Genomic DNA, 54,652 nt, shown 5'->3' on the forward strand with positions numbered 1-54,652 from the left:
GCGCTGATCGAGGCGGGCCACGACGTCAGGGTGCTCACCCGCGACGCCGACGGGTACGACGGGCCGGCCGGCGAGGTCTGCGAGGGCGACATCCTCGACGCCGGCACGTTCGAACACGCTCTGGAGGGGATCGACGCCGCGTACTACCTCATCCACTCGATGGAGTCCGGCACGGACTTCGCGGCGCGGGACCGCCGGGCGGCCCACAACTTCCAGCGCGCGGCGAGCGAGGCGGGGATCGACCGCGTGCTCTATCTCGGCGGACTGGGCGAGACCCGCCAGGGCCTCTCCGAGCACCTGATGTCCCGGCGCGAGGTCGAGACAATCCTCGCCGAGGGAGCGTACGATCTCACCACGCTCCGGGCTGCGATCATCGTGGGCGAGGGCTCGTCGAGCTTTGCGATGGTCGAACAGCTCGTTCACCGACTCCCCGTCATGATCACCCCGAAGTGGGTCCGCACCGAGTGCCAGCCCATCGCGATCGCGGACGTGATCGCGTACCTCGTTGGCTGTCTCGACGTGCCCGAAACCGCGGGCGACACCTTCGAGATCGGTGGTCCCGAGGTGCTGACCTACCGGGAACTCCTCGAACACACCGCCGCGATCGCGGATCGCTCGCTGTTCGTCCTCCCCGTGCCGGTGCTCTCGCCGAAGCTCTCGGCGTACTGGGTCGATCTCGTCACCGACATCCCGAAGGCGGTCGCGCATCCGCTGATCCTCGGGCTCAAAAACACCGTCGTGGTCGACGACACGCGGATCGAGGAGCTGGTGCCGATCGAGCGCACCGACTTCACGACCGCTGTCGAGCGGGCGCTCGGCCGGCAGGCAGAACCCGCGGCGACCGAACGCGCCGAGCGGGCACGGGTCGAACCCGAGCGATGAGCCGGCCCCCCGACTTCGGCGAGACGTGGACCTACGAGAGCATCATCGGCGCGCTGCCCGGCATCACGATATCGACCACGTTCGCGCTCGCGATCCAGCTCGGCGTGTTCGAGGCGGGCGTGATCGTGCTCGCGTGGTACTACGACCTCTGGAACGTCGCACTCGCGGGCAGCGCCGCGGTGTTCGTCGCCGGCATCGGCTCCATCGAGATGGTGCGGGTCGCGCGGCGCATTCGTACTGTGGAACTCCCCGACGCCTACCGCCGCCTGGTGTTCGGCTCGAACATGGACGTCCTGCTCGCGGTGCTCGCGTTCTGTGCGATGTTGACCTACCTGTTCGTGCCGAACCCCGCGACCGGCCGCGCCCCGTTTCTCGACCGACTTCTGGGTCCCGATCCGCCCGTGCTCGTGGTCTACTTCCTCCTCCTCGTGCTCTGGGACGTCTGTTATCGGATCGGGACGGGCTGGTGGGCGACCGTCACGGCGCTCTGGCGCTCGTATCGCTATCGGTTCGACGCCGACACCGCGCGCACGTTCTTCTGGGCCGACGTCGAGACGATCGCGTTCGGCGTCATCCAGCTCCTCCTCGTCCCGTTCGTCACTGAGTATCCCGTGCTCCTCGCGGTGCTCCTCGCACACGTCTCGGCGGTGCTCGTGGTCACGAGCGCGTCGCTCTGGTTGCTGTACGCGAAACGGGGATCGGTGAAGGACGCTACCGCGACTTGATCTCGCGGAACTGCGCGAGCAGCTCGTCCGCATCCGCGTCGCCGACGTCGTACTCGACGTCGCCTTCGTACTGGGTCCGCTCGTCGTCGTCGGCGGCGTTCGCGCCCACTTCGCTCGTCTTCTCCTCGCGGCGTTGATGCTCTGCCGCGTCATAGGCACCCATTGACATGGTAAGTACACTCGTCGTTGTGGCTACCCAGTTATCAATGTATTGGTTATATTTCCGAGGGTATCGCGCCCCGAGGGAGACCGACACCGCTAACGGTTCGGCGCGCAAATCCGATTCATGGCTGGTCCCCTCCGATTCCGGCGGTCGCACGAGGAGTGGGACGCTTCCCGCGTGCGGCGCGACCTCCACACGCCGCTCGACCGAACCTTCGGCGCGACGCTCTCCTCGGCGTGGTACAAGCCCCCTCGCGGCCACCGTGCTCGCCGCCTCGAAATGGACAACGGCGACCGCGCACTGTTCGTCTGGGGCGAGGACGCCTACTGGCTCGGCAACACCCGAACACCAGAGTCGCTCTGGCGCACGGAGAAGTACACCTTCGAGGAGGTGCCCTACTCCATCGCACGGTGGGCCCAGCGCGAACTCCTCGCCGAGCTCGAAATGACGGATCCGTGGCTCGCGGCGTACGAACACGTCGCGTGGTTCTTCCTGCCGATCCTCTTCTCGAAAGACGGCCGGGCGAGTTCGCGAGCCTTCTTCGCCGACCACGCCGCGGGGTTTCCGGATGCCAACGCCGACGACGCGCTCGGATTCTACGAGCGACTCCTCTCGACTGGCGTGTTCGACGATCACCGCTACACCATGGCGGCGAAGCTCGGCACCAGCGAGCACGTCGATCGGACGAGAATGAGCGCGACGATGGGCGAGTTCAACGCCGCAAAGCTCCTCACCGACGCCGGCTACGCTCCTACTCCGGAGATCGAACTCGACTCGGGCTACGCGCTGGACTTCCGTGTGACGACCGATCGCGGCCCCGTTCTGGTCGAGGTCACGCGCCCCGGACGGCCCGCCGGGCGATCCGCGGGCACGCCGGCGGCCGCGATCCGCCAGACCGGCGCGGCGAAGACGGACGACCAGCTCGCCGCCCATCCCGACGCCGTGCTGTTCGTCGACTGCTCGTCGTTTCACGGCGACGAGTGGGTCGCGCTCATGGGCGAACGCCCCGGTGTGGCTCACCGGCCGGCGGTCGTCTTCCGCGCGCGGCCCGACGGCTCGGTCGCGGGCTACGAGAAGGGATCGGTGCCGCTCGAACTCGACGCCGCTCTCGGCGAGTAGCGCGAAATTCGTCCTCAATCGTTAGAGCGACACTTGGTCGTGGCCGGTCTCGCCGGGCGCGGTCGGATCGCGGTCGGAGTACCCCTTCCGCCCGATCGCCGCGTCGCCGACCGCGCTGTAGGCCATAAGCCGCGCGGCTTCCGACGATTCGACGGTGTCGGAACCGATCCGCCCCAGCGCGTCGCCGAACGTCTCGGTCCCGTTCGGGAGTGCGAGTTCGATACCGCCGTAGGCGTCGATCAGTTCGTCGGTCGTCGCGGGATAGCTGTGGGCGTCGAGCCGGTCTTCCACTTCGATCATGCACTGCATGCTCGTTGCTGGCCGCGTGAACATCATAAACGTTCTCTACAATCTCTTGGGTCGGATATTCATTCATTAAGGATGTTGCACTCGCCCGGAAGAGGCTTGTCGCCGGCGGTGCAGATCCCCGGCATGCCGCCCGTCGCCGACCTCCACGTCCACACGACGAACTCCGACGGGACGATGAGTCTCCACGAGGTCCCCCACGCGGCCCGCGCGGCCGGCGTCGAGATCGTCGCCATCACCGATCACGAGCGCCTCCACGACGATCTCGACACCCCGTCCGACGACCTCGATGGCGTGCCCGTGATCCACGGGATCGAGCTCCGGGTCGAGACCGACGCGGGCCAGGTCGATCTACTGGGATACGGCGTCGAGCCGACGCCCGAACTCGCCCGGGAGATCGACCGACTCCAGACCGACCGGGTCGAACGCGGCCACGCGATCGTCGACTGCGCCGAGGACCGTCTCGATACTGAGCTCCCGCTCGAACCCGCCGCGGGGATCGGCCGGCCCGACATCGCGCGCGCGATCGCCGACGCTACCGAATACGACTATCAGGGAGCCTTCGAGGAGGTGATCGGCCGGGGCTGTCCGTGTTTCGTCGCCCGGAACCTCCCCGACTTCGAGCGCGGGGCCAGCCTCCTTGCCGAGACCTGTGGCCTCGTCTCGCTCGCCCATCCGCTCCGCTACGGCGACCCCACAGCCGCGCTCGAACTCACGGGCTCGGCGTACGTCGACGGCGTCGAACGCCACTACGAGTACGGCCGGTCGGTCGACGTCTCACCTGTTGAGCGTGCGATCGACCGCCACGATCTCGTTCCGACTGGCGGGAGCGACGCCCACGACGACGTGCTCGGGCGTGCGGGGCTCGACCGTGAGGGGTTCGATCGCGTCGCGGAACGTCTCCCCTAACGGAGGATTGAACCTTCGTCGGCTCCGAGGGACGGGTGATGCAGTGTCACTACTGCGAGACCGAAGCCGCCGTCGCCGTCGAGAAGAACGCTCTGAAGGTCGGTCTCTGCCGAACACACCTCCGCGAGCGCCTCCAGGAGCTCGCCGACGACGACGCGCTCGCCGGGATCGAGGACGAACTCGACATCGATCGATCCTGACGTCGCCCGCTGCCGCTATCTGCACCCCGCGATCGACAACACGGGGCGCACCATCGGTCTTCGTCCGCCCGAGCATCTATCCCCCCGTGGCCACTCGTGTCGAGCGATGCCCGTCGACGAATCCGACCTCGACTGGAGCCCGATCGGCCCCGACGACACCGGCTTCCGGCGCAAACAGCTCGGCGACGCCGACGGTGGCGACCAGTTGGGCTGTAGTCTCTACGAACTCCCCGCCGGCGAGCGCTCGTGGCCGTACCACTACCACACGAAAAACGAGGAAGCGATGTACGTTCTCGCCGGCTCCGGCCTCCTGCACCTCGACGACGAGGAGCACTCCCTTTCCGCCGGCACGTACGTCGCGCTCCCGACCGGCGAGGAACACGCCCACCGCATCGTCAACGACGGCGACGAGACGCTCCGCTACCTCGTGATCTCGACGATGGACGAGCCCGACGTGGTGGGGTATCCCGACGCGGGCGCGGTCGGGGTGTACGCCGGCTCGCCGCCCGGCGGCGACGAGGACGACCGCGAACTCTCTGGATTTTTCGACCCCGAGGACCGACTCGACTTCTGGACCGACGTGGCCGATGCGGGAGCGGACGGCTCGGGCGAGCCGGACGGGTCGGATGGGTCATCGGCGTCGGAAGGATCGACGGAGTGACTCGCGTGGCTTGCACCTGACGGCAGTAGCTATAGCCCGTCGCCGCTCTTCGAGATGGATGTCATGCTGGGGGACACTTCGGAGATCGACTCGGGGATGGACGTACTGGACAGCAACGGCGACGAGGTCGGAACGGTCGCCACCGTCGACGACGACACGGCCTACGTCGACCTCGATCCGGGCCTGACCGACGAGGTGAAATCGAGCCTCGGGTTCGGCGACACCGACGACGACACCTACGCGCTCCGTGACGAGATGGTCGACACCGTCGACGACGACGGCATCCACCTCCACGGCGACCACTGACCGACGACCACCGCGAATCCACGCTCTCGTTGCCGAAAGCCGCCCGCGGACCGCCGCAACGACCGATGTCGTTTTTCGTGGCCCGCCCGTGCTCGTGATATGAGCAGCGCCGACCGATCCGCGCGGCCGCGGCTGGTTTACGACGACGACTGTGGGTTCTGCACGTGGTGGGCCGAGTGGGCCGTGCTGAACGGCGAGTTCGAGCCGCGGGGCTTCTCGGAACTCACCGACGCCGAGCGCGACCGCCTCCCCGACGACTGGGAGGAGTGTGTCCACCTCCTCGCCGACGGCACCGTGTACTCCTGCGGAGCGGCCACCGAGGAGGTCCTGGCGCGCATCGGTACGGTCCCCCCCGCAATCCTCGGCTTCTTGAACGGGTTTTCCGACTACGAGGGGCTCCGCGAGAGGCTCTACCGAGCGGCGGCCGACCGGCGGGACCTGTTGGGGAAGGTCGTCAGCGCCGAACCGCCGGTCGAACGCAGACGCGAGTAGTTCCAGTCCGTTGTCGGCTCGTGTCGGTGCTATTCGAACGCCGGGATCCCGGTCAGGTCGTGGCCGAGGATCAGCGAGTGGATGTCGTGGGTCCCCTCGTAGGTGTAGACCGTCTCCATGTTGGCGAGGTGGCGCATCGGCGAGTAGTCGAGCGTGATCCCGTTGCCGCCGAGCATCTCGCGGGCCACTCGCGCCTGGTCGCGCGCCATGCTGACGTTGTTGTACTTCGCCATCGAGACCTGCTGGGGCCGGAGATCGCCGCGCTCTTTCAGCTCCGCGAGGCGGTGTGAGAGGAGCTGAGCGGTCGTGATCTGGGTGGCCATCTCGGCGAGTTTTCCCTGCTGGAGCTGGAACCCGCCGATGGGCTTGCCGAACTGCTCGCGGTCGGTGGCGTAGTCGCGCGCGGTCTCGAAGCAGTCCCGGGCCGCGCCGATCGCGCCCCATGTGATGCCGTAGCGGGCCTGGGTCAGACACGACAGCGGTCCCTTCATCCCCGAAACACCGGGCAGCACCGCCGACTCGGGCACCCGGACGTTCGAGAGTCCGATCTCGCCGGTGACGGAGGCGCGCATCGAGAGTTTCTCGTCGATCTTGTTGGTGCTCACGCCGTCCCGATCGGTCTCGACGAGGAACCCTCGAACGGGAGAGTCCTCGGCCGACGTATCGCGCGCCCAGACCACTGCGACGTCGGCGATCGGCGAGTTCGTGATCCAGGTCTTCGAGCCCGAGAGCACGTACTCGTCGCCGTCCTTCTCCGCGCGGGTCTCCATCGCCGACGGGTTCGAGCCGTGTTCGGGTTCGGTGAGCCCGAAACAGCCGACTTTCTCACCGGTCCCGAGATCCGCGAGCCACCGCTCCTTCTGCTCGTCGGAGCCGTAGGCGTGGATCGGGTACATCACGAGCGCGCCCTGAACGCTTGCCATCGAGCGGACTCCCGAATCGCCCGCCTCCAACTCCTGCATCAACAGTCCATACGCCGTCTCGGAGACGTCGGGCAGGCCGTACCCCTCCAGGTTCGGGGCGTAAAATCCCAGATCGCCCATCTCGGTGATGAGCTCCTCGGGGAAGGTTCCGTTCTCGAAGTGCTCGCCGATGTCGGGGTTGACCTGCTCCTCGACGAACTCCCGCGCGGTGTCGCGGATCAGTCGCTCCTCCTCGTCGAGGTCCGCCTCCAGCCCCACGTAGTCGAGCATACCGACGACTCGCGGCGCGCGGCAAAAAACCCTCGTCCCTCAGTCGTCGGCCGCTTCGCCAGGCCGCGCCGCCGTCCCCCCGCCGTCGCGCACCTCGCGGACCGACTCGGTGAAGTTCGCGAACAGCGTCTTGGCCTCGCACGCCGCCGCGTAGTTCGTCTCGGTGATCCCATCGAGCACCCGATCGATGCGCTCGTCGGGAAGGTCCTTCCCGCTGGCGACCTCCCGCGCGGTCGCCGGGTCGTACTCGGGATGGAACTGCACGCCGACCGCGTTCCCGACCCGGAACCCGTGGACGCCGTAGTCGTTTTCGGCGATCTGTTCGGCCTCGGACGGGAGTTCGGTTACGGTGTCGGAGTGGGTGGTGAACACGGTGGCGGGGCTCTCGACCCCCGCGAACAGCGGATCGTCGTCCACCTCGACGTCGCGATAGCCGATCTCGTAGCTCCCCATGTCCTCGACGGTGCCGCCGAGCGCGGCCGCGAGCACTTGGTGACCGAAACACACCCCAAGGACGGGTATATCGCGCTCGACGGCCGTCCCGACCCACTCGACGAGGGGATCGATCCACGGCTCGTCCCAGTACACCGACGCGCGCGATCCGGGGACGACCGCGCCGTCGAACGCGAACGTGTCGGGCACGCCGTCGCGGGCCGCGAACTCCGCGAGGTCGGCGTCGAGCTCCCGGCGGAAGTTGCGCCTGGTGTCCGAGTTCGTCGAGGGGTCGAGCAGGGCGATGCGTGGCCGCGTCATCAGTTCGGAATGACTGCTCGTGCCTGTTGTAGGTTGTGTTCCTGTACGTGGCCGACACGACGCCCGACGATGACTCTCGCACCGCTCGCCACCCGACCCCCGGTTTTAGGAGTGCCTAAAGACCGGAAGGCTTAGTACGCTTTAGGCAGGCCGAAAGCGTATGCACCGACGACGATTCCTGACGGGTGCGGCGACGGCGAGCGCACTACTTGCGGGCTGTACCTCCAGCGGAAGCGGTGGCGACGGGAACGCATCCGTCGCGGGCGAGAACGAGTCGACGAGCGTGGCGAGCGAGACGAGCACCGCACCGGTCACGACGACTGGATCGGCCGCGTCCGGTACTGCGACCGACGCCGGGGCCGAGAACGGGACCGAAACGGGCACCCAGAGCGGAACCGAGGCCGGGAGTTCCTACAGCGTCTCGATCGCGCCGATGGGTGAGGTCACGTTCGACGGCGTCCCGGAGACGTGGGTCGCGAACAACGGGAGCTGGGCGGACATGGGGGTCGCACTCGGCATCGAACCCCCCAAGGCGGTATGGCTGCCCGAGCGCTATCACACCCAGCACTACGACGAGGTTCCGGGGATTTCGGTCGACAAGAGCGGGATGCAGGCGCTCTACAGCGACGGCGTGAGCAAGGAGGTGTTCTACGAGCTCGACGGCGACGTCCACGTCATCGACCCCAACTTCCTGCTCAACCGATACAAGGGGTGGGAGCAGGCGGATGTCGACGAGCTCCGCACGAACGTCGGTCCCTTCTTCGGCAACAGCATCTTCTCACGGGGCTACCCGTGGCACGAGGACTACCAGTACTACACGCTCTACGAGGCGTTCGGCAAGCTCGCGAAACTGTTCCAGCGCGAGGACCGCTACGAACAGTTCGTGACGCTCCACGACGAGATGCAGTCGAACCTCTCGGACGTCGTCCCGTCGAAGGAACGCGAGCGTCCGAGCGTGGCGATCCTGTGGGCGTCGGGCAACGAGCCCGAGACGTTCAGCCCGTATCTCATCGGCGAGGGGACCAGCTTCAAGCAGTGGCGCGATCTCGGGGTTCGCGACGCGCTCGCCGAGACCGACGTCGAGAACTTTCATGCGACCCGCTCGGAAGTCGACTTCGAGACTCTCCTCGAAATCGATCCCGAAGTGTTGCTGTTCCGGGGCCACGAGAGTCAGACCGCCGAGGAGTTCCGGAGCACCGTCGTCCAGTTCATGAACGAGCACTCGACGGCGAGCGCGCTGACCGCCGTCGAGAACGACGACGTCTACCGCGGTGGCCCGCTGTACCAGGGACCGATCACGAACTTCGTCATGACCCAGCGCGCCGCAGAGCAGGTCTACCCCGACCGCGTCTCCGGTCAGCTGTACGATCCCGAGCGCATCGCGCCCATCGTCAACGGAAACGGTGAATCGTGACCGGCCGCGACACCACGCGGCCGACACGACGCGCGTATCTCAGAGCCAGTGCGATCGTCGGCGGTGGGCTGCTCGCCGGCTGTGTCGGCAGTTCCGGAAACGCCAACTCGGATGCGGAAAACGGCAGTCAGGACGGCGGCAACAGCAGTGTGAACGCCGACAACACCAGCGGCGGTTCCGCGAGTGACGGAGCGGGGACGAACGCCGATACGAACGCCACCGCCGGCGGTAGCGGGAGCTACACCGCGACGATGGCTCCGATGGGAGACGTCGAGTTCGATTCCGTGCCCCAGAGCGCCTTCGTGATCTTCCCGCAGTACGCCGACATGGCGGTCGCGCTCGGTCACGGCGACGCCGTGAATTCGGTCTACGTGCCCGAGATGTCCGGCACGACGATGAACCACTACTACGACCGGCTCGACGGCGTCTCCTTCGACTGGCAGGGGCTCCCGGACCCGCTGAGCGACGGCCTCGCCAAGGAGCAGCTCTACAGCCTCGGCAGCGACGTCCATCTCGCCGACCCCGCACACGCCGCCACCAACGACGACTGGAGCCAGGCCGACGTCGAGGAGGTCGGGGCGAACGTCGCGCCGTGGTTCGGGAACTTCTACAGCGGAACGCACGCCGAACCGCCGGCGTCGTACCGTGATTCGTACCAGTACTACGGACTCTGGGAGCTGTTCGGCAAGGTCGCCCAGGTGTTTCAGGAACACCAGCGCTACGAGGCGCTCGCGTCCGTCCACCGGAACCTCCGATCGACGATCGAGGACCGACTCCCGCCGAAGAACGAGCGCCCGACCGCCGTCCGCGTCACCCTCAGCGAGGGGTCGTTCTACACCTACCATCTCAACAAGCCCGGCTACTGGCTGGCGGACACTCGGCCGCTGGGCGCGAACGACGCGTTCGCGGACGAGGACTGGTCGGACCTGTGGGGGACGGTCGGCTACGAGACCATGCTCGAGGCCGATCCCGACGTGATCCTCCATCTCTGGGGACTCACGCCGAACTACGACATGGCGGCGGTCCGCAGCCAGCTCGCGGACCACGCCGTCGGCAGCCAGCTCTCTGCCGTGCAGAACGATCGGGTGTACCCCGCCGGAATGCGCTATCAGGGCCCCATCATGAACCTCTTCCAGCTCGAAATGGGGGCGAAGCAGCTCTACCCCGAACAGTTCGGCGAGTGGCCGGAGTACACCGACGGGAACCCCTACCCCGAGATCCCCGGCGACGAGCAGCTGTTCGACCGCGATCGCGTGGCGCGCATCGTCACCGGCGATCGGTGATGACTGTGCGCTGCGGCGGCCGAGTCGCGAAGCGGGCGTCACCGGGGAATCGCCCGCCGACGCGGTCGGCGTCGAGGGGACCGATCACGGTCCGCGCCCGTCCCCATCCGGCCGTTCGACGGCTGAAACGTCGGATCCGAGCTCCGTCGCTCGGAACTCAGGACGCCTGATCGATCCACTCGCTGGCGCGGCTCTCGGATACCTCGGCAGCGTCGGCGACGGTCGCGACGTCGGCGGCCGCGAGATCGGCGACCGTCTCGATCCCCGCCCCACGGAGCCGGTCGGCGTAGGTGTCGCCGATCCCCGAGACGGTTTCGACGGTGGACCCGTCGCTACCGCTGGCGGCCGCATCCCCGCCGGTCGTCTCGTCGGTGCTGGTCGGTTCCTGATTGCTGACTGCTTCGTTGGCCGCCTCGCTCGCGTCCTCGATTTCGATTTCGGCGGCGTCGGCGTCGAGCTGTGATCGCTCCTCGAACCACTCGCAGACCTGGGGCCAGACGTTCTCGTGGGAGCTGCCCGAGACCGAGAGGCCGATGTGGCCCGTCGGATACTCGATGATCGCGGTGTCGTCGCTGGTGATGACGTCGTTGAACGGTTTGCTCGTCTCCGAGGGGATGAGGTGGTCGTACTCGCCGGTGATCTGGAGCACGGGCATGTCGATGTTGCCGAGATCGACGTGCTCGTTCCCCAGATAGAGCTCGTTGGCGTAGAGTTTGTTGTCCTGATAGATATTCTCGACGAACTGGGCGAACGTCGCGCCCGCGACGTCGATCCCCTCCGAGAGCCACCGCTCCATCCGGCCGAAGTTCTCCACGAAGTCGTCGTTGTCGAGGTTGTCGTACAGGCGGACGTACTTCGAGACGTAGTTCGAGACGGGATCCATCAGCGCGAACCCGACGTCCAACATCTCGGCGGGCGCGTTGCCGTAGGTCGCCCGGAGTTCGTCGGGCGAGAAGAACTCCTCGCCGCCCCAGAGTTCGAGTACGCCGCCAGTATCGTCGAAACAGAGTCCGGCGGCCATCAGCCCCAGATTCCGGACCTTCTCGGGGTGGAGCGCGGCGTACATCGCCGACATCGTGCCGCCCATGCAGTAGCCCAGCACGTTGATCGCATCCTGGCCCGAGCGCTCGCGGACCTCGTCGACGCAGTTGTCGATATACCGATTCACGTAATCGTCGAGCGTGAGGTGCTGATCGAGCCTGGATGGCTCGTTCCAGTCGATCATGTAGACGTCGAAGCCCGCCTCCAGCAGCCGGCGGATCACCGACCGATCGGGCTGGAGGTCGAGGATGAACGGCTTGTTGATCAGCGCGTAGATCACGAGGATCGGCACGTCGTGCTGCTCGTCGGTCCGGGGCTCGTAGTGGAGGAGTTCGAGCTTGTTCTCGGTGTAGACCACCTCGCTCGGCGTCTCTCCCACCTCGACCGAGAGCATCTGGTTCAGCTGTTCGGGCGCGACCGTGGTCTTCTCGACCGCCTCGGCGGCCGCTTCGAAGCTCCGGCGCTGGGCATCGAGCGCCGTCGTGAACGGGTTGAACGCCGCGCCGCGATCGCTCATTCGTCCTCCAGCAGCCGGTCGAGCTTCTTCGAGACCTCGTGCTGGCGGCGTTCGAGTTCCACGAGGCGCTCGCCCACCTCGTCGATGTCGTCACGGGTGGCGAAGCCGAGCGCTTCGAGCGTATCCTGGTTCAGGTCGTCGACGTCCTCCTGGAGCTCCATCAGGTTTCCAACCATCTCCCCCGTTCCCGCGGCGAACGCGCTGGTGCCCATCACCTCGGAGAACGCCTCGTTCGCGCTCTGGAGCCAGATGTCACGGAGCTCTCGCACGTCGACGTCCTCACCCTCGGCCGCAGCGGTCAGTCGTGTGGTCATCTGCTCTGCGGCCTCCATCCAGACGTCGACGGCGCGCTCGTACCCCTCGATCCCCTCGCTCGTCGTCTCCTCGTCGGGCATCGATCCCTCGAACGCGCCCATCCACGACTCCATGAACGCGGCCTGAGCCTCCATGTTCTGCTCGAACGAGTTCGCGACCGCGTCGTTCATCTCGGTCATCATCGCCGCCCAGTTCTCCCGCACGTCCTCCGGGTTCATCTCGCTCATGGTGGGTTGTGGTCGTGTGGTGGCTAAAAGGTGTGTCGCCGCTCAGGCTGCCTCGTCCTCGACCGCGATCTCGAACGTCGCGGCCTGGGACTGGAGCTGCTCTTCGAACGCCGCGGCCTGTTCACGGAGGCGCTCCTGGAACGCCGCTGCGTCGTCGAGCTGCTCGTCCATCCGCGCCTCGAACTGCTCTTGAAGCTCTGCCGTGCGTTCGAGCTGCTCGTCGAGCTGCGTCTCGAACGCGTCCTGGAACTCCTCGGTGCGCTCCTCGGTTTCGTCGATCGTCGCGAGGGTCTCCTCGTGGAGTTCCGCGTGTGCGTCGAGCAGTTCGTCGATACCCTCGTCGACCGCCTCGACGGACGAGGCCGCGAACTCGTCGTGGCTCTCGACGGCCGCCTCGGTCGCGCGCTCGAACGCGTCGAAGGTCTCGGCGTGGGCCGTGGTCAGACGGGCGAACCCCTCGTCGGTCGCCTCGCGGACCTGCTCGATGCCGTCTCGATCGGCGGGGGTGGCCGCCGCGACACTATCGAGATAGCTCTCGGTCGCCGTGCGGAACAGTTCGACACCCTGGCGCTGGGCCGTCTCCTGGCTTTCGAGGCCCGAGAGCGCCAGACGTCCGGCGGCTCGCTGGAGATCGAGTCCCTGCTGCATCGCCTGGCGGCTGCTGGTGATCGCGGATCGTTGCATTGCGAACGCTGCGTCGATGGGGGTGGTGTACTGGCTCATGAGTCGTCCTCGCGATTGCGTTTGACCGGCACGACGACGGTCTGGACGATGTCGCCCTCCTCGATGTCGAGCGCCTCGCGCTCGGCGTCGGGGATCGAGATCCGTCCGCCGCTCTGGACGCGGGTCTTGAACGTCGCCGTCCCGAGGCTCGACGCCGCGAACTCCGGGAGCCCGTTCGGGCCCTGCGTGCCGGCGGTCATCATCTGGCGGGCGAACTCCGTCTGTCGCTCGACGGCCTGCTCGCTCGCCTCCTGGAACTGCTCCGCCCACAGCGCCGGCGGCCACGTCGTCTCGTCGTTGTCGGTCATCGCTCATCCCTGTCTACTCGTCCAGACGACATAAACCTTCCCTCCAATACCATTTGTCGCCATCGAGAACCACGAACCACCGCAAACCACCGAAATCGCTCCACCGTTCCCTCCGTCGCTGCCGAACCCGCTCGTGTTCGACGCCTCCCGCAGTCGAAACGCGGCGCTGTCGACCGATCGCCGGTGTCGTCGCTTAGCATCGTTTAAGTGTGCTCGGGCATGAGAATTACTATCAATGAGTTCCGGCTCCCAACACGACACGTTCGCGGGCGCGTGGCTCCGCGGCTCGACTCAGTTCTTCGAAGGTGTCCTCGCGGCGAACCGGGCCGCGCTCGCGGCGTTCGGGGATCGCGAGTCGGACGATACGCCGGCCGAGGGCGCGCTGGCCGGCGAGGAGCGCTCGGAGTGGGAGGTCGATCTCACCGAGCACCGGCGCGACGCGCTCTCGGTCGGCGACCGCGTCCGGTTCACGAAAACCCTCTCCGACGCCGACGTCCGGGCGTTCGCGCGATCGAGCGGCGACACCAACCCCCTTCACCTCGATGACGCATACGCCGAACGCACCCGCTTCGGCGGCCGGATCGTCCACGGCACGCTCGCGTCGGGGCTCATCAGCGCCGCACTCGCCCGCCTCCCCGGATTGGTGGTCTACCTCTCTCAGGACGTCGAGTTCCAAAACCCAGTCGAAATCGGCGACCGCGCGACGGCCGAGTGCGAGATCGTCGAGGATCTCGGCGACCACCGCTATCGGATCGCGACGCAAGTCACGACCGACGACGCGATCGCCATCGACGGCGAGGCGGTCGTCCTCCTCGACGAGGTCGACGACTAGAGGAACTCGCCGACGACACGATTGAACCCCTCCGACTGCTCTCGCGGCGGCCAGTGTCCACACCGTTCGACGATTTCACAGCTCGCCTCCGGGATCCGCTCCGCGGCCCGCTCGGACCACGCGACGGGGAAGATCGGGTCCTCGCGACCATGGACCAACAGCGTCGGCACGTCCAGTTCACCGAGGCGGTCACGATAGCACGTCTTGAGTCCGCTCGCCCGGAACTCGTCGCGCTGCCACCGCGCGAGCGCCCTGGCCGCGTCCGTCGTGATCGACTTCTGGACATCAGCGACGAATTCCGGTGATGTGGCGACGGTGAGGCTCGCGAGGCTGCCCGCGACGGCAGCCGGATTCGATTTGAAGCCCGCGCTCAGGAACTGGTCGAATCCGGGGGTCCGGAGCAGCCCGTACCCGCCTGGCCGCCACGGTGCGTCCCGTCCCAGTCCATAACTGTCCACGAGGACGAGCCGTTCGACCTGCCCGCCGTCGAGTGCGTGGCCGAGCGCGAGCGCTCCGCCCATCGAGATACCGACGAGACGAACGTTCTCGACGTCGAGCGACGCGAGGAACGCCTGGAGCGTGTCACGATAGTAGTCGGTCGTGTACGCGATGTCCGGCGCGTCGCTCTCGCCGTGGCCAGGCAAGTCGGGCGCGAGCACGCGGTTCTCGCGCCCGAGCTGCGGAAGGAGGTGTTTCCACGAGACTCCTGCGGCGTCGAGCCCGATCCCGTGGAGCAGGACGATCGGCGACTCGTCGGCCTCGGCCTGGCCGGCAGCGAGGTATCGCAGTTCGACCGAATCTCCGTCGACGGCGACCCCGACCCGCTTCGATTCGACGTGTGCCGTCGACTGGGTTTGCATACGTGGGCTCCGCTCGCTGTGGGCATGACCCTTCGGAAACTCCGCTCACTTCTCGACGTCGAGCAGCGCGACCCGCTCGCCGACTAGGGCGTCGAGTCCCGCGCGCGTGGCCGCGAGTTCGGCATCGCCGATTCCGAAGAACTCACACACTCGCGCTTCGTCGAACCCGTCGAGCGTGTCGGTCTCGTCGAGGATGCGAGCGGTGTCGAGTCGCTCCGCAACCGCCGCCGCGGCCGCCCGTTCGTCGCTCGTCTCGTCGTCGTCGGCCGCGACGAGTACGACGACTGGCCCCTCGCCCGCGTCGACCCCCAGTTCGAGCGCGCGTTCGATCTGGCGGCGGCCGGCGGCGTACAGCAGTATCTCGACCCCGCGGTCGCGCGCGACCGCCTCGTCGCGCGCCCGCGCCCGATCGGCCAGTTCGAGCGCGCGTTCGAGGTGGCCGCGCGAGACGATGTAGCGCGCGTCGAACGCCTGGATTGCACAGCCATGCTCGTCGCCTATCGTGCCGAGCCTCGCGACGAATCCGTCGACGTCCTCGACCGTTGCCCGCCCCTCGACGAGTTCCACTCAGCGTTCACCCCGCTTGATCATCGCCATCAGAACTCACCAAGGCTCGACTGATCCTCACGATCGCTCGACCCACCACTTTCGACGGTCACCGATCCCGAGGGCTCGACACCCTCCATCGAAGAATCGGCCCGGCCGACGTTGTCGAGGACGTTCTCGGCAGTCTTCCGTCGACCGCGGAGTGCGCCCAGCACGACGGGCTTGTCAGCGTTGCGGAGGTCGGCGCGGGTCTCGATCCCCGTCTCGAAGAGCCGGCGAGCGCGCTTGCGGCCGACGCCGCGCACGCCCGCGAGATCGATCAGTTCGGACTGGATGCCGTGCTGGACACGGGTTCTGGCCTCCCTGACCGCGGGTGCCCACTCCAGACCGAGTTCGCCGGCGAGTCGCTCCGCAGCGGAGAGCAGCCACTCCGCGGTGTCGACCTTCCCGCGGAGATCGCCCGGTCCGATCCCGTAGCGGTCGGTGATCTCGCCCTCGTCGAGCTCGCTCGCCCAGTCTTCGAGCATGCGCGCGGTTTTGAGCGCCGAGAGCCAGTCCTCCCAGCGGTCCTCGAACTCGCTCGGCACGCTCCCCAGAAGCTCCGTCTCGCGCTCGTGGGCGAGCATGGTGTACTCCTCGCTGTCGCCCGAGCGGAGGTAGAGCTCGTACATGTCCGGCGTCCGGCTTGCGAGGTGGTACAGCCCGAGCGCGCTCGGACGGTCGTCGGCCGCGCGGAGCCCGTCGACGATCTCGGCGGCGCTCATCGGATCGAGGTAGAGCCGCGAGACGGTGTGGCCGAGCGACGTGGCCTGAAGGTCCTCCCCATCACGCTCCAGAAAGTCGTTCACCACGAGGTAATCGAGCATATCGTCCGCAACGCGCTCCAGCCGGCCGCTCTCGTCGGTCTGGGTCGCGTAGAGTGTCCGGTCGAGGAACTCCAGCAACCCGGATCGCGAACTCGCAAAGCCCGACGCCACGGTGGCGAGGAGATGAGTACGAAGGGCAGGCTCGGCGGCGAGCTTCGAGCGGACGGGTTCGGGTTCGGTCCAGATATACCGGTCGAAGAGTTCGTCGAGTTCGTCGTGGCTGTTCGCGAGCAGGAGTGCCTCGCCGTAGGGATCGAGGCCTGGCCGACCCGCCCGGCCACACATCTGGTGGACTTCGAGCGTCGAGAGGGGTTTCATCCCACCCGCCTCGCCGTCGTAGCGCCGCCAGTCCCGGACCACGACCCGCCGGCTCGGTGTGTTGACCCCGGCGGCGAGGGTCGGCGTCGCGGAGACGACTTTGAGCGCGCGCTCGCGGAAGGCGTCCTCGACAAGGGTTCTGTGGTCGCTCGCGAGCCCCGCGTGGTGGAAGGCCGCGCCGCGTTCGACCGCGCTCGCGAGGTCCTCGCTGGTCTCGGTGTCGCTCACGTCCCTGATCTCGGCGGCCACCGTGGCGAGTCGCTCGCGTTCCTCGTCGGTGAGTTCCCCTTCGACCGTGTCGGCGAGCCGCCGCGCCGCCGCCTCGGCGTTGCGCCGCGAATTGACGAACACGAGCGTCGATCCCCCATCAGCGAGCGTGTCGCGCACGATCGCGGCGGTCGGCTTCTCGCCGTCTCTGACTCCGAGCTCGTGCTGTTCGCCGTCCTCTAAATGAATGGCCTGGCCGTAGTGGACACCTTTTTTGAGGTCGATCGGTCGCCACGTCGAGTCGACGAGTTCGGCGTCGAGCCATTCGGCGAGGATCTCGGGGTTGCCGATCGTCGCCGAGAGCGCCACGACCTGCAACCCCTGATTTCGCTGGCGGAGCTTCGCGAGCGTGACTTCGAGCGTGGGACCGCGATGGCCGTCGTCGACGAGGTGGACCTCGTCGCTCACCACACAGGAGAGGTCGTCGATCCAGGGGGCGTCGTTGCGCACCAGCGAGTCGACCTTCTCGCTCGTGGCGACGATGATGTCACACGTCGCGAGCCACTCGCCGTCGGACTCGTAGTTCCCCGTGGAGACCCCCACGGAGAGCCCGTACTCCTCGAAAGCCTCGAACTCCGCGCGCTTCTCGCCCGCGAGCGCGCGCAGCGGGACGATGTAGAGCGCTTTCCCGCCACGTGCGACGCTCGCACACATCGCGAGTTCGGCGACGAGGGTCTTCCCGCTCGCGGTCGGGACGCTCGCGACCAGACTCTCGCCCTCCGTGACGCCCGCATCGACCGCTGCCGCCTGTGGGGGGTAGAGCTCCTCGATCCCCTCTGCTTGTAGATGATCGGGCAGCCACTCGGGGACGCCCGACAGCGCCGAGACGTTCATTGTCTCCTCTCTGCTCGTTCCGCGGTTTAAACTGTCGTCCTCCCTCGGCGGAAGTGAACAGCGCGGAACGATAACCGTCCATTGTCGAGGCGAATGCGACGAGCCGACCGCCGCGAGTGCCGGCGCAAGTGAGGGACCGCCTCCGCACCGCGACAGCCACACCCTCCCCAGCCGATTCCTTCGCTCGCTCAGTCATCCCTCGCGCGAGTCGCACGCCTTCGGCGCGCTCCCGCGCGCCATCCGCAGCACCGAAACCAGGCGATGATACCCTCATTGTCCCGGCACTGATCAGGCTATCGGCCTGCCGTCAGCCATATGCCCGCGCCGCCGAAACCGACGGTATGCGCATCGAGTACGACCGCGACACCTGCATCGGGATGTTCCAGTGCGTCGCCGAGTGGGACGGGTTCGAGGCTGACGAGGACGAAGGCAAGGCGATCCTCGTCGATGGTGAGGAGCGTGACGACAACACCGTCGTCCGCGAGATTCCCGACGATGCGGAGCTTGACGCGAAGTTCGCCGCCCGAGCATGCCCCGTCGACGCCATCGCGGTCTACGACGACGGCGAACGGATCATCCCGTGAACCGCCGTCCGAACACCCGGCCCGACGGTGCCGCCAGGCGCTTCACCCCGACCGCCGATCCGTGCGGATGAACCCGCCCGAGGCCGCGCGGTCGTACTACGCCGCCATCGACGAGGACCGATACGACGATCTCGCCGACCTGCTCGCTGCCGAGTTCGTCCACCAGCGACCCGACCGCACGTTCGAGGGGCGCGAGACGTTCGTCGCGTTCATGCGCGACGACCGTCCCCGCACCGACACGACCCACGAACTCGATGGGGTCTACGTTGCCGAGAACGAGAACGACCCGACCCGCGGGGGCGAGGTCGCCGTCCGCGGGCGATTGCTCGATGCGGACGACGACCGACTGTTCGCGTTCGTCGACGTTCACACCGTCGAGATCGGATCGGTCGTCCGCATCCGCACCTACACCGACTGAGGGCGGTTCGTGCGACGAACCAGTCGTCCGTAGCGCGGTGTCGTGTGTCATTCCTGCCGAACTCCACCCCGCCAGCGCGACGCTCATTCGGACGGCTATTACACCCAATCCACCGTTTCACACCTCCTCGAACTTGCTTTGCGACGCAAACTACTTCAAACGAAAAACTATTTTACCCTCCACTTCGTGCCACACGGTGAGGTGAATCGAGATGGCGACGGAGACCGAATCGGTACACGAGAGTTCACACGCGGGTGCTGGCGTGTGGCTGGCACAGATCCGGGCGTTCGCGGTGAGCACGCTCCGCGAACTCCTCCGGAACAGAGCGACGGTCTTCTGGTCGGTCGCCTTTCCCGCGGGGTTTTACCTCCTCACGATCACGCTGTTCGTCGATACGAGCACTATCCCGGCCGGTCAGGTCGGCCTCGTCAAGGCCGTGACAGCCATCGGCTACGGGATGTTCGGTGCGCTCCTCGTCTGTCTGAACGCCTTTTCCGGGCGACTGATCGACGACCTCGACGACGGCCGGTACGGCCAGTTCCGCGCGCTCCCGATCGCGCCGACCGCGGACCTCCTCGGACGGATGCTCGCCGGGGCGGTCTTCGCCGTCGGCTCCTTCGTGGTCGTGGTCGGCGTGAGCGTGCCCACGGGGGCCGAGTACGCGCTCCGCACGCCGTGGTCGCCAGTCGTGATCGCGGTCGCGTTCCTCGCGTTCGCCGCGATCGGGATGGTCGTGGCGGTCTTCCTCGCGATCGCCGTCCCCGACGCGAAGTACGCCAACATCATCGCGATGAGCGTCGTCATGCTGTCGTACTTCCTGACGGGCTACAACGGCACGCTGACGTCGATGTTCGCCGCCGATCCGGCGCTGCTCAACCTCCTGCCGAACACGCTCGGCACCCGGATCGTCGCCTACCACCTCCTCGACGCGTCCGCGTGGGCCGGCTCGCTCGCCCCGCCCGCCGCACCCGCCGGCGTCGGCCATCTCGCGCTTCTCGTTGGGTACGCCGCTCTCGCGCTCCTCGCCGGTGCTGTCGGCATGTCCCGACTCGTCTACGACCGGGGGTGGTTAGTGTGAGCGTACCCGTCGTGGGCGACAACCATGCGCTCCGCGCCGACGGCGTCACGAAGGCCTACGGGCCGGAGGACGTCGTCGAGGGGGCGAGCCTCACCGTCGAGGACGGCGAGGTGCTGTTGCTCATGGGCCCGAACGGCGTCGGCAAGACCGTCCTGCTGTCGTGTCTCGCCGGCGCGACGACGCCCGATTCGGGCGATATCGAGGTGTTCGGGCAGCCGGTCGCCAAGGATCGCGGGACCCACACCAGCTTCCTCCGGCAAAGCGCCATGGGTGTCGACACGCTGTCCGGCCGGGAGGTCGTAGCGCTCTACCGCGACCTCCATCCGGCGTTCACCGGCCGCTGGCGCGAGTACGTCGTTGATCTCGGAATCGCGGACGCCCTCGACAAGCGCTTCGAGCACTACTCCGGCGGGATGAAGCGCAAGCTCGAGCTCGCGATCGCGCTCAGCATCGACGTCCCGATCTACCTCCTCGACGAGCCGACCGCCGGCGTCGACCTCTCGATGGTCGGGACCTTCCACAACGCCATCCTCGACCAACACGACGAGGGGAAGACGGTCGTGATCACCAGCCATCGACCCGCCGACGCCGCGCTCGCCGACCGGATAGCGTTCATGGTCGACGGCCGCGTCACGACCGTTGGAACGCCCGACGCGCTCACCGAAATCGTTCCGACGGTGGTCCGGATCACCGGCGCGTCGACCGCGACCGAGCCCGAACGTCACGTCGTGGGCGGGACGCTCTTCCACCACGGTGCGGAGCTCCGGGGCTTTCTCGACCCGGGGGCCACTCTGGAGACGCTCCGCGAAACCGTCACCCGTGTCGCGCCCGACGCGTCGGTCGAGACCGTCGCACCGAGCTACACCGACGTGTTCAACTATCACGTCCACATCGCATGACCATCACCGCACCCACTCGCTCACCGAACCCATGACCGAAGACACCGGCTTCACGAACGGCGACGCCCGCACCGAGGACACGACCGTCGATCCGGCCGCCCTTCAGGACGATCTCGACCGGATCAAGGAGGCGATGGGGATCGCCGAGCGCTACGAGAGCGCGACCGAGCAGTGGCTCCTCTTTGGCGTGTACGTCGCTGCCGGAGCCGCACTCTCACAGTACGTCGTGCTGAACCGGCTCGCGGGCTGGTGGCACTCGGTCATCTGGCTCGGGCTCGCGGGCGTGACGTATCTTCTCATTCGACTCCGGTACGGCGGACCGGCGTTCGGTCCCGGCCGCAATGAACCCAACATCGGGTTTCAGATCGTCGTGATCTATCTCGGCTCGCTCCCGATTCAGGTCGTCATCGGGACGTTTCTCCCCGACCTCGGCTATCTCGCCGAGAACGCACTCTTCTTCGGGCTCATTCTGATCCTGCTCGGCCTCGCGTACCTCGTCGCGGGCGAGACGCTGAAGGCCTACCGCATCCGCGCCCGTGACCGGCGCGCGTTCCACGCTGGCGGGCTCGGCATGGTCGCGCTCGGGACCGCGATCCCGCTCGTTGAGGTGCTCCACACGTGGGGCTATACGGCCTTCGGCGTCGGCTACCTCGGCTACGCGCTTCTCACCTACGGCGTCCTGACGAGGGAGTGACGAATGGCCGAGTCGGAGACCGATCTGGAGTTCGACGATCTCGTCCACCAGCCTACCCGTCTCCAGCTGTTCGCGTACCTCTACCGCCACGGCGAGACGAGTTTTGGAGAGCTGAGCGACGATCTCGACCTCACACAGGGAAACCTGTCGAGCCATCTCCAGCGGATGGAGGAGGCGGGCGCGGTCGCCATCGAAAAGGAGTTCGTCGAGAGGAAACCCCGAACCACGGCGGCACTCACCGACGACGGTCAGGCGCTGCTGGAGGCCCACATCGACGTGCTTCAGACACTCATCGACGGGTTAGACGAGTAGCGAATCCCGATAGCGCCTTTGCGAAAACCGAGTGCCTACTCCTTCCTGCCAGCGCCGACCGCGCTCTCCCCGACGGGTTCGTGCCCTTCGATGCGCTCCTGACCGCCCATGTACGGCCGGAGCGCCTCGGGAATCTCGACTGTGCCATCCGGGTTCTGGTAGTATTCGAGGATGGCGACCATCACGCGCCCGACGGCGGTCCCCGAGGCGTTGAGCGTGTGGAGATACGTCGCCGACTCGTGGCGCTCCGGGCGGTAGCGGAGGCCGGCCCGCCGAGCCTGAAAGTCCTCGAAGTTCGACGCCGAGGAGACTTCGAGCCACCGCCCACCCTCCTCGGGGCCGTCGTCCATGTCGTCGCCCGGTGCCCAGACCTCGATGTCGTACTTCTTCGCTGGCGCGAACCCGAGATCGCCGGTACACATGTGGAGCACCCGGTAGGGGAGCCCGAGCCGTCGCAGCGGTTCGGCGGCCTCCTCGACGAGTTCCTCGTGGCGGTCGTCGCTTGCCTCGGGCCGCACGAAGTTCACCAGCTCGACCTTGTTGAACTGGTGGACTCGAACGATCCCCCGCGTTTCGGTGCCGTGCTCGCCCGCCTCGCGCCGGAAGTTCGGTGTGTACGCCTGATGCTTCACGGGGAGGTCGTCGTCGAGCAGGATGTCGTCGCGGTACATGTTCGTCACCGGCACCTCCGCGGTTGGACAGAGCCAGAGGTCGTCGTCGTCGTAGCCGTCGTGCTCGTCCCCGCCGACCCGGTAGGCGTCCTCGTTGAACTTCGGAAGCTGGCTGGTGCCGGTCATCGATCGCGAGTTGACGGGGATCGGTGGGAACACGTCGACGTACGCCTGCTCGCGGTGGACGTCGAGCATGAACTGGATCAGGGCGTGCTCCAAGCGTGCGCCGTCGCCCTTCAGGAAATAGAACCCGCCGCCGGTGACCTTCGCGCCGCGTTCGAAGTCGAGGATATCGAGGTTCTCGCCGAGGTCGTAGTGCGGGACGACGGGATCGGCGAGCTCCCGCAGGTCGTCGAACCCCTCGCGGCGGACTTCGACGTTGTCCGATTCGTCCGCGCCGACGGGAACGCTCTCGTGGGGGACGTTCGGGATTTCGAGGAGCGCGTCGTCGAGGGCGGCTTCGAGTTCGTCGGCGCGCTCCTCGACCTCTTGGATCTCCTCCTTGAGTTCCTGCGAGCGCTCGATCGCGTCTTCGGCCTCCTCGTCCTCGCCGGCCTGTTTGAGGTCGCCGATCCGGTCCGAGATCTGGTTGCGCTCGTGGCGGAGTTCGTCGCCCCGGTTCTTGTGCTCGCGCCACTCCGTGTCGATTTCGAGCACCCGGTCGAGATCGACGTCGGCCCCGCGGTCGGCGAGCGCCTGCCGGACCTCGTCGGTGTGGTCGCGGAGATACTGTCTGCTGAGCATTTGCTGGCGATTCATGACCGCGGGGCAAAGACGTATCGCTCTCTACGGGGGACTTTTGAGCCCACCTCGCGTGGGGTCGGCATGGCCATCGGCGACGTCTTCGCAGTCGAGGGGTGTCCGGAGCTTCACTACGTCGACACCGGAATGTACGACACAGAGGAGTACGGCGCGGTGTACGTCCTCGACGCCGAGCGACCCGCGCTGATCGACACCGGGATCGGCACGCGCTACGAGAACATCCTCGATGCACTCGACGCAGTGGGGATCGCCCGCGAGGAGCTCGCGTACATCCTCCCGACCCACGTCCATCTCGACCACGCCGGCGGCGCGGGCTATCTCGCCCAAGCGTGCCCGAACGCCACGGTGATGACCCACGAGATCGGCGTTTCTCACCTGATCGATCCCGAAGCCCTCGTCGCGGGAACCAAGGCCGCGGTCGAGGACCAGTGGAGCTTCTACGCCGAGCCCGAACCCGTCCCCGAGGAGCGGATCGAGGGACTCTCCGGTGGCGATGCGCTCGATCTGGGCGATCGCACGCTCGACGTGCATCACGCACCGGGCCACGCGCCCCATCAGGTGATCTTCCACGACCGCGCGAGCGACGCGCTCTTCACTGCCGATGCCGCCGGGATCTGGATCCCCGGGATCGAGCGGATCCGCCAGACCAGTCCCCCCTCGAACTTCGATCTGGAGACGTGCCTCGCTGACGTCGAGACCATCCGTGGGATCGAGCCCGACGTGCTCTGCTTCGGGCACTTCGGCCCCCGCGAGTACGACGACGCGCTGATGGCCGAGTACACACGTGTCCTAGAGAAGTGGGTCGCTGACGTCGAGACGAAGCGCGCCGAGCTGGACAGTGACGAGGCGGTGATCGAACACTTCGTCGAGACGAGCGAGATGGTCGAGGTGTGGGGCGAGCGCAAGGCTCGCGCCGAGGAGCGGTTGAACACCCGGGGTGTGCTCGGCTATCTCGACGAGCAGTAGCACAACAGCTTTGGGAGAACCGAACGGTACGCCGGTATGGACAGTTCACGCCTCGCCGGCGTCGGGTTTCTCGTGGCCGGTCTGGTTGCCCTGTTCCGGTTCGGCGTCGATCCCGCCACCACCATCCCAGCGGTTCTCGGTGCCGTCATCGGCGTCGGGTGCTGCGCGCTCGGTGTCCTGTGGCTGCGAAACGATGTCGGAACGGATACCACCCGCGACGGACGACGGGTTCCCGCTCCCGTCGCCGTCGTGGCTGCTGTCGTCTTTTTCGGACTCGGAGTTGCAGCCTACGTCGGTGTCTGATCCCGGCGACTCGCGTTCGGGCGAACGTGGTGATGGTTCGTTGGAGGGTGGTTGCTGTCTTTTATTGTGACTCCCGTCCCAAGGTGGGATATGGCCTGGCAGGATGCGGAAGCGGCGTTCGAGAGCGACGTTCTCGGCGAGACGACCATTTCCCGAATGTTCGAGGCGAGCACCGCCCGGAACGCCGACGCGACCGCCCAGCGGTACAAGGGCGGTGTCTACGATCGCTCGCTCGCCGGCCCCGTCGTCCCGGCCGCACCCGACGGCGAGTACGCGAGCCTGACCTACGACGAGATGCGCCGATCGGTCCGGCGGCTCGCGGCGGGCTTTCGCGACCTCGGTGTTGAGACAGGCGATCGGGTCGGCATCTTCGCCGACACACGCATGGAGTGGGCCCAGACCGACTTCGCGCTCCTGGCAGCCGGCGGGGTCGTCACCACCGTCTACACCGGCTCCTCGCCCGATCAGGTCGAGTATCTCCTCGACGATCCCGGCGCGACCGGCGTCGTGGTCGAGAACCAGGAACTCCTCGAACGCGTACTAGAGGTCGAGGACCAACTCGATCTCGAGTTCGTCGTCTCGATCGACGAAATCGAGGGGTACGGCGACCGAGAAGACGTCCTCACGCTCGCGCAGGTCCACGAACGCGGCGTCGGCGCGTTCGACCCCGACGAGTACGAGGGTTGGGTCAACGACCGCGCACCCGACGACCTCGCCAGTCTGATCTACACCTCCGGCACGACCGGCCAGCCGAAGGGCGTCCGGCTGACCCACCGGAACTTCAAGGCGAACGTCGATCAGGTCTATCGTCGGTTCGGTCCCCGGCCCGACAAGGGCGACACACCGACCATCGACACCGACTCGGAGTCGATCTCCTTCCTCCCGCTCGCGCACGTCTTCGAGCGGCTCGCGGGCCACTTCCTGCAGTTCGCTGCCGGCGCGACCGTGGGCTACGCCGAAAATCCCGACACCCTCCAGGAGGACTTCGAGCTCCTCCAGCCCACGACCGGCGCGAGCGTGCCCCGCGTCTACGAGAAGCTCTACGACGCCATCCGTGACCAGGCGGCCGAGTCCGCAGTCCGGGAACGGATCTTCGAGTGGGCCGTCGACGTCGGGCGCACGTACCAGGCAGCGGACTCACCAGGCGTGGGTCTCCGCGCGAAGCGCGCGGTCGCCGATCGCCTGGTGTTCGGTCAGGTCCGGGAGGCGCTCGGCGGCAACGTCGAGTTCCTCATCAGCGGCGGCGGCAGCCTCTCGCCCGACCTCGCCGAACTGTTCCACGGAATGGGGGTCCCGATCCTCGAAGGCTACGGCCTGACCGAAACCGCGCCCGTCGTCAGTGTCAACCCGCCCGAGGCCCCGGAGATCGGCACGATCGGGCCGCCGGTCCACGACGAGGAGGTCCGAATCGATTCGACGGTCGTGGCCGACGACCTCGCCGCGAAAAGCGGGGGCGAGGTCGGCGAGCTCCTCGTTCGCGGTCCGAACGTTACCGAGGGCTACTGGAACCGCCCCGAGGAGACCGAGGACGCCTTTCGAGATGACTGGTTCCGCACCGGCGACGTCGTCGAGCAGCGTCCGGATGGGTATATCACCTTCCGCGAGCGCTCGAAACAGCTCCTCGTGCTTTCGACGGGCAAGAACGTCGCGCCGGGCCCGATCGAGGATTCGTTCGCCCAGCACTCGGCGGTCGAGCAGTGCATGGCGGTCGGCGACGGCGAGAAGTTCGTCGGCGCGCTGATCGTGCCGAACGAGGCTCACGTCCGTGAGTGGGCCGACGACGAGGGGATCGATCTCCCCGACGGCTCCCAGGCGCTCTGCGAGGATGCGCGCGTCCAAGAGCACGTCCAGGAGACCGTCGCGGCCGTCAACGAGAGCTTCGAGACCCATGAGAAAATCAAGAAGTTCGCCCTGGTGCCCGAGGAGTTCACCGAGGACAACGACCTCCTGACCCCGACGATGAAGAAGAAACGCCGAAACGTGCTCGATCGTTACGCCGACGAGATCGACCGCATCTACGGACGGTAGCGCTCGTCCACGACGACGGCGAGAATTGAGTGCGCTTATGTAAGGGCCGCCCGTGGGAATCGTCACATGGAGGGGTGTGAGTGGCAACTGGCGGCGCTGGACTGATCGCGCTCGTTGCGGGCATCGTCGCGCTCGGGATCGCCTCCCAGGTGCTCGGCGATCGCTTCCGCGTGCCGAGCATCATCTTCCTGCTGTCGGTGGGGCTTCTCCTCGGCCCGCTGTCGGGGCTCGTGCTCCCCGAACGGATCATCACCGCCGACACGTTCGGCGGCGCGCTCCCGGCGATCGTCGGCCTCGCGGTCGCGATCATCGTGTTCGAGGGGGCGTTCCACCTCCGGATCGAGGACCTCCGCCAGGCCTCCTCGGCGTCGTTCCGCCTCGTCACGCTTGGCGCAGCGATCTCGCTCGTCGGCACCGCCGCGGTGGTCCACTACGCGCTCGCGACGGCGTGGGACATCGCCTTCCTGATCGGCGCGCTGCTGGTCGCCACCGGCCCGACCGTGATCGCGCCGATCCTCCAGGTGGTGCCGGTCCGCGATCGGGTCGGGACCGCGCTCGAAACCGAGGGGATCGTCAACGACGTCACGGCCGCGATCCTCGCGGTCGTGGTGTTCGAGGTCGTCGTCCTCAGCGAGGAGTTCGGCACCGGTGAAATCGTCACCGAGTTCGTCATGAAGCTCGGCAAGGGTATCATCGTCGGCGCGGCGGTCGCCGGCGCGCTCTGGTATCTGCTGCGGTACGTGGATCTCTCGCCGGGCAACGCCCCCCGGAACGCTCGGCTCCTCGTGCTTGCGGGCGCGCTGGTATCGTACGGGCTCGCGAACGTCTGGACCTCCGAGGCCGGCATCGCGGCGGTCGCGACCGCCGGGATCATCGTCGGCAACCTCGATATCCCCTACGAGGCCGACATCACCGAGTTCAAGGGCGACGTCACGCTGATCGTCCTTTCGTTCGTGTTCATCGCGCTCGCCGCGCTGCTCAACTTCCAGGATCTCCCGCTCGGCCTCGGCGGCCTCGCGGTCGTGGTCGTCGTGGCGCTCGTGCTCCGACCCCTCCTCGTCGTCCTCTCGACCACCGGTGACCGGTTCACTCGCGAGGAGCGCGTGTTCCTGAGTTTGGTCGGCCCACGCGGGATCATCCCGGCGTCGGTGGCGACGCTCTTTGCGGTTCGGCTTCAGGACGCGGGACTCGGTACCGAGGCGGAGACGCTCGTCGGCACTGTCTTCCTCGTGATCTTCGCGACGGTGGTGTTCGAAGGCGGACTCGCCAGATACTTCGCGGAGTATCTCGACGTGATCCCCATGCGCGCGCTCATTGTCGGGGGCGGCAAGGTCGGCCGGGATCTCGCGACCCGGCTCGAAGCCCGCGGCGAGAACGTCGTGATCGTCGAGGACGACGAGTCGATCGCCACGACCGCCCGCAACGCCGGGTTCGCTGTCCACGTCGGCGACGGCACCGACAGCGAGGTGCTGCGGTCGGCGGGGGCGGAGAACGCCTCGGTCGTGGTCGCGTCGACCGGCGACGACGACGTGAACCTGCTCGTCGCCCAGCTCGCCGCCACCACGTTCGACACCGACCAGGTCATCTCGCGGGTCAACCGCCCGGAGAACGTCGAGGCGTTCGAGGAGCTCGACGTCGAGACCATCTCCTCGACCATGGCCACCTCGTGGGCGATCGACAACCGAATCGAGCGCCCCGCGCTCTGGAACTGGATGACCGAACTCGGCCGGTCGGGCGACGTCCAGGAGTTCGAGGTCACCGCCGACGACGTCGCGGGCCGGACCATCGCGGAGCTCGGCGACGCGATCCCCGAGGGCTGTCTGATCGCGCTCGTGAGCCGCGACGGCGAGAACATGGTGCCCGACGGGGATTTCGATCTCCAACGAGGCGATCGGATCACGCTCGTCGGACAGAACCAGGCGGTCCAGAACGCCCTCGAACGGTTCCATCCTGCGGACTGAACCACGACCCACGACCGTTTGCTACGGTCGGTCGCTCGCGTTGCTCGCTCCCACTCGCAAAATGTCGATCAAAAGCCTGCGTTCCTCCCTGCGGTCGGTCCTTGGCCCGCTCGCTCACCGTGTTCGCTCGCGGTAGAACTGGCTTGCGGTCTCCGCAACCGCTATCCGCACAAGCACAGCCGAAGCCCTCGCTCGCGTTGCTCGCTCGCCCTTCATCCGCCAGGCACCGCAACCGCAGACTGCACCGCCGAAAATCGACTCCCGCGCTCCAACCCCGCTGACTGGCGATCCGTTCCGGTCGCGACTCGCTGGCGAGCACGGCGGCTCGCGCGGCGGTCGTTTCGTCCGTTCCACCGCATCACTTAACCTGTGTCGCGTGTGTGCATACTATCGTGATTCGACCGTCGAGCGGACCTGCTGCCGTATCGTCCCCCGTGGTGACGCGCTCCGCGAGTGCTGGTTCTGTATGACTGTCGCCAGGGACCTCTTCGAGACCGTGGTACTCCCGGTCGCGAGCGCCGAGGACGCACGCACCACCTGTGCGGGCGCGGCGGCGCACCTCCGACGGACGGGCGGCCGTGCGGTCGTCGTCCACGTGATCGAGAAGGCCGGCGGCGCGCCCGACAAGGCCTCTGTCGAGCAGCGCGAGGAGGGTGCGGAGGAGACGTTCGCGGCCGCGCGCGAGGCGTGTGATGCCACCGAGATCACGGTCGAGACACGGCTGGAATACGGCACAGACGTGGCCGAGACCGTCTTCAAAGTCGCCAACGACGTGGACGCGAGCGCGATCGCGTTCACCCCCCGGCAGGGGAGTCGGTGGATCAAACTCCTCTCGGGCGACGTCGCGAACGCGCTGATCAGCGAGGGCGAGCGGCCGGTGGTCGTGCTGCCCGATCACGTGGCCGACGGCGACGCGGACGCGATCGATGCCGACGCGGCCGACAGCGCGGCCGATGACGGAGGCGGCGGTGGCTGACGAGGAGCTCGCGAAGGACCTCGGCCCGCTCGCGGCGTTGACCATCGGGATCGGCACGATGATCGGTGCGGGGATCTTCGTGCTCCCTGGCCCCGCAGTCGCGGAGGCCGGCCCGCTGGTGGCGGTCGCGTTCGTCCTCGGCGGTGCGATCGCGCTCCTCACCGCCCTCTCGGCCGCCGAGCTCGGCACCGCGATGCCGAAAGCCGGCGGGGCGTACTACTACGTCAACCACGCGCTCGGCCCCCTCTTCGGCTCGATCGCGGGCTGGGCGAACTGGATGGGGCTCGCCTTCGCCTCGGCGTTTTATATGTTCGGCTTCGGCCAGTACGTCGGCGAGTTCCTCACCGTTCCGGGAATCGACCTCGGGGTGATTGCCCTGGGGCCCGCAAAGCTGATCGCGCTCGTCGGCGCACTCTTATTCGTCGGGGTGAACTACGTCGGCGCGAAGGAGACCGGCCGGCTCCAGAACGTGATCGTTGTCACGCTCGTGGCGATCCTCACCGTGTTCACCGTCGCCGGCGCGCTGAACGCCGATCTCTCGACGCTCCGGCCGATCGCGCCGTTCGGGTACTCTCCCCTCCTGCCGACGACCGGGCTGATCTTCGTCTCGTATCTGGGGTTCGTCCAGATCACCTCGGTCGCCGAAGAGATCAAGAACCCTGGGAAGAACCTGCCGCGGGCGGTGATCGGGAGCGTCGTGATCGTGACCGCGATCTACGCCCTCGTTCTCGTGGTGCTGCTCGCCGTCGTCGAAACCCCGGTCGTGGCGAACAACGAGACCGCGGTGGTCGACGTCGCCCGCCTCCTGCTGGGACCGATCGGCGCGGGCGTCCTCCTCTTCGCGGGGCTGCTCGCCACCGCCTCCTCGGCGAACGCCTCGATCCTCGCCTCCTCGCGCATCAACTTCGCGATGGGCCGGGACGGGATCGTGAGTTCCTCGCTCAACGAGATCCACGACCGCTTCGCCACGCCGTATCGCTCGATCGCGGTCACCGGTGGATTCATCGTGCTGTTCATCGTCTTCGGCGACGTCGAGACCCTCGCGACCGCCGGCAGCACGCTCCACCTCATCATCTACGGCCTGCTGAACGTCGCGCTGATCGTGATGCGCGAGGCCGATCCCGCGGACTACGAGCCCGACTACCGGGTGCCCTTCTACCCGATCACGCCGGTGCTCGGCGCGCTCATCTCCTTCGCGCTCATCGCGTTCATCGAACCGTTCGTCGTCCTGCTCTCGTTCGCGTTCGTCGTCGGCGCGGCGCTGTGGTACGTCCTCTACGCACGGACCCGGGCGACGAAACAGGGCGTACTCGGTCAGTACGTCCTCAGCCAATCCGAGGAACTCCCCGATCGGGCGGTTTCGGCGGCCACCACGGTACAGCCCGACGGTGGCGACTTCCGGGTTCTGGTCCCGCTCGCGAACCCCGCAAACCAGACCGATCTGATCGCGCTCGCGAGCGCGGTCGCGAAGCGCCACGGCGGGCGCGTGGTCGCGGTCCACATCGTCCAGGTGCCGGACCAGACCTCGCTCGCTTCCGGGGCCGAACACGTCGACGAACTCGGCGACTCCGCCGACCTCCTGGAGCGTGCTCAAGCCGACGCCGAGACCTTCGGTGTACCCGTCGAGACCCACACCGTGCTCAGCCACCGCTCGTTCGAGGAGATCTTCGACGCCGCGCGCACCTACAGCGCCGACACGGTCGTGATGGGGTGGGGTGCGGACTCGCACGGCTCGCCGGGCCGCGCCGAGAGCGCGATCGACGAGCTCGCGAGCTCGCTTCCCTGTGACTTCCTCGTTCTCAGGGACCGCGGGTTCGACCCCTCACGGATCGTAGTCCCCACTGCTGGGGGGCCGGACTCGGCGCTCAGCGCGCAGGTCGCGACGATCCTTCGGGCCGAACACGACGCCGAGATCGCACTCCTCCACGTCGCCGACGATCGCGCCGAGGGCGAGGCGTTCCTCGCGGAGTGGGCCGAAGAGCACGGTCTGAGCGACGCCGAACTGCTCGTCGAGACCGGCGACGTCGAGACGGCGATCGCGAGCGCCGCCGCCGACGCCTCGATGCTGATCGTCGGCGCGACCGAGCGCGGGCTGCTCTCGCGCCTCGTTCGCGGTTCGCTCGTGCTCGATGTCGTCGAGGAGGTCGAGTGTTCGGTGTTGCTCGCCGAGAAGACCCGCGAGCGCGGCCTGGTCGGCCGGCTCTTTGGCTGACGCGAACCGCCCGGCGGACTGCTATCGCCCCTATCGCGGCTCCGGCGCGATCATCCGGATGGCTCCGACGCCGACTCGTAATCGAAGAACCGTAGCTGCACCGTGACCGGCCGGTCGGTCGCCGCGCTGATGCGTTCCTGGAGGGTTCGTGCCAGTTCGGGATACTCGCTTTCGGAGCTGCGACTCAGCGTGACCGTGACCGACGTCTCGTCGCCGAGCATGTCGCCGGTATCGAACCCCGTGCTGACGCCGACGAGTTCGACGCCATCGTATGCCGGTTCGTCGATGGTGGTCTGGACCTCGCGGTTGACCGCACCCTCGAAGCCGACGTAGCTCGCGGTCACCGCGCCCACCACGACGAGGCTGACGACGAACGCGAGAACCAACAGCGCGTACGCGCCGGTACGGGCCGAGACCGTGAGGTTCTCGCGAACGCTTCTGGTCACCGAATCGCGGTAGCCGAGCCCGACCAGCGCGACGAACGCGCTCACGTTGATGAACACCACGTTCATGAACAGGAGAGCGAGTGCGCCGGCCACCACGAGCGGATCACCCCAGACGGTGCCGATGCCCGCGGTCGCCGCCGAGGGTACGATCGCGGCCGCGACCGCGACGCCGGCGATCGAAACCGGAAGATCGGTCGCGAGCGCGAGCGCGCCCGCCGCGCCCGCCGCGAGCGCGACCACGACCGCGAGCAGGCTCGGGGTCAGAAAGGCTCCGACCTGCTGGACCCGGGTGATCGCGAGCGCTGCGGGGACGAAGAACGTCTCCCGGAGCACGAGGCTCATCGCCACCGCGCCGACGTACGCGACGACGAGGCCCAACAGTTGCGAGCCCACGCTGTCGATCACCATCCCGCGGTCGTCGATGACCGCGCCGACCGCGGCCGACAGCGACGATCCCGCGAAGGGGGCGATCACCATTGCGCCCACGATGATGATCGCCGAGTCGAGCAGGAGGCCCGCGACCGCGACGATCGCTGCGAGCGCCGCGAACACGATGTAGGTCGCCCGGCCCGGTTCGAGGTCCTCGGCGCGTTCCTTGATCTCGGGGTACGAGACGCCCGACTCGCCTTTCGGGCCCGCCACGTACCGATCCTCCAGATCCGCGACGGCTTGGGTGGTCGCACCCGCGGTCTCGACCTCGCTGATGACGGTGTGGGCGTCCTCGTCGAGCCCCGCGTCGTAGAGCAGTTCGAGGACCGGATCGACCCCGCCGCCGGGAACCGGGATCTCGACGATCACCGCGTCGCGGCCGCTCGCCTCCTCGGAGATCAGGTACTCGATGTCGGCGTCGGTCAACGCCGTCGTGACCGCCTCCCGGGAGTCGCTCGGGACGCGGGTCCGTATCTGCCGCACGCTCGCCCGTCGAAACCGGGCGATATGAAGCTTCTGATCGATCTTTTGCTGCGCTCAGTCGCTCCCTTCGGTCGCTCCTTCGCTGTCTTCGCGCGGCTCCGCCGCGCGAATGGTCCGAGGCGCGGAGCACCTCGCTAGCAAAAGGTCGATCAAAAGCCACCGGCAGAGCTTCGCTCTGCCGAGTCTGCGTTCGCTTCGCTCACGCAGACCACGTTACCCCCTCGGAAGAGCTTCGCTCTTCCGTGCTCTCGTTCGCTTCGCTCACGAGAACTTCGGGGGTCCTCGGCCCGCTCGCTCACTCCGCGCTCACGGCTTCTTGGCGCGGCTCCGCCGCGCCAACGGTCCGAGGCGGCTTCGCCGCCTCGCTATCGCCGTTCGCGCAAGCCGCGGCGCGGAGCGCCGCGCGTTCGCTCGCGGTTCGACTGCTCTCACTTTCCGCACCGCAACCGAACAGCATCGCCGAAGCCCTCGCTCGTTTCACTCGCTCGCCCTTCATCCGCCAGGAGAGCGCTGCTCTCCTGAGCCTGCGGTCACGGAGCGACCGCAGACGCCAGAACCGCACCGCTACAGCGCTGCGGCCGCACTACTACCGCGAAGAACGCCCTCCCGACTACCGCGAGAACTCGATCGCCGCACCCTGGCCGAAGCCGACACACTCGGTGGCGAGGCCGTGGTCGGCGTCGCGCTTTTGCATCTCGTGAATCAGCGTCACGGGCAGGCGTGCGCCGCTCGCGCCGAGCGGGTGGCCGATCGCGATCGCACCGCCGTTGACGTTGAAGATCTCGTCGTCGATGCCGAGTTCGCGCTGGCAGTAGAGGGCCTGGGAGGCGAACGCCTCGTTGAGCTCCACGAGATCGAAGTCCTCGATCGATCCCCCAGTGCGGTCGAGCAGGCCCTCCGTGGCGGGCACAGGTCCGATCCCCATCACTTCCGGATCGACGCCAGCGACGTTGTTCCCGCCGACCTCGGCGAGCACGTCGAGGCCGTGATCCTCGGCGAACGCCCGGCTCGTGACGAGGGTCGCGGACGCCCCGTCGGAAATCTGGGAGGCGTTGCCCGGCGTCACCGTCCCCTCCGATTTGAAGACGGTGGGGAGCTCGGCGAGCTTCTCGGCGGTCGTGCCCGGTCGGAGCCCCTCGTCGGTGTCGACGACTTCCTCGCCGGTGTCGATCGGAACGATCTCGTCGTCGAAGTGGCCCTCCTCGGTGGCTTCGACCGCGCGCTGCTGGGAGCGGGCGGCGTACTCGTCTTGCTCTTCGCGACTGACGTCGTAGCGCTCGGCGACCGCCTCGGCGGTCATCCCCATGCTGAGCTCCGCGACGTTGTACGCTTCGTTCATGCGGGGGTGGACGTTCCCCGAGTTCTCCCCCATCTTCGTCCGGGACATGTTCTCGACCCCGCCAGCGATGATCGCGTCACGCTGGCCCGCCCGGATCGCGTCCGAGGCGGAGATCATGGCCTGCGCCGAGGAGGCGCACCATCGATTGATCGTCGTTCCAGGGACTGACTCCCCCAGATCCGAGAGCAGCGCGATCACCCGTGCGAGGTTGCTGCCCTGCTCGCCACGCTGCTGGGCACAGCCCCACATCAGGTCGTCGACGTCCTCGCTCCCGATCCCCGTCTCGGCGAGGATCTCGTCGATCAGCGGGATCGAGAGGTCCTCGCTTCGGACGTCGGCGAAAACGCCGTCCTCTTTGCCCTGTGCGGTGCGGTACGCCGCCGCGACGACCGGCGTCGTGTCGGCCATACCGACTCGTGGTGGTCCTCAATGTTAAACGCACGCAAACCCCGCGTCGTTTGACTCGGGTTCACGGGGCGATCGGTGGCGACCGCCGAGACCGCTGGCAAACGTTGCGGGAACGACCCACGCTGAGCGGGAGTTCGACGGTCTTATCCCGCCGGACGGCGTATCGAACAGGGAATGAGCAGCCCGGAACTGGACGTCGTCGAACTCCTGCTCACGACACGCGCCTACAACGAGCACCGTGAACGCGACGCCGAGGACCTCCCGCCACGCTACCGTACCGTCTTCTTCGCCGACGGGGGGATCGAGCGCCCGCTCGCGACGGGCGAGGAACGGGTGGCGGCCGCCACCGGTGTCGACGATCCGTGGGCCGCGGTGTCGGGGCTGATGTTCACCGACCGCGACGACTTCGCCGAGACACTCTCGCTCTCGGAGCCCGACATGGCCGAGGAATGGTTCGCCGACCGAGTCGACGCCGACCGGCTCGCCGAAAACCCGACGCTCGCGGCCGTCTTCGAGGATCGCGACGAGGCTCCGGACGTCGACTACGAGCAGTCGCGCGAGGCGAACCGCCCGATGCGCGCCGATCGGGCGTGGATCGACAGCCTCCTGGAGGAGTACTTCGACGACGAGGACGAGGAGGAGATGCTCGATCTCGTCGACGTGCGCGCGCCCGAGGAGGTCGACATGACGCTCGACGATCTCGTGCTCACGCCCGACCAGGAGAACGAGATCGTGAAGATCATGAAGGCGATCGAACACCGCGAGTACCTCGCGGGGATCGGCCTGCGCGAGATCGGGAAGCTCCTGCTCGTGGGACCGCCCGGAACGGGAAAAACCACGACCGCACGCGCGCTCGCCCACGAGCTCGACCTCCCGTTCGTGGAGGTCAAGCTCTCGATGGTCACCAGCCAGTACCTCGGCGAAACCGCGAAGAACGTCGAGAAGACCTTCGAGATCGCCAAACGACTCTCGCCCTGTATCCTCTTCATGGACGAGTTCGACTTCGTGGCGAAGACCCGCAATTCGGACGAGCACGCCGCGCTGAAACGCGCAGTGAACACCCTGCTCAAGTCGATCGACGAAGTAAGTCTAATCGAGGACGACGTCCTCCTGATCGGCGCGACCAACCACCCCGACCAGCTCGACGCAGCGGCGTGGCGACGCTTCGACGAGATCGTGAACTTCCCGAAGCCCGACGTCGAGATGCGCGCGGACATCCTCCAGCTCGTCACGCACGAGATGGAGATCGCGGAGTTCGACCCCCTCGAACTCGCCGCCGACACCGAGGGCCTGACCGGCAGCGATCTCCGTCTCGTCCTTCGGGAGGCGGTGCTCGACGCGCTGACCGAGGAGCGCACCACGCTGACCCAGGACGACCTCATGGAGGCGGTCCGGGACTTCGAGGAGCGCGACAGCCTGAAGGACCTCGACATGATCGAGGGCGATCACGACGCCCTCGTCGCGGGTGGCGACATCAGCGCGGACGGGGGTGAGACGAGCGAAGCGAGTCGATCCTCGTCGGAGCACGGCTCCGACGGCGGCAGCGACGCCGACACGGCCGACCACAGCCACGATCACGACGCCGACGGCCACACCCACGACCACTGAATGGAGGTCACGCTGCTCGGCACCGGCGACACGACCGGGACGCCGACCGTCGGCTGTGACTGTGACACCTGTACGGCCGCCCGCGAGCGGGGCGTCGAGCGCAGCCGGTTTTCCGTTCACGTCCGGAACGAGCGCACCGACGAATCGCTCCTGATCGATTTGAGCCCCGACTTCCGCGCGCAGTTTCTCGCCCGCGACGTCGCGCTCCCCGACGCCGCGATCGTCACCCACATCCACTTCGACCATCTCGACGGGCTCGGCAACGCCTTCCGACTCGTCCGGGACCTCCCGGTCGCGGCCGCGAACGAGACCGATCCCGAGACCGGCGAGAGCGTGGCCGACACCGTCCGGCGAAAGTACGACTATCTCGACGCGCTCTCGATCACGGGGCAGGAACCGCTCGAACCGTTCGAGTGCTGTGGGTTCGACGTGACGCTCGTGCCGGTCGACCATCCGCCGCTCGTGTGCTACGGCGTCGTGATCACGGACCCCGAGACGGACGCGAAGCTCTCCATTACCGGCGATACGAACTACGCGATCCCCGAAGCGTCCCGTGAGCACCTCGCCGATCCGGATCTCCTGATCGCGGACGCGATCGCCCCGGCGTCGTTCTGTGAACACCACCCGCTCGGCGGCGACCACCACGACGAGGCTGGGACGCCGCGGACGTTCGGCACGAAACATATGACCCGCGAGGGGGCGCTCGCGCTGGCCGACGAACTCGGTGCGGCGGAGACCCGCCTGGTCCACGTCTCGCATTTCTTCCCGGCCGACGAGGCGTTCGCGGCACCGCTCGCGGTCGACGGCGAGCGTTACGTGCTGTAGGCCCGGCGGTACTGCCTGGTGCGGGCGAAGGCCGCGAGCGACACTACGGCGAACAGCACGCCGAGCAACTGGTCGTACCGTGCGACGTACACGACGGCGAGAAACGCCGCGAACACGCCGAGGGAGAGGGTGATCGGCGCGACGTAGCGCTCACCACCTCTCAGCACGACGATCCCGCCGACACCGACCGCACCGCAGAACGCCGTGAACAGGGCGTGAATCCCGAACGCATAGCTGATGCCTGCTCCGACGACGCCGACGAGCGCCAGCGCTCCGAAGACGGAACGGGGCTGCCTCGTTCGTTGCATCGTGTCAGCAGCATTTCCGACGATCGGATGAAATGGCTTGCGTCGCCTCGCTCACTGTGCCGACGAACTCGACGCCTGGCTCAACAGATACACCGCGATCGCGCCGAGCACGAGATCGAGTCCGACGAGCACGGCGAGCGCCGGCACGAGCGCGTTCCAGATGCCCGTGAAGGCCGTGACGTCGAGCACCGTCATCACGTCCGTATCGAGCATCAGCGTGCGAGCGGCGTCCACGCCGTAGGTGATCGGGTTGTACCGTGCGAACGTCTGGATCCACTCCGGAAGCGCTTCGAGCGGGAGGAACGCCGAGGAGAGAAAGAGCAGCGGGAACTGGAGGAGGTTCATCACGATGATGGTCGACTCCTGGTCCTTCGTGATGACCGCGAGACTGTTCGAAAGCGAGACGAACCACAGCGAGAACAGGATCCCGACCCCGATGATCCCGAGCGCGCCGACGATCCCCGTCGAGATTTCCGCCCCGAGCAGCACGCCGAGTCCGAGAATGATCGCGATCTGGGCGGCGATCCGCAGCACTTCGGCGGCGGTCTTCCCCACGAACACCGCGGTGCGGTTCATCGGCGTGACGAGCACCTTCTCGAACATCCCCTCCTCGATGTCGTTGACGAGGCCGATGCCGGAAGTGATCGCGGCCGCGAGCGAGACCTGGATCACGATGGCGGGCACGAGATAGGTCTCGTAGGAGATCGCGCCGGCACCGCCCTGATTGATCGCGCCGGTCGCGATCTGGCCGAACACCTGAGTGAACAGCACGAGGAAGATGATGGGCTGGGCCAGCGAGACCACGAGCACGAACGGATTGCGGACGGCCTTGATGTTCCAGCGCTTGAAGTTGACCCACGCGTCGCCGAGAAACGAGTTGCTCGATCGCCGAACGGTGGTGGTTTCGGCCTCGGTTCCGGTCGCGGTCCCCGCAGTACCGCCGTCGGTCGCGGGCCGCTCGGATGACTCGTCGGCTGGCGGACTCATCGGTTCGCCCCTCCGTCGGCGGCCGCCGGATTCGCCTCCTCGGCGCTCGCCTCGCTGGTGTCGCCCTCGCTCGTCCCGCTCTCGCCGTCCCCGTCGACCGACTCGCCGGTGATCGCGAGAAACACGTCGTCGAGAGTGGGTGCGCGGATGTTGAACCCGGTCACGGTGAGATCGGCATCCCGCAGCGCCACCAGCAGATCGGTGCCCGCCTGGCGAGCGCGCCGCGAGGTGACGCTGATCCCCTCGTCGGTGGTCTCGACCGTCGCCTCGTCCTCGAAGAGATCGGAGTCGGCGGCGACCCCGACCGCGCGCTCGCGAGCGTTCTCGTCGCCGTCGAGATCGATGTCGAGGATCTCGCCGCCGACCCGGCGTTTCAGCTCCGCGGGCGAGCCGGTGGCGACGATCTCGCCGTCGAGGATGACCGCGATCCGCTCGCAGAGCTGGTCGGCCTCCTCCAGATACTGGGTGGTCAGGAAGATCGTCGTGCCCTCCCCGTTGATCCGCCGGAAGTACTCCCAGAGCCGATTTCTGGCCTTTGGATCGAGACCAGTCGTGGGCTCGTCGAGGAACACGAGGGGGGGCTGGTGGACCAGCGCCATCGCGGCGTCGAGGCGCTTTTTCATTCCGCCCGAAAATCCCTCGGCGACCTTGTCGGCGGCCTCGACGAGATCCACGAGATCGAGGAGTTCGTCGATCCGGTCGCCCCGCTCGGCCTTCGGCACGCCGTAGGCCTCACACGCAAACCGGATGTTTTCCCTGGCTGTGAGCTCCTCATCGACGCTGGTCTCTTGGGCCATGTACCCGATCGACTCACGCACCGCGCGCGGTTCGTCCGTCACGTCGAACCCGTTCACCGTGACCGACCCCGAGGTGGGCTGCAAGAGGGTCGTGAACGTCTTGATCGCGGTGGTCTTGCCCGCGCCGTTCGGCCCGAGGAAGCCGAAGAACTCCCCCTCGGGGACGTCGAGATCGATCCCCCGCACCGCTTCGGTCCCGTCCGAGTAGGTCAACGTGACCGCCTCGGCGTCGATCGCACTCATTACCCGACCCTGGATCTCGACCGTCTTAACCCTGCTGACCGCTTGGACAGTCCGTGGGTTCGGGATCGTGGGGTGGTTGGTTCGAGGTAGCGGGGTAGTCGGTTCGGGGCCACGGGCCGGCCGTCAGTCCCCTTCAGACGGGGTCCGGAGGGTGGGCAGCACGAACGTCTCGATGGCCCATCGCGTTCGCCGTGGCGCGTCGTCGTGGCCCAGCGTGATCTTCCGGATGCGGGCGGCGTCGATGGCATCGTAGAGGAACAGTGCGGTCGCCTCCGGGTCGACGTCACGGAAACGGCCCGTCTCGATCCCTTCTCGGATGGTTTCGGCGAGGAGGTCGGTGATGAGGCCGATGGTGCGATCGAGCTGCTCGCGGTAGACGTCGTTGCGGTGGGCGTGCAGACGGAGTTCGAGCAGCGCGGTGTGAAAGTCCCAGAAATCGAAGGCAGCCTCTTTGGGGCCGAACAGTCCTCGATCGATGAACAGCTCGAGACGTTCGTCGGGGTTTTCGATCTCGTCGGCCGCCGCCTTCGCCGGGTGAGAGTCGAGCAGATAGTCGAGGAGCGCGACGATGAGCTCCTGTTTGGTATCGTAGTGATAATGGAGGAGTGATCGGCTCTTCTCGAACTCCTCGGCGATCTCGCGGGTCGTCAGATCGGCGTACCCGTGCTCGCAGAACGCGCGATACGTTGCCTGCATGATGGCCTCGTAGGTCTCGGGCGGGGGCGGCGGGGCGGTCGGGGGCGTCCGATTCGGCCATGGATCGTCTCACTAAAACTGGTCGGCGCGAGCCTAAGAGGGTTGCTATGGCTCCCGAACGCTCGTGACGTGTCTGCGACATTCGATACGCCAGCCACCTCGGTGGTCCGCGAGTAGCGCTCGAACACATCGGGGCGTTCGAGCGGTCGTAATTCCGGGCTGCTGTCGCGGTAGTTCTCGTTCCAGCTGCTCTCGTTCCAGTTGCTCTCGCAGCCGTCGAGACCGCTACGATCCCGTCGCAAGTGAGAACCGCGAGCCACACGCCTCCCCAACCGACTCACTCACTCGCTCCGCTCGTTCGTTCATCCCTCGCGCGAGTCGGGCGTCTTCGACGCCCTCCCGCGCGCCAACCGCAACGTCCAAACGATCACACGACACGCCGCCGTCGTTCGTCCGGAGTTCCCGAACTCTCTCCGGTTGTGGCCTCGTGTTTTCCCGCTACACGCGCTCTATCCGGTGTACTGGTGATACTCCATTCCCGGCTGTTTGAGCTCGTTGTGTTTGCGTTCGAGGAAGGAGTAGACCGCGCCGTGTGGCGCGCCGTCGAGCAGCATCTCGACCGCGCTCCGCACGACCTCGACCTGCTGGGGGGCCCCGATCGCGCCGACGGTCGTCCCGTAGATCACGACCTCCGCACCGGTGAGCTCGGCCATCAGCTCGCGGGTCCGGCCGTTCTCGCCGATCAGCCGCCCCTTCTTGCGTTCGAGGTCCTTTTCGTTTCTCGTCGCGGCGTCGACGTCGACGAGTTCGAACATCATCATCTCGTCGTCGAGCAGCACGAGCGCGTCCTCGGGCGCGAACCCCCGCCCGATCGCCTCGACGATCTCGGGGCCTTTCAGCCCCAGAACGGGATCGCCGACCGATTCGACCGCGACCGCGCCGGTTTCGGAATCGATGTCGAGACGGACCTCCGCGCGCTCCTCGATCTCGCGCATCGTCGCACCGCCCTCGCCGATCAACACGCCGATGCGGTCCTGCGGAATCTTCACGTGTTGCATGCGCGGGCTACGGAACCCCGCGATTTGAAGGCTTCGCACCAGGCACCGTTTCGGCCCCGTGGACCGCCCGGATACCTATCTCTTGACGGAAATCCAGCCGTGTCGTCGCGCAGCACGGTGTATCTGGCCGAGCTGTGGCCCTGCGCCCGTTCTGAGGCGGAGTTGTGCAATGAGCGCGGCGATGGCGACTGCAACGACCGCCGCCGGAACGTAGACCCAGGGGTCGGTCGACTCCAGTCCGGACGAGGTGGCGACGACCACGAGCGTCGGGAGGTAGAGCAGTCCGAAGATCCCGATGGACCGAAGCGCCTCGTCGCGCACGATCCGTCCGAGGCCGGCGTTCCGTCCTCGCTCGGCTCGCTTCGCCTGGAGATCCTCGCCCGGTTCGGCCAACCGATACTCCTCGTGTCCCCGGAACATCCGCACCCCGACCCAGAGGAAGAACACTCCACAGGCGATCAGGAGCCAATCGTACAGCCCCGTCGATCCCCTAACTGCGGTGACGACCGGGACGGCGAGCCACCCGAAACCGAGAGTGATGGTGCTGATACCACCGACCTGCGACCGCGACGGCCGGCCCGGAAGCCGATCGAGACCCGCGTCGAACCCGGCGACCAGTACGCCGAGCGCGCCGACCGCAAGACACCACAGCGCACCGTAGCGAAGCGACACGGCGACGTCGCTCTCGATCACCCGGATCGCCGTCTGGATACCGACGCAGGCGATCGAGACCGTGGCGAGCCGTTCGATCGTCCGCTGACGCATATGACAGACTTTCGAACGGCTCGACTTAATTCCTCGGCCGATCGGGATTTCGACACTGCCAAACCCTACCAACCATGCGTCACCTTCACACGACGCTTCGATCGACGCGGCTGGAGTTCCTCGTCCGGCTCTCATCAGCTGCTTAGATGTCGCGCGCGTACGTCACCGCCGCCCGCGTCTCGCCGAAGAGGTCGTCCTCGCCCCGCTCGACGACTTCGAACGCCTGGGACTCGTAGAACGACCGTCCGACCGCGTTCGCCGCGAGTACCCGAATCGTGACGCGAGTGGCTCCTCGCTCTCGAAGTGCGTCGAGTTCTCGCTCGAACAGCCGCGTCCCGATCCCTCGGCCCCAGCGGTCGGGATCGACGTAGAACGTCCAGACCGCGCCGCGTCCGGGCTCGTTCGCGTCGGGGATCCCGCCCCCGACGTAGCCGACGACCTGCTCGACGGCTCGTGGGTCGGTCCGCTTCCCGTCCGTCCCTTCCGAGACGTCGCCCGTCTCACACGCGACGAAGTGGGCGACGCCACCGTCCACGATCTGTTCACGAACGCTTTCACTCGCGTACCACTCGTCCATCGCGCGCTCGACGGTGGCTACGGCGAGGAACTCGCCGTAGGCGGCCTCCCAGCCACGGCGCGCGACCCGCTGGATCCCGGCCACGTCCGCGGGTGCCGACTGGCGGACCGTGACGCCGGCCATGCCCGTCCCTCGGACCGTTCGCGCTTCAGCCTTTCCCGGCATCGACCGTCTCGACCCCGCTACCGAGCCCGACCGCGGCGAGCGCGCGCTCGCGTTCCGCGTCGGTCAGTCGGTAGGGCGCGAGCGCGTCGTCGAGTTCGGCGTCGCTCGGTCGTCTGGCCTGATGCGAGTCGAGAAACGCCGTGATCCGGTCGGCAGCGTGAGCTTTGAGCTCGCCGCTCAGCAGCTCGCCGGCCCGGTATTCGCGCGCGACCCGCTCGATCTCGGTGTCGTCGGGCTCGAAGAACGCTTCGAGGAGCTGGAACGCCACGTCCACTTCGGGGTCGCCGCCGTGCTCGCGGTGGGCCTTTCTGTCGGTTCGCCCGCCGGAGTACGCCCGTCCGAGTTTTTCCTGGACTGTCCCGCGGTCGTCGGTGAGGCGGATCGTCGGTGCGGCATCGGATGAGCTCATCTTTCCCGGTCCCTCCAACCCGGGCAGGAACTTCGAGAGCAGCGCGCCGGGCTTCTCGACCGGGAACCGCTCCTTCGCGGCGACGTCGCGCGCGAGCCGGACGTGGGGATCCTGATCGACCGCGATCGGTACGGTGGTGGCGTGCGGACCGTCGACGAACTGCGGCAGCAGGAGGTGGGTCGCCTGGACCGCTGGATAGAATCCCATCCCGACGTTCGCGGGCTCGCCGTACACCGCATCGCGGGCGGCGGGCGTGATCCGCTCGGCGAGCGCGGTCGCGAGCGGATAGATCACGTCGGCGTCGGCGGTGTCGATCACGAACCGGGTGCGGTCGGGATCGAACCCCACCGCCACGAGATCGCGGAGGTTCTCGCGGGTGTGGTCGCGGGTTTCCGCGAGGCTCTGGTCCCGGCTGAGGTACTTCTCGTCGTCAGAGAGCGGGACGTAGACGATCGCGCCGGTTTCGGCCTGGAGCCACTTCGCGAAGTAGAAGGTGACTGCGTGACCGACGTGCATCGGTCCCGAGGGGCCGACGCCGGTGACGATCGAGACTCGCTCGTCGCCATCGATTGCGTCGAGAAGGCAGTCGACGTCCCGACCGGCGTAGTAGCTCCCGCGTCGAAGCAGCGGGTGTGGCGGCTGCGGGAACCGTTCCAGTCGATCGTCGGTCAGCGCGTCAGCGCCGAACCGATCGAGGAGCTTTCCGTAGTCGACCTCGCCGGCGACTGCGTCCGACCTCACGGTGTTTTCGGGATCGCCGGTGTTGCCTTCGCTGGTACCGCCTTCGTTGGTGTCGGTCTCATCGGTGTCGTCGATTCGTCGTGCTGTTCGATCAGTCGCGTTCGCGTCGGTGTCGTCCATCGTGTGCTGGTGCTCTGGGTGGTCAGTAGCGGTGCGGCAGAAAGCGGCGAGCGGAGGGAGCACCAGACCACAGCCGGCGGGGTTAGGCCGCCGCGGGCGAGCGGGCTGGACTGTCCGCTGGCGAGGGGGCACGCCAGCGCCAGCGGACAGCGATCATCGTATGTACCAACGCAGTCAGTCCCAAAAGTCCCTTTCGGTCACTCGACGGCGAGCACCGAGAGCGCGTCGTCGACGGTGAGCGTCAGTCGGTCGTCGCCGGCGGTGTAGACGACGCCCACCTGGAGCGGGTCTGCCGAACGGATGCGGGTGGAGTCCCCGTCGATCGCGACGAACCGCCAGAGCGAGGCCTCGCGCACGTCGACGTCGTGATCGTGGTAGAAGGCGACGACGTCGGGATGATCGAGAAGCGCGGTTCCGAGGTCGGAGCTGATGAGATCACCGCACCGTTCGCACTCGTACTCGGCCAACGGAACCTCCGGCCAGTCGTCTGCGTCGTCGGGCGGCATCTCGATCGTGACGTGCGGGTCGATCCGACCCTCACAGGTCATACAGAACCCGCCGTTGGCCCGCTGGACGGCAGTTCGCGCGTATCGCTCGGTCACATCCGGCAACGACTCGCGGTCGTAGCCAGCGAACACCCCTGGCGGGATACCGATATTCACCGAAGTGGTGTCGCAGTCCACACAGGATATCGACACCCGTTCGTTCTCGTAGTGGAGCGTCATCGTGTCGCCGCAGAACGGACACGCCTGCTCCATCGCCATCGACTCGACCGAGCCGGTCTGGGTGTACGCCCCCGAGAGGAGCGCGCCGACGACACGGGAGCCGGCGAGACGCAGGCGGTACCCGCCCTCCTCTTTCGTCACGAACCGATCGCGGAGCTTCGAGAGGTGGTAGTTGAACCGCCCGGAGTCCGCGACCCCGACCGCCGTCCGGAGCTCCGAGAAGGTTGCAGTGTGATCGTCGGCCGTCCAGAGTGCCTCGAGCACCGCGACCCGGACCGGGTCGGCGAGGGCCGCGAACGCCTCCGCCGGCGGTACCTCCTCCTCGACGGGGGACTCGCCCATGCTTCCGGATGAGCAGTGGCGTGATAAGACGCTGTCGTCCGCCTCTCGTTAGGGATCCTCGCTCAAAGATCCTGGTGGTAGACGTACTCGGGCAGCGTCCGATCGCCGACCGTCCGCTCGCGCTCGTCGGTCCGTTCGAACCCGCGCGATTCGTAAAACGAGACGCCGACCGTGTTGTCCGCGAGGACCTCGATCCGTAGCTGCTCGACGTCACGCTTCGCCAGACGATCGACGATCTCGTCGAGGAGCGCCGTGCCGATCCCGTGGCCCCACCGGTCGGGATCGACGTAGATGGCGTACAGCTGGGCCTCCCGATCGTCGTCCTCGGCGTCGATCGGTGCGGCGCTCGCGTAGCCCGCGATCCCCTCGTCCTCGGCCACGAGGTAGACGCTCCCCTCTGCCGTGATCGAGGCTTCGAGCTCCTCGGCCGCGTACCAGTCGTCGAGGATCGCGTCGATCGCCGCCTCGGCGAGAAAGTCCCCATACGTTGCCCGCCACGCACGACGCGCGATCCGCTGGATCCCGTCCACGTCAGCCACCGTGGCGGCTCGAACCGATACGTCGCTCATGCCGTGCGAACGACTCCCGGGGTAATCAGTCTTCGCGCGGGGCGGCCTCGCTCGTGACGTGGGCGAGGAGCTCCTCGCCGTCGGTGTCGAGCCCCTGGCGCGCGAAGAAGTTCGCCACGTTCCGGCAGTCGCGTTCGAGGAACTCGCGGCTATTGGGGTGGTGGATCGTGACCGCCTGGCCGAGGTCGATGATCCATAACTGGGAGTCGTGGACCACGATGTTGTACTCCGAGAGGTCGCCGTGGACCAGCCCGGCGTCGTACAGCCGGCGGGTGTACTCCCGGACGACCTCGTAAGTAGTTCGAGGGTTCTCGACGTGGACCTCGCCGAGGCGTTTCGCGCGCTCGCCCTCGTGACCCACGAACTCCATCACGAGCACGTTGCGTTCGACCGCGATCGGCTCCGGCACGTTGACCCCCGCCGCGGCCGCCCGCCGGAGGTTCGCGAACTCCTTTTTCGTCCACGCGAGCACCACCTTCTTCTTCTTCGAGCCGATGTTCCGGAAGCGCGGATCGCCCTCCAGATACTGCCGCATCTGCCGGAAGTCGCTCGCGTTGATCCGGTAGATCTTGACCGCGACGTCGGCCCCGTCCGCGTCCGCGAGGAAGACGTGGGCCTCCTTGCCCGTCGAGATCGGTCCGCCGAACGCGTCGATGTGGCCGTCTTGAACTAACTTATAGAGCGCGCCGAGGGTCGCCTCGTCGAAGACGCCGCCCTCGACCTTGAACTGGTCGGCGTCCTTGATGCGCTCGCGGAACGCCGAGAACTCGCGGTCCTGCTTGCGGGCGACTCGATCCGCTTCGGTGTCTGAAACGTCGAGTTCCTCCCACTCGTCGCCCGGCTCCTCGGTGGCCTCGGTGTCGACGAGACCGTACTCCTCTTCGTCGTTCATTCGTCGTCCCCACTGTTCATGTCTCGCCACCGCAGTGTGCGTCGACGAGTTCGGCGCGCTGGTCGCGCCCCAGCTCGCGGTACCCCTCGCGCTCCCGTTCCAGCGCCATCACCGGTACGTCGTGGCCGTCGACCCCGACGAACTCCCGGTTGGTGGCGATGTCGGCTGTCGATACCCACTCGCCGTCGACTAGGTGTTCGACATCGCCCATGATCTCGACGCGGACGCCACCGATGTCGAGCATCCCGAAGTCGGAGGCGATGCGGTGTTCGACCGATCTCGATCGCGCCACTCCGCTCTCCACGTACTCTTCGAGGCGTCGCTCGATTACCTCGGCTCCGGGCCCGTCAGTCATGACGTCGATGTCGCCAGGCTCGACCGGAATCCCACGAAGCGCGAGGTTCGTGCTCGCCGTGACGGCCCACGTGACCTCGGTGTCGTCGAGCCGGTCACACAGCGTCTCGAGTGCAGCGAGAAAGTCCGGAGGAAGGGTCTGGGTGGCCACACTATCCCTGAATGTGGCCCTCCTCGCGGAGCTGGTCGGCGGCCCCCTTGTCGTAGCGCCACTCGATGTCGCCCTTCTCGTCCTGCCAGTCCCACGGCGAGACGAGCACGACGTCGTCCTCGCGGATCCAGACCCGCTTTTGCATCCGGCCCGGGATCCGCGCCGTCCGCTCCGTCCCGTCCATACACCGGACCTTGACCCGGTTCGCGCCCAGCATCTCGGTCACGACGGCGAACACCTCGTCGTCGTCCGGCATCCGGAGGTTCCCCTGTCCCTGGTTGCCGCTCATGGGAGGTGTTCGACAGCGAGTGGTTTAACTCTTTCAAGGCCCCGCTGCGGGTTCCGAGCCGTGTCGAGAGGGGTTGCAACGCGGTGTCGGCCCTGTCCGGCAGAACGGGATTTCCTCGCGCTTAAACCGTCGAGGGACCGACCCCGGCCATGCTGAACCGACTCGGTCTCGCCGGTGTCGTCGGCGTGCTCTGCTGTCTCGCCGGTCTCGGGATCGTCGCCTACGCCGCCCCGATCGTCGCGGGCGGGATCGCACTCGTGCTCGTCGGACTCGTCCTCGTGGCGCGCGGCCTGCTCTCGGGGATGCTCGCCGCGTTCGGGATGGATGGGATGCTCTAACCGCGAACGAGCAGGAAGACGACGATGCCGGAGACCACACCGACCGGGAGGCTGAAAACCGAAAACAGCGCCACGACGAGGCCGAGTCCGACGCCCCTGATCCGGGGGCGATCGATTCCGTGTCGCCGCAACTCGCGTGCGGCGACGAACCCGATCACGACACCGGTCACGACCGGCACGAAGGAGCTCTCCAGCGGACCGGGCGGGAGCGACGGTGTGGACACGACGGCCCGATCGTGAGCCTGCCGGAGTCGTCAATCTTTTCGGATCGGGTCGTCAGTCGCTCTCACCACGGTCGGCCCGGTGTTCGCTGATGACCTGGTCGACCATCGATTCGTTCTGGTTCTTGCGCCAGGCGTCCGCCCGCTCCTTCCATCCCTCGATGGCGGCCTCGACCGCCCCCTCGCGCGCGACCGCGAGATCGTCGACCTCCTCGATCGGTACCTCGTCGGCGGGTGCGACCGGGATCCCGTGTTCGAACAGGAGTTCCCGTGCGACCTCCGAAAGCCCGCCGTCCTTGAGCACGACGCGGGGCTCGCGCTCGACCAGGGTTTCGGCCGTCGAGCGCCCGGCTCCCGACGCGTCGCGGAGGTAGACCACGTCGCCCGCCGCGAGACCGTAACGCTCGTCGGCCGCCTGGAGCGCATTCTTGGTGAACTTCGCGACCGGTTTCACGGGGACGAGACCCTGTTTCGCTTCGGCCACGTCCGCGAAGTTCGAGTGATCCAGCCGCCAGAGCTCCTTCAGCCGGTCGAACTTCTCGGTGAGTTCCTCGTTCGCTTCGCGCTGCTCGTCGCGTTCGCGTTCGAGGCGTTCGTTCTCGCGCTCGAGTCGGTTGACCTCCCGGCGCTCTCGCGCCTCGCGGCGCTCCTCGCGCCTGGCGTCGGTGAGTTCGCGTTCGTACTCCGCGATCGTCTCCTCTTTCTCCTCGATCGTCGCTTCGAGGTCGTCGACGTGTGAATCGAGGCGCTCGACTCTCGTTTCGAGCTCCTTGATCCGCTGCTCTTCGGACGTGAGTTCGCGCGGTTCGTGCTCGTCTTCGTCGTCGTCGGCCTCGTCGTCGTCCGAGAGATCGGCGAGAACGGTCTCGACGGACTCCTCGCCCGCGACAACGCGCGCGATCACCTCGCCGGTCTCGATCCGCGGGGGCACCTTCTGCCCGACGCGCTCGAACGTGTCCTCGTATGCGTCGAACGCGTGGAGGGCGGCGGCGAGTGCGTCGCGCTCGTGGTCGTTCTCGTACCCCTCCTCGCGGGTTCGGTGCTGTTTCTCGTCCACGGGCAAGTCGCGCTCGGGCACCCAGCCTGCCGCCGAGAAGCTCCGGCGGATCTTCTCGACTGTGGAGGGCATCGGCTCGACGTCGGCCGCCACTATCACTGGTCGCCCGCGCTCGACGATCCACTCGATCACCGCGGCGGTGTCGGCGGTTCTGGTACTGAGAACGTCCAGCACCCTACCCTCGAGACCGACGATCGCCACCGCGGTCGTGGTGCCGGGATCGATCCCCACGAGCACGTGATCCCGGCGCTTCGCCAGCGGCCGGAACTCGATGCCGTCGCGCCGGACGCGCTCGATCTCGGTCCTGGTGTCGCCCGCTCGCCTGGCCGAGATCGGAATGTTCGACGGGCGCGCCTCGACGGTGAACACCGCGTTGGCGTACCCGCCGTACTTCTCGGTCTCGTCCATCTCGTAGTCGAGGCCCGCCTCCCGCAACTCGCTGTCGACCTCGCGGGCACGACGCTTCACCGAACCGTGGATCCGCCGCGTGTAGCGGTCCTCCGACCACCCACCGCTGCCGGTCGAGCGCCCGCGCGAAACCTTCACCTCGGTGGTGTCGGTGAAGGCAGAAACCTCGTAGCCTACGTTCGCGGCCGCGAGCCGCGCGGCGGCCTCTGCCTCCTGCATGGGTTTCTTGCCGTAGGGAACCCCGTGCCGGCTCGCGACCCGGGAGAGGGGTTCGGGCTGCTCGTCGCCGGTGACCTGGACGAGTCGGGTTTCGTCCGGCAGACTGCCCAGCAACCGAACGAGCGCGTCCTTGTCGGCGGCGAGCTCGTAGACGTTGTCGGTGGCGACGATCGCGGGCTCCTCGCGGTCGATCAGCCGCCGGAGCTTTCGGTGCGAGACCACGTCGCGGTCGAGGCTCTCGCCATCGAAGGCCACCACGGCGTAGGAGGGCGCGTCGCCACGGACGTCCCCACTCTGGACGTCGACCCCGAACACCACCGCGTCGAGCGCGCTGATGCGACTGCTCACGCGCTCGCGTAGGGGATCTGCCGACATAAATCCACGGCGCGGTTCCGAGTGGTGGGACGGACACTGTAGGAAGTGACGGCCGGGCGAACGTTTTAGCCACTGGACTGATGAGGGATCGTATGGTCGGCCTATCGTTTCTCATCCAGATCGGCGCGCTGGCGAACGCGGCCGTCGCGACCCTAGTGCTGGCGCTCGTGATCGCTCTCGGTTACCGACGGATTGCCGGGGCCGATGGTAACGCCAACGCGTCGGAGCGACCGTCCGAGTCGACCGAGGGACCGCCGCTCGAATCGTGGCGTCACGTCTACGATGTCGACAAGGCCGACGCCGACCGCGAGATAACCGCCGTCCAGGAGCAAGCGAGCGATCTCGCGGAGGCCGACAACGAGGCGCGACGGTAGCCGACGCTGCTGAACAGCGATCACGGCGGTCAGTTCGGTCCGGGGCTGGGGCCGCCAGCGCGTATCTGCAAACCTTTTACTGTCGCCTGCGAAGCCCTGCCCATGAGCCAGCAACCGAACGTCCTGCTGCTCGGGCCCCCCGGTGCAGGGAAGGGCACCCAGAGCGCGAACGTCGCCGACGAGTACGACATTCCCCACGTCACGACCGGCGACGCACTCCGAGCGAACAAGGACATGGAGACCGAGCACGGTACCCCGCGCTCGTTCATGGAAGCGGGCGAACTCGTCCCCGATCCCGTGGTGAACGAGATCGTGGCCGAGGCGCTCGGCGACGAGGGGTACGTGCTCGACGGCTACCCCCGGAACGAGGAGCAGGTCGCGTACCTCGCGGACATCACGACCCTCGACGCCGTCTGTCTGCTCTCGGTGAGCGAGTCCGAACTGGTCGATCGGCTGACCGGCCGGCGGGTGTGCGACGAGTGTGGCGCGAACTACCACGTCGAGTTCGACCAGCCCGCGGAGGAGGGCGTCTGTGACGAGTGCGGCGGCGAGTTGATCCAGCGCGAGGACGACACCGAGGACACCGTTCGCGAGCGCCTCCGGGTCTACCACGAGACCACCGAGCCCGTGGTCGAGCACTACCGCGAGGCGGGCGTCCTCCAGGAGATCGACGGCGAGCAGGCCCCCGACGCGGTGTGGGACGACCTCCGGGCGACGATCGACGAGACGGTCTGACGCGTCGACACCGCCGCTCCGATCGTCGTGTGGGCGACGCCCGTGTCGATCCCGGACGGGTCGCCCGGGCGAACGAACTAAAAGGTTGATTAGCGTCCGCCTCAAAGGAGCCTGCAATGGCGCGGACAGCCGACAAAGTGCGTTCGCTGATCGCCGAGGACGGCGCGTTCGAGAACGCGCTTTCGGTGGTGCTCTCGCGGGCCGGCCACGCATCCCCCGACGAGGAGGCCACTCCCGACGGCGGCACGCAGCCACACACCGTGACGTGGGGCGACGTCAGCGACGACCTCACGAGCGGCCAGTGGGGCCGGCTGATCGAGAGCGGCATCCTGACCGACGCCGACGGCAGCGGGTTCGCGGTCAACGATCCCGAAGGGGTGCGCGAGGCGCTGGGTGACGACGCAGTCGAAACGAGCGACGGCGACGACGAGGAGTCGAGCTGGACCACCTACGACAAGCTCGCGGCCCTCGGCGCGCTCTCGCTCTTTCCTGCCTACTGGTTCTCGCCGATCCGGAACGCGGTCGGCGGCGCGGTCGACCTCTTCCTCGGGCCGCTCGATGCGGTTCTCCCCTTCTACGCCGTCGTGATCGTGCTCTCGGTGCTCACGGGACTGTACTCCACGCTGCTCCAAGCGAACCTGATGAACACCGAGAAGATGAGCGAGGTCCAGGAGAAGATGAGTAACATCCAAGAGCGCCGGAAGGAAGCGAAAGAGCGCGGCGATGACGCCGCCCTCGAACGCATCCAGGAGGAGCAGATGGACGCGATGGGCGACCAGCTCGGGATGTTCAAGGAGCAGTTCCGTCCGATGGTCTGGATCATGCTGCTCACCATCCCGGCGTTCGTCTGGATGTACTGGAAGATCGGCATCCGTGGGGGTGGCACCACGCACATCGATCCGGGTGAGGGGTCGATCGTGCTCCCGATGTTCGGCACGCTGGAGTGGACCGAGCAGCTCGCCGGGTTCGTCTGGGTCTGGCTGGTCTGGTACTTCCTCTGCTCGACCGCCTTCCGGCTGATCATCCAGAAGACGCTCAACATCCGGACCACGCCCGGCACGTAGTTTCTCTTCTCCCCCCATCCGACGAACACGGCGAGCGGGAGCCACAACCGATTTGTACCGCGCCGGACCCAGAGGAGACATGTTTGTCACCCTCTCGGGGCCGGCCGGCGGCGGCACGTCCACGACCGCCGCCGCCCTCGCCGAGGCGCTGGGCTACGAGCACGTGAGCGGCGGCGACATCTTTCGGTCCGTCGCCGACGAGCGTGGGCTCACCCCCCTCGAACTCAACCGACTCGCCGAGGACGACGACGAGATCGACCGCGCCCTCGACCGCCGCCAGCGCGAGATCGCCACCGACCGTGACGACGTGGTGCTCGAATCACGGCTCGCGGGCTGGATGGCGGGCGAGCACGCCGACCTCCGGCTCTGGCTCGATGCGCCTCTCCATGTGCGTGCCGAACGGATCGCCGACCGCGAGGACAAGCCCACGAACCTCGCGCGCGAGGAGACCGAAGCCCGCGAGGGGAGCGAGGCGCGACGCTACCACGAATACTACGGTATCGACATCGAGGATCGCTCGATCTACGACCTCGCGGTGAGCACCGCACGATGGGATCCCGAGACCGTTCTCGATCTCCTCCGCGAGGCGTGTGAGCGCTACGATCCCGCCGACGACGAGGGCGGGGTCGTCGTCGACGCCGACTACGATCGCTGATGCGCGGCCCGCCAGGCGAGCGCTCCCCCGACGACCGCCTCGACTTCGGCGTCGTGAACCTCGACAAACCACCCGGGCCCTCCGCCCACCAGGTCACGGGCTGGGTCCGCGATCTCGTCGGGGTCGACCGCGCGGCCCACGCCGGCACGCTCGACCCGAAGGTCACGGGCTGTCTCCCGATCCTGCTCGGCGACGCGACTCGGCTCGCCCAGGTCTTCCTCGAAGGCGCGAAGGAGTACGTGGCGGTCCTCGAACTCCACGGCCCAGCTCCCGACGATCTCGACGCCGTGCTCGACGCGTTCGAGAGCCCGATCCACCAGAAACCACCCAAAAAGAGCGCGGTCGCGCGCCGGCTGCGGGTCCGCACGGTCCACGCACTCGACCCGCTCGACGTCAAGGAACGTCGCGTCCTGCTACGGATTCGGTGTGAGAGCGGAACCTACGTCAGGAAGCTGTGTCACGACCTCGGCCTCGCGCTCGGCACTGGCGCGCACATGGGCGACCTCCGGCGAGTCGGAACGACGCCGTTCGACGACACGGATCTCGTGAGCCTCCACGACCTCACGGACGCGCTCGCGTTCGCCGAGGACGATGATACCGAACCGCTCGCGGATGCCGTCCAGCCAGCCGAGCGCGCGCTCTCGCATCTCCCACGGGTGACGATCGCGCCGAACGCCGCCCGCGAAGTGGCGGAGGGTGCGCCGGTGTACGCGCCGGGCGTCCTTTCGATCGAGGACGTGTCGGCGACGGACGCCGACGAACCGCCGCTGGTCGCGTGTTGCACGCCCGACGGGGCCGCGGTCTGTCTCGGGCGGCTCGTCGGCGAGGCCGATGCGGAACGCGGGACGGTCGTGGATCTCGAACGCGTCCTGATCTAATCGTCGGCGGGGGCGAGGTCGGCCTCGCTCATGTTCTCGATGTCGATTCCGCCGGTGAGTTCGGTGTAGGGGTACGGCATGTCGATCCCCTCGGCGTCGAAGCGCTCCTTGACCGCCTGGACCCACGCCGAGAGCGCTTTGACGTACTTCCCGCGGGAGGGATCGTCGATGTGTGCACGGGCGGTGAGACCGACGTACGAGTCCGCGAGCTCGGTCAGGATCACGTCTGGTTCGGGCTCGCCCTTGAGTCGGTCGACGGTCGCCGCCTCCTCGACGATGATCTCCTTGGCCTGCTCGATGTCGTCCTCGTAGCCGATCCCGAACGTGAAGGGGACCCGGAGCTGGTCGTCGGCGACGGGGTTGGTGACGGCGTTGTCGGCGAGTTCGGAGTTGGGAACCGTGATGAGCTCGTTGTCGAACGTCTTGAGCTTCGTCACCCGGAGACCGATCTCCTGGACGACGCCGGATTTGGTGCCGTCGCCGGAGGGCCACTCGATCCAGTCGCCGATGCCGAACGGATCGTCCTTCAGGATGAAGATCCCGGCGGCGAAGTTCGCGAGGAGATCCTGGGCGGCGAACCCGAGTGCGAGCGAGAGCGCGCCGAGCAGGGTTGCGAAGGCCGCGAGAACAGTACCGAAGCCCGCCATCGTCGCCGCGAGCGAGAGCGCGGCGAACAGC

At 67.3% G+C, this 54,652-nt stretch carries 61 protein-coding genes (2 of these 61 running past the window's edge); 31 read left to right on the forward strand and 30 right to left on the reverse strand.

Features of this window, described 5'->3' with window-relative positions; translation table 11 throughout:
• Positions 1-882 carry the 3' portion of an NAD(P)H-binding protein gene (locus TX76_RS08755; RefSeq protein WP_049901666.1) on the forward strand. 54 nt of this gene lie to the left of the window's left edge, so 882 of the gene's 936 nt are visible here — the last part of the coding sequence; its start codon lies off the left edge, out of view; the stop codon is at positions 880-882.
• The gene (locus TX76_RS08760) at positions 879-1,607 is read left to right on the forward strand and encodes a DUF7530 family protein (protein WP_049901668.1); all 729 of its coding nucleotides are present in this window, start codon (positions 879-881) and stop codon (positions 1,605-1,607) included. The genes TX76_RS08755 and TX76_RS08760 overlap by 4 nt, the downstream gene beginning before the upstream one ends.
• Here TX76_RS08760 and TX76_RS17580 read toward each other — a convergent pair.
• Positions 1,594-1,770 carry a DUF5786 family protein gene (locus TX76_RS17580; protein ID WP_228842347.1) on the reverse strand — a complete coding sequence of 59 codons (177 nt, stop codon included), beginning with the start codon at positions 1,768-1,770 and terminating at the stop codon, positions 1,594-1,596. The genes TX76_RS08760 and TX76_RS17580 overlap by 14 nt on opposite strands.
• Positions 1,771-1,893: 123 nt before the next feature.
• On the opposite strand from TX76_RS17580, the gene TX76_RS08770 reads away from it, so the two are divergent.
• On the forward strand, positions 1,894-2,889 hold the full coding sequence (locus TX76_RS08770) for a DUF5784 family protein (RefSeq protein ID WP_049901672.1): 996 nt from the start codon (positions 1,894-1,896) through the stop codon (positions 2,887-2,889).
• A gap of 21 nt (positions 2,890-2,910) precedes the next feature.
• Here the strand turns inward: TX76_RS08770 and TX76_RS08775 are convergent, their stop codons facing one another.
• The gene (locus TX76_RS08775; protein WP_049901674.1) at positions 2,911-3,198 is read right to left on the reverse strand and encodes a DUF5789 family protein; all 288 of its coding nucleotides are present in this window, start codon (positions 3,196-3,198) and stop codon (positions 2,911-2,913) included.
• A 123-nt stretch (positions 3,199-3,321) separates the two neighbouring features.
• On the opposite strand from TX76_RS08775, the gene TX76_RS08780 reads away from it, so the two are divergent.
• The 5 genes from TX76_RS08780 (at position 3,322) to TX76_RS08795 (ending at position 5,763) form a co-directional block, all read left to right on the forward strand.
• The gene (locus tag TX76_RS08780; RefSeq protein WP_049901869.1) at positions 3,322-4,104 is read left to right on the forward strand and encodes a PHP domain-containing protein; all 783 of its coding nucleotides are present in this window, start codon (positions 3,322-3,324) and stop codon (positions 4,102-4,104) included.
• Positions 4,105-4,142: 38 nt separating this feature from the next.
• Positions 4,143-4,304, forward strand: a complete 162-nt coding sequence (locus tag TX76_RS18090) for a DUF6757 family protein (protein WP_006079217.1) — start codon at positions 4,143-4,145, stop codon at positions 4,302-4,304.
• A 106-nt stretch (positions 4,305-4,410) separates the two neighbouring features.
• The gene (locus tag TX76_RS08785; protein WP_228842341.1) at positions 4,411-4,965 is read left to right on the forward strand and encodes a cupin domain-containing protein; all 555 of its coding nucleotides are present in this window, start codon (positions 4,411-4,413) and stop codon (positions 4,963-4,965) included.
• 63 nt (positions 4,966-5,028) lie between these two features.
• Positions 5,029-5,271, forward strand: coding sequence for a hypothetical protein (locus tag TX76_RS08790; RefSeq protein WP_228842342.1), 243 nt, complete (start codon positions 5,029-5,031; stop codon positions 5,269-5,271).
• Positions 5,272-5,370: 99 nt separating this feature from the next.
• On the forward strand, positions 5,371-5,763 hold the full coding sequence (locus tag TX76_RS08795) for a DCC1-like thiol-disulfide oxidoreductase family protein (protein ID WP_049901676.1): 393 nt from the start codon (positions 5,371-5,373) through the stop codon (positions 5,761-5,763).
• 29 nt (positions 5,764-5,792) lie between these two features.
• Here the strand turns inward: TX76_RS08795 and TX76_RS08800 are convergent, their stop codons facing one another.
• Together TX76_RS08800 and TX76_RS08805 are read right to left on the reverse strand one after the other, a co-directional pair.
• Positions 5,793-6,956 (reverse strand): acyl-CoA dehydrogenase family protein, encoded by a 1,164-nt coding sequence (locus TX76_RS08800; RefSeq protein ID WP_049901679.1) that lies wholly within the window; start codon positions 6,954-6,956, stop codon positions 5,793-5,795.
• A gap of 39 nt (positions 6,957-6,995) precedes the next feature.
• Positions 6,996-7,709, reverse strand: a complete 714-nt coding sequence (locus TX76_RS08805) for a type 1 glutamine amidotransferase (protein WP_049901681.1) — start codon at positions 7,707-7,709, stop codon at positions 6,996-6,998.
• Positions 7,710-7,869: 160 nt separating this feature from the next.
• Between TX76_RS08805 and TX76_RS08810 the strand changes: the two genes are divergently transcribed.
• Together TX76_RS08810 and TX76_RS08815 are read left to right on the forward strand one after the other, a co-directional pair.
• On the forward strand, positions 7,870-9,123 hold the full coding sequence (locus TX76_RS08810) for an ABC transporter substrate-binding protein (protein WP_079890786.1): 1,254 nt from the start codon (positions 7,870-7,872) through the stop codon (positions 9,121-9,123).
• A complete protein-coding gene (locus TX76_RS08815) occupies positions 9,120-10,406 on the forward strand; it encodes an ABC transporter substrate-binding protein (protein WP_049901684.1) in 1,287 nt (428 codons plus the stop codon). Before TX76_RS08810 ends, TX76_RS08815 begins: the two co-directional genes overlap by 4 nt.
• A gap of 157 nt (positions 10,407-10,563) precedes the next feature.
• On the opposite strand, the gene phaC is transcribed toward TX76_RS08815, so the two are convergent.
• Genes phaC through TX76_RS08835 form a run of 4 tightly spaced genes read right to left on the reverse strand, consistent with a single transcriptional unit; the run spans position 10,564 to position 13,537 of the window.
• On the reverse strand, positions 10,564-11,964 hold the full coding sequence (gene phaC, locus TX76_RS08820; protein WP_049901686.1) for a class III poly(R)-hydroxyalkanoic acid synthase subunit PhaC: 1,401 nt from the start codon (positions 11,962-11,964) through the stop codon (positions 10,564-10,566).
• Positions 11,961-12,506, reverse strand: a complete 546-nt coding sequence (locus TX76_RS08825; RefSeq protein WP_049901688.1) for a poly(R)-hydroxyalkanoic acid synthase subunit PhaE — start codon at positions 12,504-12,506, stop codon at positions 11,961-11,963. Before TX76_RS08825 ends, phaC begins: the two co-directional genes overlap by 4 nt.
• Before the next feature lie 42 nt (positions 12,507-12,548).
• Complete coding sequence (locus tag TX76_RS08830; protein WP_049901689.1) at positions 12,549-13,229, reverse strand: hypothetical protein; 681 nt, start codon at positions 13,227-13,229, stop codon at positions 12,549-12,551.
• Positions 13,226-13,537, reverse strand: a complete 312-nt coding sequence (locus TX76_RS08835) for an AbrB/MazE/SpoVT family DNA-binding domain-containing protein (RefSeq protein WP_049901691.1) — start codon at positions 13,535-13,537, stop codon at positions 13,226-13,228. The genes TX76_RS08830 and TX76_RS08835 overlap by 4 nt, the downstream gene beginning before the upstream one ends.
• A gap of 235 nt (positions 13,538-13,772) precedes the next feature.
• Here TX76_RS08835 and TX76_RS08840 point away from each other — a divergent pair, with 235 nt between their 5' ends.
• Complete coding sequence (locus tag TX76_RS08840) at positions 13,773-14,369, forward strand: MaoC family dehydratase (protein WP_049901693.1); 597 nt, start codon at positions 13,773-13,775, stop codon at positions 14,367-14,369.
• Here the strand turns inward: TX76_RS08840 and TX76_RS08845 are convergent.
• From TX76_RS08845 to TX76_RS08855, 3 genes are read right to left on the reverse strand one after another with little or no spacing between them, the layout of a single operon-like run.
• The gene (locus TX76_RS08845; protein WP_049901695.1) at positions 14,366-15,229 is read right to left on the reverse strand and encodes an alpha/beta fold hydrolase; all 864 of its coding nucleotides are present in this window, start codon (positions 15,227-15,229) and stop codon (positions 14,366-14,368) included. The two genes, TX76_RS08840 and TX76_RS08845, sit on opposite strands and share 4 nt — an antisense overlap.
• A gap of 45 nt (positions 15,230-15,274) precedes the next feature.
• Positions 15,275-15,796, reverse strand: coding sequence for a KEOPS complex subunit Cgi121 (gene cgi121, locus TX76_RS08850; protein ID WP_049901697.1), 522 nt, complete (start codon positions 15,794-15,796; stop codon positions 15,275-15,277).
• 29 nt (positions 15,797-15,825) lie between these two features.
• A complete protein-coding gene (locus tag TX76_RS08855) occupies positions 15,826-18,060 on the reverse strand; it encodes an ATP-dependent DNA helicase (RefSeq protein WP_049901699.1) in 2,235 nt (744 codons plus the stop codon).
• 341 nt (positions 18,061-18,401) lie between these two features.
• On the opposite strand from TX76_RS08855, the gene TX76_RS08860 reads away from it, so the two are divergent.
• From TX76_RS08860 to TX76_RS08885, 6 genes are all read left to right on the forward strand, one after another.
• Positions 18,402-18,644, forward strand: a complete 243-nt coding sequence (locus TX76_RS08860) for a ferredoxin (protein WP_049901702.1) — start codon at positions 18,402-18,404, stop codon at positions 18,642-18,644.
• Positions 18,645-18,711: 67 nt separating this feature from the next.
• A complete protein-coding gene (locus tag TX76_RS08865) occupies positions 18,712-19,062 on the forward strand; it encodes a nuclear transport factor 2 family protein (RefSeq protein ID WP_049901704.1) in 351 nt (116 codons plus the stop codon).
• Between the two features lie 211 nt (positions 19,063-19,273).
• Complete coding sequence (locus TX76_RS08870) at positions 19,274-20,140, forward strand: ABC transporter permease (protein ID WP_049901707.1); 867 nt, start codon at positions 19,274-19,276, stop codon at positions 20,138-20,140.
• Complete coding sequence (locus TX76_RS08875; protein ID WP_228842343.1) at positions 20,137-21,039, forward strand: ABC transporter ATP-binding protein; 903 nt, start codon at positions 20,137-20,139, stop codon at positions 21,037-21,039. The genes TX76_RS08870 and TX76_RS08875 overlap by 4 nt, the downstream gene beginning before the upstream one ends.
• A gap of 31 nt (positions 21,040-21,070) precedes the next feature.
• Positions 21,071-21,733, forward strand: a complete 663-nt coding sequence (locus TX76_RS08880) for a hypothetical protein (protein ID WP_049901709.1) — start codon at positions 21,071-21,073, stop codon at positions 21,731-21,733.
• A gap of 24 nt (positions 21,734-21,757) precedes the next feature.
• On the forward strand, positions 21,758-22,045 hold the full coding sequence (locus tag TX76_RS08885; protein WP_049901881.1) for a transcriptional regulator: 288 nt from the start codon (positions 21,758-21,760) through the stop codon (positions 22,043-22,045).
• A 35-nt stretch (positions 22,046-22,080) separates the two neighbouring features.
• On the opposite strand, the gene serS is transcribed toward TX76_RS08885, so the two are convergent.
• Entirely contained in the window at positions 22,081-23,460 is a 1,380-nt protein-coding gene (gene serS / locus TX76_RS08890; protein ID WP_049901711.1) for a serine--tRNA ligase, read from the reverse strand.
• An 81-nt stretch (positions 23,461-23,541) separates the two neighbouring features.
• Between serS and TX76_RS08895 the strand changes: the two genes are divergently transcribed.
• From TX76_RS08895 to TX76_RS08920, 6 genes are all read left to right on the forward strand, one after another.
• On the forward strand, positions 23,542-24,444 hold the full coding sequence (locus tag TX76_RS08895) for an MBL fold metallo-hydrolase (RefSeq protein ID WP_049901714.1): 903 nt from the start codon (positions 23,542-23,544) through the stop codon (positions 24,442-24,444).
• Between the two features lie 36 nt (positions 24,445-24,480).
• The gene (locus tag TX76_RS08900; RefSeq protein ID WP_049901716.1) at positions 24,481-24,747 is read left to right on the forward strand and encodes a hypothetical protein; all 267 of its coding nucleotides are present in this window, start codon (positions 24,481-24,483) and stop codon (positions 24,745-24,747) included.
• A gap of 90 nt (positions 24,748-24,837) precedes the next feature.
• Positions 24,838-26,775 (forward strand): AMP-dependent synthetase/ligase, encoded by a 1,938-nt coding sequence (locus tag TX76_RS08905; RefSeq protein ID WP_049901721.1) that lies wholly within the window; start codon positions 24,838-24,840, stop codon positions 26,773-26,775.
• An 80-nt stretch (positions 26,776-26,855) separates the two neighbouring features.
• On the forward strand, positions 26,856-28,736 hold the full coding sequence (locus TX76_RS08910) for a cation:proton antiporter domain-containing protein (RefSeq protein WP_049901723.1): 1,881 nt from the start codon (positions 26,856-26,858) through the stop codon (positions 28,734-28,736).
• A gap of 466 nt (positions 28,737-29,202) precedes the next feature.
• Positions 29,203-29,712, forward strand: a complete 510-nt coding sequence (locus TX76_RS08915) for a universal stress protein (protein WP_049901883.1) — start codon at positions 29,203-29,205, stop codon at positions 29,710-29,712.
• Positions 29,705-31,924: an amino acid permease gene (locus tag TX76_RS08920; RefSeq protein ID WP_049901886.1), complete on the forward strand. Its 2,220-nt coding sequence runs from the start codon at positions 29,705-29,707 to the stop codon at positions 31,922-31,924. The genes TX76_RS08915 and TX76_RS08920 overlap by 8 nt, the downstream gene beginning before the upstream one ends.
• Before the next feature lie 50 nt (positions 31,925-31,974).
• On the opposite strand, the gene TX76_RS08925 is transcribed toward TX76_RS08920, so the two are convergent.
• Together TX76_RS08925 and TX76_RS08930 are read right to left on the reverse strand one after the other, a co-directional pair.
• On the reverse strand, positions 31,975-33,282 hold the full coding sequence (locus TX76_RS08925; protein ID WP_049901726.1) for a DUF389 domain-containing protein: 1,308 nt from the start codon (positions 33,280-33,282) through the stop codon (positions 31,975-31,977).
• 610 nt (positions 33,283-33,892) lie between these two features.
• Positions 33,893-35,029, reverse strand: coding sequence for a thiolase family protein (locus TX76_RS08930; RefSeq protein ID WP_049901728.1), 1,137 nt, complete (start codon positions 35,027-35,029; stop codon positions 33,893-33,895).
• Between the two features lie 174 nt (positions 35,030-35,203).
• Between TX76_RS08930 and TX76_RS08935 the strand changes: the two genes are divergently transcribed.
• Together TX76_RS08935 and TX76_RS08940 are read left to right on the forward strand one after the other, a co-directional pair.
• Positions 35,204-36,637 carry an ATP-binding protein gene (locus TX76_RS08935; RefSeq protein WP_049901730.1) on the forward strand — a complete coding sequence of 478 codons (1,434 nt, stop codon included), beginning with the start codon at positions 35,204-35,206 and terminating at the stop codon, positions 36,635-36,637.
• Complete coding sequence (locus TX76_RS08940) at positions 36,638-37,462, forward strand: MBL fold metallo-hydrolase (RefSeq protein ID WP_049901733.1); 825 nt, start codon at positions 36,638-36,640, stop codon at positions 37,460-37,462.
• Here TX76_RS08940 and TX76_RS08945 read toward each other — a convergent pair.
• The 13 genes from TX76_RS08945 to eif1A all read right to left on the reverse strand — a co-directional run bounded on the left by TX76_RS08945 (position 37,450) and on the right by eif1A (position 47,650).
• Positions 37,450-37,770: a hypothetical protein gene (locus TX76_RS08945; RefSeq protein ID WP_049901735.1), complete on the reverse strand. Its 321-nt coding sequence runs from the start codon at positions 37,768-37,770 to the stop codon at positions 37,450-37,452. The two genes, TX76_RS08940 and TX76_RS08945, sit on opposite strands and share 13 nt — an antisense overlap.
• A 51-nt stretch (positions 37,771-37,821) precedes the next feature.
• Positions 37,822-38,757, reverse strand: a complete 936-nt coding sequence (locus tag TX76_RS08950; protein WP_049901737.1) for an ABC transporter permease — start codon at positions 38,755-38,757, stop codon at positions 37,822-37,824.
• Positions 38,754-39,797 (reverse strand): ATP-binding cassette domain-containing protein, encoded by a 1,044-nt coding sequence (locus TX76_RS08955; RefSeq protein WP_049901739.1) that lies wholly within the window; start codon positions 39,795-39,797, stop codon positions 38,754-38,756. Before TX76_RS08955 ends, TX76_RS08950 begins: the two co-directional genes overlap by 4 nt.
• A gap of 123 nt (positions 39,798-39,920) precedes the next feature.
• Entirely contained in the window at positions 39,921-40,493 is a 573-nt protein-coding gene (locus TX76_RS08960) for a TetR/AcrR family transcriptional regulator (RefSeq protein ID WP_049901741.1), read from the reverse strand.
• A 509-nt stretch (positions 40,494-41,002) separates the two neighbouring features.
• Complete coding sequence (locus tag TX76_RS08965; RefSeq protein WP_049901744.1) at positions 41,003-41,551, reverse strand: KH domain-containing protein; 549 nt, start codon at positions 41,549-41,551, stop codon at positions 41,003-41,005.
• A 75-nt stretch (positions 41,552-41,626) separates the two neighbouring features.
• Positions 41,627-42,316, reverse strand: coding sequence for a hypothetical protein (locus TX76_RS08970; RefSeq protein WP_049901746.1), 690 nt, complete (start codon positions 42,314-42,316; stop codon positions 41,627-41,629).
• A gap of 142 nt (positions 42,317-42,458) precedes the next feature.
• The gene (locus TX76_RS08975; RefSeq protein WP_049901748.1) at positions 42,459-43,016 is read right to left on the reverse strand and encodes a GNAT family N-acetyltransferase; all 558 of its coding nucleotides are present in this window, start codon (positions 43,014-43,016) and stop codon (positions 42,459-42,461) included.
• Positions 43,017-43,041: 25 nt separating this feature from the next.
• Positions 43,042-44,328: a tryptophan--tRNA ligase gene (locus TX76_RS08980; RefSeq protein WP_049901751.1), complete on the reverse strand. Its 1,287-nt coding sequence runs from the start codon at positions 44,326-44,328 to the stop codon at positions 43,042-43,044.
• A gap of 197 nt (positions 44,329-44,525) precedes the next feature.
• A complete protein-coding gene (locus TX76_RS08985) occupies positions 44,526-45,395 on the reverse strand; it encodes an ArsR/SmtB family transcription factor (protein WP_049901753.1) in 870 nt (289 codons plus the stop codon).
• A gap of 62 nt (positions 45,396-45,457) precedes the next feature.
• A complete protein-coding gene (locus tag TX76_RS08990) occupies positions 45,458-45,964 on the reverse strand; it encodes a GNAT family N-acetyltransferase (RefSeq protein ID WP_049901755.1) in 507 nt (168 codons plus the stop codon).
• A 25-nt stretch (positions 45,965-45,989) separates the two neighbouring features.
• The gene (rio1, locus tag TX76_RS08995; protein ID WP_049901757.1) at positions 45,990-46,856 is read right to left on the reverse strand and encodes a serine/threonine-protein kinase Rio1; all 867 of its coding nucleotides are present in this window, start codon (positions 46,854-46,856) and stop codon (positions 45,990-45,992) included.
• 16 nt (positions 46,857-46,872) lie between these two features.
• Positions 46,873-47,361, reverse strand: coding sequence for a nucleotidyltransferase domain-containing protein (locus TX76_RS09000; RefSeq protein ID WP_049901760.1), 489 nt, complete (start codon positions 47,359-47,361; stop codon positions 46,873-46,875).
• A 1-nt stretch (position 47,362) separates the two neighbouring features.
• The gene (eif1A, locus tag TX76_RS09005; protein WP_049901762.1) at positions 47,363-47,650 is read right to left on the reverse strand and encodes a translation initiation factor eIF-1A; all 288 of its coding nucleotides are present in this window, start codon (positions 47,648-47,650) and stop codon (positions 47,363-47,365) included.
• Positions 47,651-47,799: 149 nt separating this feature from the next.
• Between eif1A and TX76_RS09010 the strand changes: the two genes are divergently transcribed.
• Positions 47,800-47,988 carry a DUF7470 family protein gene (locus tag TX76_RS09010; RefSeq protein WP_049901765.1) on the forward strand — a complete coding sequence of 63 codons (189 nt, stop codon included), beginning with the start codon at positions 47,800-47,802 and terminating at the stop codon, positions 47,986-47,988.
• Here the strand turns inward: TX76_RS09010 and TX76_RS09015 are convergent.
• Positions 47,985-48,212 carry a hypothetical protein gene (locus TX76_RS09015; protein ID WP_049901767.1) on the reverse strand — a complete coding sequence of 76 codons (228 nt, stop codon included), beginning with the start codon at positions 48,210-48,212 and terminating at the stop codon, positions 47,985-47,987. The genes TX76_RS09010 and TX76_RS09015 overlap by 4 nt on opposite strands.
• 52 nt (positions 48,213-48,264) lie before the next feature.
• A complete protein-coding gene (locus TX76_RS09020) occupies positions 48,265-50,241 on the reverse strand; it encodes a DUF460 domain-containing protein (RefSeq protein WP_049901770.1) in 1,977 nt (658 codons plus the stop codon).
• 119 nt (positions 50,242-50,360) lie between these two features.
• Between TX76_RS09020 and TX76_RS09025 the strand changes: the two genes are divergently transcribed.
• From TX76_RS09025 to TX76_RS09045, 5 genes are all read left to right on the forward strand, one after another.
• Complete coding sequence (locus tag TX76_RS09025) at positions 50,361-50,642, forward strand: hypothetical protein (protein ID WP_049901772.1); 282 nt, start codon at positions 50,361-50,363, stop codon at positions 50,640-50,642.
• A gap of 102 nt (positions 50,643-50,744) precedes the next feature.
• Positions 50,745-51,377, forward strand: a complete 633-nt coding sequence (locus TX76_RS09030; protein ID WP_049901774.1) for an adenylate kinase — start codon at positions 50,745-50,747, stop codon at positions 51,375-51,377.
• A 116-nt stretch (positions 51,378-51,493) separates the two neighbouring features.
• Positions 51,494-52,441 (forward strand): DUF106 domain-containing protein, encoded by a 948-nt coding sequence (locus TX76_RS09035; RefSeq protein ID WP_049901777.1) that lies wholly within the window; start codon positions 51,494-51,496, stop codon positions 52,439-52,441.
• 79 nt (positions 52,442-52,520) lie between these two features.
• Positions 52,521-53,096, forward strand: coding sequence for a (d)CMP kinase (gene cmk / locus TX76_RS09040; RefSeq protein WP_049901779.1), 576 nt, complete (start codon positions 52,521-52,523; stop codon positions 53,094-53,096).
• Complete coding sequence (locus TX76_RS09045) at positions 53,093-53,974, forward strand: RNA-guided pseudouridylation complex pseudouridine synthase subunit Cbf5 (protein WP_049901781.1); 882 nt, start codon at positions 53,093-53,095, stop codon at positions 53,972-53,974. Before cmk ends, TX76_RS09045 begins: the two co-directional genes overlap by 4 nt.
• Here the strand turns inward: TX76_RS09045 and TX76_RS09050 are convergent.
• A protein-coding gene (locus tag TX76_RS09050; protein WP_049901785.1) for a mechanosensitive ion channel family protein crosses the window boundary here: on the reverse strand, positions 53,971-54,652 show its 3' portion. The gene runs 236 nt beyond the window's last position; only the last 682 of its 918 coding nucleotides appear in the window; the start codon falls outside the window, past its right edge; the stop codon is at positions 53,971-53,973. The two genes, TX76_RS09045 and TX76_RS09050, sit on opposite strands and share 4 nt — an antisense overlap.

The sequence above is a fragment of the Halococcus agarilyticus genome (assembly GCF_000334895.1).
Taxonomy (GTDB): Archaea; Halobacteriota; Halobacteria; order Halobacteriales; family Halococcaceae; genus Halococcus; species Halococcus agarilyticus.

What these genes read in the sequence shown, in the direction of transcription:
- TX76_RS08905 (WP_049901721.1), top strand. Translation starts at nt 24,838, where the DNA reads ATGGCCTGGCAGGATGCGGAAGCGGCGTTCGAGAGCGACGTTCTCGGC.
- TX76_RS08950 (WP_049901737.1), bottom strand. Translation starts at nt 38,757, where the DNA reads ATGAGTCCGCCAGCCGACGAGTCATCCGAGCGGCCCGCGACCGACGGC.
- TX76_RS08970 (WP_049901746.1), bottom strand. Translation starts at nt 42,316, where the DNA reads ATGCGTCAGCGGACGATCGAACGGCTCGCCACGGTCTCGATCGCCTGC.
- TX76_RS08990 (WP_049901755.1), bottom strand. Translation starts at nt 45,964, where the DNA reads ATGAGCGACGTATCGGTTCGAGCCGCCACGGTGGCTGACGTGGACGGG.
- TX76_RS08845 (WP_049901695.1), bottom strand. Translation starts at nt 15,229, where the DNA reads ATGCAAACCCAGTCGACGGCACACGTCGAATCGAAGCGGGTCGGGGTC.
- TX76_RS08760 (WP_049901668.1), top strand. Translation starts at nt 879, where the DNA reads ATGAGCCGGCCCCCCGACTTCGGCGAGACGTGGACCTACGAGAGCATC.
- TX76_RS08945 (WP_049901735.1), bottom strand. Translation starts at nt 37,770, where the DNA reads ATGCAACGAACGAGGCAGCCCCGTTCCGTCTTCGGAGCGCTGGCGCTC.
- TX76_RS08860 (WP_049901702.1), top strand. Translation starts at nt 18,402, where the DNA reads ATGCGCATCGAGTACGACCGCGACACCTGCATCGGGATGTTCCAGTGC.
- TX76_RS08775 (WP_049901674.1), bottom strand. Translation starts at nt 3,198, where the DNA reads ATGCAGTGCATGATCGAAGTGGAAGACCGGCTCGACGCCCACAGCTAT.
- TX76_RS08870 (WP_049901707.1), top strand. Translation starts at nt 19,274, where the DNA reads ATGGCGACGGAGACCGAATCGGTACACGAGAGTTCACACGCGGGTGCT.
- TX76_RS17580 (WP_228842347.1), bottom strand. Translation starts at nt 1,770, where the DNA reads ATGGGTGCCTATGACGCGGCAGAGCATCAACGCCGCGAGGAGAAGACG.
- TX76_RS09030 (WP_049901774.1), top strand. Translation starts at nt 50,745, where the DNA reads ATGAGCCAGCAACCGAACGTCCTGCTGCTCGGGCCCCCCGGTGCAGGG.
- TX76_RS08940 (WP_049901733.1), top strand. Translation starts at nt 36,638, where the DNA reads ATGGAGGTCACGCTGCTCGGCACCGGCGACACGACCGGGACGCCGACC.
- TX76_RS08965 (WP_049901744.1), bottom strand. Translation starts at nt 41,551, where the DNA reads ATGCAACACGTGAAGATTCCGCAGGACCGCATCGGCGTGTTGATCGGC.
- eif1A (WP_049901762.1), bottom strand. Translation starts at nt 47,650, where the DNA reads ATGAGCGGCAACCAGGGACAGGGGAACCTCCGGATGCCGGACGACGAC.
- cmk (WP_049901779.1), top strand. Translation starts at nt 52,521, where the DNA reads ATGTTTGTCACCCTCTCGGGGCCGGCCGGCGGCGGCACGTCCACGACC.
- TX76_RS08855 (WP_049901699.1), bottom strand. Translation starts at nt 18,060, where the DNA reads ATGAACGTCTCGGCGCTGTCGGGCGTCCCCGAGTGGCTGCCCGATCAT.
- TX76_RS09025 (WP_049901772.1), top strand. Translation starts at nt 50,361, where the DNA reads ATGGTCGGCCTATCGTTTCTCATCCAGATCGGCGCGCTGGCGAACGCG.
- TX76_RS08895 (WP_049901714.1), top strand. Translation starts at nt 23,542, where the DNA reads ATGGCCATCGGCGACGTCTTCGCAGTCGAGGGGTGTCCGGAGCTTCAC.
- TX76_RS08955 (WP_049901739.1), bottom strand. Translation starts at nt 39,797, where the DNA reads ATGAGTGCGATCGACGCCGAGGCGGTCACGTTGACCTACTCGGACGGG.
- TX76_RS08805 (WP_049901681.1), bottom strand. Translation starts at nt 7,709, where the DNA reads ATGACGCGGCCACGCATCGCCCTGCTCGACCCCTCGACGAACTCGGAC.
- TX76_RS18090 (WP_006079217.1), top strand. Translation starts at nt 4,143, where the DNA reads ATGCAGTGTCACTACTGCGAGACCGAAGCCGCCGTCGCCGTCGAGAAG.
- TX76_RS08880 (WP_049901709.1), top strand. Translation starts at nt 21,071, where the DNA reads ATGACCGAAGACACCGGCTTCACGAACGGCGACGCCCGCACCGAGGAC.
- TX76_RS08835 (WP_049901691.1), bottom strand. Translation starts at nt 13,537, where the DNA reads ATGACCGACAACGACGAGACGACGTGGCCGCCGGCGCTGTGGGCGGAG.
- TX76_RS08825 (WP_049901688.1), bottom strand. Translation starts at nt 12,506, where the DNA reads ATGAGCGAGATGAACCCGGAGGACGTGCGGGAGAACTGGGCGGCGATG.
- TX76_RS08780 (WP_049901869.1), top strand. Translation starts at nt 3,322, where the DNA reads ATGCCGCCCGTCGCCGACCTCCACGTCCACACGACGAACTCCGACGGG.
- TX76_RS08830 (WP_049901689.1), bottom strand. Translation starts at nt 13,229, where the DNA reads ATGAGCCAGTACACCACCCCCATCGACGCAGCGTTCGCAATGCAACGA.
- TX76_RS08810 (WP_079890786.1), top strand. Translation starts at nt 7,870, where the DNA reads ATGCACCGACGACGATTCCTGACGGGTGCGGCGACGGCGAGCGCACTA.
- TX76_RS08980 (WP_049901751.1), bottom strand. Translation starts at nt 44,328, where the DNA reads ATGGACGACACCGACGCGAACGCGACTGATCGAACAGCACGACGAATC.
- TX76_RS08985 (WP_049901753.1), bottom strand. Translation starts at nt 45,395, where the DNA reads ATGGGCGAGTCCCCCGTCGAGGAGGAGGTACCGCCGGCGGAGGCGTTC.
- TX76_RS08800 (WP_049901679.1), bottom strand. Translation starts at nt 6,956, where the DNA reads ATGCTCGACTACGTGGGGCTGGAGGCGGACCTCGACGAGGAGGAGCGA.
- TX76_RS08795 (WP_049901676.1), top strand. Translation starts at nt 5,371, where the DNA reads ATGAGCAGCGCCGACCGATCCGCGCGGCCGCGGCTGGTTTACGACGAC.
- rio1 (WP_049901757.1), bottom strand. Translation starts at nt 46,856, where the DNA reads ATGAACGACGAAGAGGAGTACGGTCTCGTCGACACCGAGGCCACCGAG.
- serS (WP_049901711.1), bottom strand. Translation starts at nt 23,460, where the DNA reads ATGCTCAGCAGACAGTATCTCCGCGACCACACCGACGAGGTCCGGCAG.
- phaC (WP_049901686.1), bottom strand. Translation starts at nt 11,964, where the DNA reads ATGAGCGATCGCGGCGCGGCGTTCAACCCGTTCACGACGGCGCTCGAT.
- TX76_RS08935 (WP_049901730.1), top strand. Translation starts at nt 35,204, where the DNA reads ATGAGCAGCCCGGAACTGGACGTCGTCGAACTCCTGCTCACGACACGC.
- TX76_RS08840 (WP_049901693.1), top strand. Translation starts at nt 13,773, where the DNA reads ATGAGTTCCGGCTCCCAACACGACACGTTCGCGGGCGCGTGGCTCCGC.
- TX76_RS08865 (WP_049901704.1), top strand. Translation starts at nt 18,712, where the DNA reads ATGAACCCGCCCGAGGCCGCGCGGTCGTACTACGCCGCCATCGACGAG.
- TX76_RS08930 (WP_049901728.1), bottom strand. Translation starts at nt 35,029, where the DNA reads ATGGCCGACACGACGCCGGTCGTCGCGGCGGCGTACCGCACCGCACAG.
- TX76_RS08915 (WP_049901883.1), top strand. Translation starts at nt 29,203, where the DNA reads ATGACTGTCGCCAGGGACCTCTTCGAGACCGTGGTACTCCCGGTCGCG.
- TX76_RS08790 (WP_228842342.1), top strand. Translation starts at nt 5,029, where the DNA reads ATGCTGGGGGACACTTCGGAGATCGACTCGGGGATGGACGTACTGGAC.
- TX76_RS09035 (WP_049901777.1), top strand. Translation starts at nt 51,494, where the DNA reads ATGGCGCGGACAGCCGACAAAGTGCGTTCGCTGATCGCCGAGGACGGC.
- TX76_RS08770 (WP_049901672.1), top strand. Translation starts at nt 1,894, where the DNA reads ATGGCTGGTCCCCTCCGATTCCGGCGGTCGCACGAGGAGTGGGACGCT.
- TX76_RS08900 (WP_049901716.1), top strand. Translation starts at nt 24,481, where the DNA reads ATGGACAGTTCACGCCTCGCCGGCGTCGGGTTTCTCGTGGCCGGTCTG.
- TX76_RS09010 (WP_049901765.1), top strand. Translation starts at nt 47,800, where the DNA reads ATGCTGAACCGACTCGGTCTCGCCGGTGTCGTCGGCGTGCTCTGCTGT.
- TX76_RS08960 (WP_049901741.1), bottom strand. Translation starts at nt 40,493, where the DNA reads ATGCAGGCAACGTATCGCGCGTTCTGCGAGCACGGGTACGCCGATCTG.
- TX76_RS08785 (WP_228842341.1), top strand. Translation starts at nt 4,411, where the DNA reads ATGCCCGTCGACGAATCCGACCTCGACTGGAGCCCGATCGGCCCCGAC.
- TX76_RS08975 (WP_049901748.1), bottom strand. Translation starts at nt 43,016, where the DNA reads ATGGCCGGCGTCACGGTCCGCCAGTCGGCACCCGCGGACGTGGCCGGG.